The 57478-nt window shown below is 62.4% G+C and carries 52 protein-coding genes, 1 other RNA gene and 3 pseudogenes (2 of these 56 running past the window's edge); 16 read left to right on the forward strand and 40 right to left on the reverse strand.

Annotated features, from left to right (window positions below):
- Positions 1-1051: the end of a S9 family peptidase gene (locus FHY18_RS12290; protein WP_259155436.1), read on the forward strand. It extends 1274 nt beyond the left edge of the window; the window shows 1051 of its 2325 coding nt (coding positions 1275-2325); its start codon lies off the left edge, out of view; its stop codon occupies positions 1049-1051.
- Positions 1052-1372: 321 nt separating this feature from the next.
- On the opposite strand, the gene FHY18_RS12295 is transcribed toward FHY18_RS12290, so the two are convergent.
- Positions 1373-3343: a S9 family peptidase gene (locus tag FHY18_RS12295; protein WP_259155437.1), complete on the reverse strand. Its 1971-nt coding sequence runs from the start codon at positions 3341-3343 to the stop codon at positions 1373-1375.
- Between the two features lie 153 nt (positions 3344-3496).
- The gene (locus FHY18_RS12300) at positions 3497-3832 is read right to left on the reverse strand and encodes a DUF3817 domain-containing protein (protein WP_259155438.1); all 336 of its coding nucleotides are present in this window, start codon (positions 3830-3832) and stop codon (positions 3497-3499) included.
- A gap of 150 nt (positions 3833-3982) precedes the next feature.
- Here FHY18_RS12300 and FHY18_RS12305 point away from each other — a divergent pair, with 150 nt between their 5' ends.
- Both FHY18_RS12305 and FHY18_RS12310 read left to right on the forward strand, forming a co-directional pair.
- Entirely contained in the window at positions 3983-4606 is a 624-nt protein-coding gene (locus tag FHY18_RS12305; RefSeq protein ID WP_259155440.1) for a YiiX/YebB-like N1pC/P60 family cysteine hydrolase, read from the forward strand.
- 378 nt (positions 4607-4984) lie between these two features.
- Positions 4985-5446 (forward strand): DUF4126 family protein, encoded by a 462-nt coding sequence (locus FHY18_RS12310; protein ID WP_259155446.1) that lies wholly within the window; start codon positions 4985-4987, stop codon positions 5444-5446.
- A gap of 146 nt (positions 5447-5592) precedes the next feature.
- Here FHY18_RS12310 and FHY18_RS12315 read toward each other — a convergent pair whose 3' ends face one another.
- The 5 genes from FHY18_RS12315 to FHY18_RS12335 form a co-directional block, all read right to left on the reverse strand.
- Positions 5593-5988: a VOC family protein gene (locus FHY18_RS12315; RefSeq protein WP_259155448.1), complete on the reverse strand. Its 396-nt coding sequence runs from the start codon at positions 5986-5988 to the stop codon at positions 5593-5595.
- A 91-nt stretch (positions 5989-6079) separates the two neighbouring features.
- The gene (locus FHY18_RS12320; protein WP_259155453.1) at positions 6080-7054 is read right to left on the reverse strand and encodes a glutathione S-transferase family protein; all 975 of its coding nucleotides are present in this window, start codon (positions 7052-7054) and stop codon (positions 6080-6082) included.
- A 174-nt stretch (positions 7055-7228) separates the two neighbouring features.
- Positions 7229-8008, reverse strand: coding sequence for an SPFH domain-containing protein (locus tag FHY18_RS12325; protein ID WP_259155976.1), 780 nt, complete (start codon positions 8006-8008; stop codon positions 7229-7231).
- Positions 8009-8199: 191 nt separating this feature from the next.
- A complete protein-coding gene (locus FHY18_RS12330) occupies positions 8200-9174 on the reverse strand; it encodes an XVIPCD domain-containing protein (protein WP_259155454.1) in 975 nt (324 codons plus the stop codon).
- 1 nt (position 9175) lies between these two features.
- Positions 9176-9820, reverse strand: coding sequence for a hypothetical protein (locus FHY18_RS12335; RefSeq protein ID WP_259155457.1), 645 nt, complete (start codon positions 9818-9820; stop codon positions 9176-9178).
- 390 nt (positions 9821-10210) lie between these two features.
- Here FHY18_RS12335 and FHY18_RS12340 point away from each other — a divergent pair, with 390 nt between their 5' ends.
- Positions 10211-11800 carry an SDR family oxidoreductase gene (locus FHY18_RS12340; protein ID WP_259155461.1) on the forward strand — a complete coding sequence of 530 codons (1590 nt, stop codon included), beginning with the start codon at positions 10211-10213 and terminating at the stop codon, positions 11798-11800.
- Positions 11801-11902: 102 nt separating this feature from the next.
- Here the strand turns inward: FHY18_RS12340 and FHY18_RS22085 are convergent, their stop codons facing one another.
- Together FHY18_RS22085 and FHY18_RS12345 are read right to left on the reverse strand one after the other, a co-directional pair.
- Positions 11903-12262 carry an excalibur calcium-binding domain-containing protein gene (locus FHY18_RS22085; protein ID WP_343237545.1) on the reverse strand — a complete coding sequence of 120 codons (360 nt, stop codon included), beginning with the start codon at positions 12260-12262 and terminating at the stop codon, positions 11903-11905.
- A gap of 75 nt (positions 12263-12337) precedes the next feature.
- The gene (locus FHY18_RS12345; RefSeq protein ID WP_259155977.1) at positions 12338-12883 is read right to left on the reverse strand and encodes a hypothetical protein; all 546 of its coding nucleotides are present in this window, start codon (positions 12881-12883) and stop codon (positions 12338-12340) included.
- A gap of 283 nt (positions 12884-13166) precedes the next feature.
- On the opposite strand from FHY18_RS12345, the gene FHY18_RS12350 reads away from it, so the two are divergent.
- Positions 13167-14663 (forward strand): hypothetical protein, encoded by a 1497-nt coding sequence (locus tag FHY18_RS12350; RefSeq protein ID WP_259155466.1) that lies wholly within the window; start codon positions 13167-13169, stop codon positions 14661-14663.
- A gap of 175 nt (positions 14664-14838) precedes the next feature.
- Here FHY18_RS12350 and FHY18_RS12355 read toward each other — a convergent pair whose 3' ends face one another.
- Positions 14839-15759: a hypothetical protein gene (locus FHY18_RS12355; RefSeq protein WP_259155467.1), complete on the reverse strand. Its 921-nt coding sequence runs from the start codon at positions 15757-15759 to the stop codon at positions 14839-14841.
- A gap of 314 nt (positions 15760-16073) precedes the next feature.
- Here FHY18_RS12355 and FHY18_RS22065 point away from each other — a divergent pair, with 314 nt between their 5' ends.
- On the forward strand, positions 16074-18197 hold the full coding sequence (locus tag FHY18_RS22065) for an ankyrin repeat domain-containing protein (protein ID WP_259155474.1): 2124 nt from the start codon (positions 16074-16076) through the stop codon (positions 18195-18197).
- Between the two features lie 236 nt (positions 18198-18433).
- Here FHY18_RS22065 and FHY18_RS12365 read toward each other — a convergent pair whose 3' ends face one another.
- The 12 genes and pseudogenes from FHY18_RS12365 to FHY18_RS12420 all read right to left on the reverse strand — a co-directional run bounded on the left by FHY18_RS12365 (position 18434) and on the right by FHY18_RS12420 (position 26481).
- The gene (locus tag FHY18_RS12365; RefSeq protein ID WP_259155477.1) at positions 18434-18847 is read right to left on the reverse strand and encodes a hypothetical protein; all 414 of its coding nucleotides are present in this window, start codon (positions 18845-18847) and stop codon (positions 18434-18436) included.
- Between the two features lie 3 nt (positions 18848-18850).
- A pseudogene (locus FHY18_RS12370) lies at positions 18851-19038 on the reverse strand (hypothetical protein); the annotation flags it as partial.
- A gap of 90 nt (positions 19039-19128) precedes the next feature.
- A complete protein-coding gene (locus FHY18_RS12375; protein ID WP_259155486.1) occupies positions 19129-19506 on the reverse strand; it encodes a hypothetical protein in 378 nt (125 codons plus the stop codon).
- Between the two features lie 1019 nt (positions 19507-20525).
- Positions 20526-20909 (reverse strand): hypothetical protein, encoded by a 384-nt coding sequence (locus FHY18_RS12380; protein WP_259155492.1) that lies wholly within the window; start codon positions 20907-20909, stop codon positions 20526-20528.
- 303 nt (positions 20910-21212) lie between these two features.
- Positions 21213-21632: pseudogene (locus tag FHY18_RS12385) on the reverse strand (XVIPCD domain-containing protein); the annotation flags it as partial.
- Positions 21633-21638: 6 nt separating this feature from the next.
- Positions 21639-22046 carry a hypothetical protein gene (locus tag FHY18_RS12390; protein ID WP_259155505.1) on the reverse strand — a complete coding sequence of 136 codons (408 nt, stop codon included), beginning with the start codon at positions 22044-22046 and terminating at the stop codon, positions 21639-21641.
- Positions 22047-22385: 339 nt separating this feature from the next.
- Positions 22386-22538, reverse strand: coding sequence for a hypothetical protein (locus FHY18_RS12395; protein ID WP_276577247.1), 153 nt, complete (start codon positions 22536-22538; stop codon positions 22386-22388).
- Positions 22539-22671: 133 nt separating this feature from the next.
- A complete protein-coding gene (locus tag FHY18_RS12400) occupies positions 22672-23046 on the reverse strand; it encodes a hypothetical protein (protein ID WP_259155513.1) in 375 nt (124 codons plus the stop codon).
- A gap of 1610 nt (positions 23047-24656) precedes the next feature.
- Positions 24657-25145, reverse strand: coding sequence for a hypothetical protein (locus tag FHY18_RS12405; RefSeq protein WP_259155991.1), 489 nt, complete (start codon positions 25143-25145; stop codon positions 24657-24659).
- Between the two features lie 51 nt (positions 25146-25196).
- Positions 25197-25334 (reverse strand): hypothetical protein, encoded by a 138-nt coding sequence (locus FHY18_RS12410; RefSeq protein ID WP_259155517.1) that lies wholly within the window; start codon positions 25332-25334, stop codon positions 25197-25199.
- A 14-nt stretch (positions 25335-25348) separates the two neighbouring features.
- Positions 25349-25978, reverse strand: a pseudogene (locus FHY18_RS12415) (hypothetical protein).
- 86 nt (positions 25979-26064) lie between these two features.
- Positions 26065-26481: a type I toxin-antitoxin system SymE family toxin gene (locus tag FHY18_RS12420; RefSeq protein ID WP_259155526.1), complete on the reverse strand. Its 417-nt coding sequence runs from the start codon at positions 26479-26481 to the stop codon at positions 26065-26067.
- A gap of 724 nt (positions 26482-27205) precedes the next feature.
- Here FHY18_RS12420 and FHY18_RS12425 point away from each other — a divergent pair.
- From FHY18_RS12425 to FHY18_RS12440, 4 genes are all read left to right on the forward strand, one after another.
- Entirely contained in the window at positions 27206-27904 is a 699-nt protein-coding gene (locus tag FHY18_RS12425; RefSeq protein WP_259155527.1) for a hypothetical protein, read from the forward strand.
- A 551-nt stretch (positions 27905-28455) separates the two neighbouring features.
- Complete coding sequence (locus FHY18_RS12430) at positions 28456-29100, forward strand: hypothetical protein (protein ID WP_259155528.1); 645 nt, start codon at positions 28456-28458, stop codon at positions 29098-29100.
- A gap of 186 nt (positions 29101-29286) precedes the next feature.
- Positions 29287-29970, forward strand: a complete 684-nt coding sequence (locus FHY18_RS12435; RefSeq protein ID WP_259155529.1) for a hypothetical protein — start codon at positions 29287-29289, stop codon at positions 29968-29970.
- Between the two features lie 22 nt (positions 29971-29992).
- Positions 29993-32083, forward strand: a complete 2091-nt coding sequence (locus FHY18_RS12440; RefSeq protein ID WP_259155536.1) for an XVIPCD domain-containing protein — start codon at positions 29993-29995, stop codon at positions 32081-32083.
- Between the two features lie 117 nt (positions 32084-32200).
- Here the strand turns inward: FHY18_RS12440 and FHY18_RS12445 are convergent, their stop codons facing one another.
- The gene (locus FHY18_RS12445) at positions 32201-33055 is read right to left on the reverse strand and encodes an XVIPCD domain-containing protein (protein ID WP_259155537.1); all 855 of its coding nucleotides are present in this window, start codon (positions 33053-33055) and stop codon (positions 32201-32203) included.
- Positions 33056-33149: 94 nt separating this feature from the next.
- A complete protein-coding gene (locus FHY18_RS12450) occupies positions 33150-33788 on the reverse strand; it encodes a hypothetical protein (protein ID WP_259155540.1) in 639 nt (212 codons plus the stop codon).
- A 173-nt stretch (positions 33789-33961) separates the two neighbouring features.
- Between FHY18_RS12450 and FHY18_RS12455 the strand changes: the two genes are divergently transcribed.
- Positions 33962-34672 carry a transposase gene (locus FHY18_RS12455; RefSeq protein WP_326521210.1) on the forward strand — a complete coding sequence of 237 codons (711 nt, stop codon included), beginning with the start codon at positions 33962-33964 and terminating at the stop codon, positions 34670-34672.
- 60 nt (positions 34673-34732) lie between these two features.
- Here the strand turns inward: FHY18_RS12455 and FHY18_RS12460 are convergent, their stop codons facing one another.
- The 7 genes from FHY18_RS12460 to FHY18_RS12490 all read right to left on the reverse strand — a co-directional run bounded on the left by FHY18_RS12460 (position 34733) and on the right by FHY18_RS12490 (position 43871).
- Entirely contained in the window at positions 34733-35626 is an 894-nt protein-coding gene (locus FHY18_RS12460; RefSeq protein WP_259155545.1) for a DUF4435 domain-containing protein, read from the reverse strand.
- Positions 35613-36923, reverse strand: coding sequence for an AAA family ATPase (locus FHY18_RS12465; protein ID WP_326521211.1), 1311 nt, complete (start codon positions 36921-36923; stop codon positions 35613-35615). The genes FHY18_RS12460 and FHY18_RS12465 overlap by 14 nt, the downstream gene beginning before the upstream one ends.
- Positions 36924-36993: 70 nt before the next feature.
- Entirely contained in the window at positions 36994-39681 is a 2688-nt protein-coding gene (gene aceE / locus FHY18_RS12470; RefSeq protein ID WP_259155548.1) for a pyruvate dehydrogenase (acetyl-transferring), homodimeric type, read from the reverse strand.
- Between the two features lie 334 nt (positions 39682-40015).
- Positions 40016-41026 carry an arabinogalactan endo-1,4-beta-galactosidase gene (locus FHY18_RS12475; RefSeq protein WP_259155549.1) on the reverse strand — a complete coding sequence of 337 codons (1011 nt, stop codon included), beginning with the start codon at positions 41024-41026 and terminating at the stop codon, positions 40016-40018.
- 762 nt (positions 41027-41788) lie between these two features.
- Positions 41789-41864: non-coding RNA, sX9 sRNA (locus FHY18_RS12480), on the reverse strand.
- Positions 41865-41949: 85 nt separating this feature from the next.
- Positions 41950-43275, reverse strand: coding sequence for an XVIPCD domain-containing protein (locus FHY18_RS12485; RefSeq protein WP_259155550.1), 1326 nt, complete (start codon positions 43273-43275; stop codon positions 41950-41952).
- Positions 43272-43871, reverse strand: coding sequence for a hypothetical protein (locus FHY18_RS12490; protein WP_259155552.1), 600 nt, complete (start codon positions 43869-43871; stop codon positions 43272-43274). The genes FHY18_RS12485 and FHY18_RS12490 overlap by 4 nt, the downstream gene beginning before the upstream one ends.
- Positions 43872-44174: 303 nt before the next feature.
- On the opposite strand from FHY18_RS12490, the gene FHY18_RS12495 reads away from it, so the two are divergent.
- From FHY18_RS12495 to FHY18_RS12510, 4 genes are all read left to right on the forward strand, one after another.
- Complete coding sequence (locus tag FHY18_RS12495) at positions 44175-46127, forward strand: SpoIIE family protein phosphatase (protein ID WP_259155978.1); 1953 nt, start codon at positions 44175-44177, stop codon at positions 46125-46127.
- Positions 46124-46555, forward strand: coding sequence for an ATP-binding protein (locus tag FHY18_RS12500; RefSeq protein WP_259155565.1), 432 nt, complete (start codon positions 46124-46126; stop codon positions 46553-46555). Before FHY18_RS12495 ends, FHY18_RS12500 begins: the two co-directional genes overlap by 4 nt.
- Complete coding sequence (locus FHY18_RS12505) at positions 46552-46971, forward strand: STAS domain-containing protein (protein ID WP_259155577.1); 420 nt, start codon at positions 46552-46554, stop codon at positions 46969-46971. The genes FHY18_RS12500 and FHY18_RS12505 overlap by 4 nt, the downstream gene beginning before the upstream one ends.
- Before the next feature lie 94 nt (positions 46972-47065).
- Positions 47066-47689 carry an HAD hydrolase-like protein gene (locus FHY18_RS12510; protein WP_259155584.1) on the forward strand — a complete coding sequence of 208 codons (624 nt, stop codon included), beginning with the start codon at positions 47066-47068 and terminating at the stop codon, positions 47687-47689.
- 503 nt (positions 47690-48192) lie between these two features.
- Here FHY18_RS12510 and FHY18_RS12515 read toward each other — a convergent pair.
- The 9 genes from FHY18_RS12515 to mdcA form a co-directional block, all read right to left on the reverse strand.
- Complete coding sequence (locus FHY18_RS12515) at positions 48193-48912, reverse strand: GntR family transcriptional regulator (RefSeq protein ID WP_046963514.1); 720 nt, start codon at positions 48910-48912, stop codon at positions 48193-48195.
- A 79-nt stretch (positions 48913-48991) separates the two neighbouring features.
- Positions 48992-50347, reverse strand: a complete 1356-nt coding sequence (locus FHY18_RS12520; RefSeq protein WP_259155591.1) for an SLC13 family permease — start codon at positions 50345-50347, stop codon at positions 48992-48994.
- 87 nt (positions 50348-50434) lie between these two features.
- On the reverse strand, positions 50435-51355 hold the full coding sequence (mdcH, locus tag FHY18_RS12525) for a malonate decarboxylase subunit epsilon (protein WP_259155599.1): 921 nt from the start codon (positions 51353-51355) through the stop codon (positions 50435-50437).
- 172 nt (positions 51356-51527) lie between these two features.
- Positions 51528-52397, reverse strand: coding sequence for a triphosphoribosyl-dephospho-CoA synthase MdcB (gene mdcB, locus FHY18_RS12530; RefSeq protein WP_259155604.1), 870 nt, complete (start codon positions 52395-52397; stop codon positions 51528-51530).
- Positions 52394-53035 (reverse strand): malonate decarboxylase holo-[acyl-carrier-protein] synthase, encoded by a 642-nt coding sequence (gene mdcG / locus FHY18_RS12535; protein WP_259155605.1) that lies wholly within the window; start codon positions 53033-53035, stop codon positions 52394-52396. Before mdcG ends, mdcB begins: the two co-directional genes overlap by 4 nt.
- Positions 53036-53037: 2 nt before the next feature.
- Positions 53038-53742 (reverse strand): biotin-independent malonate decarboxylase subunit gamma, encoded by a 705-nt coding sequence (gene mdcE / locus FHY18_RS12540; protein WP_259155610.1) that lies wholly within the window; start codon positions 53740-53742, stop codon positions 53038-53040.
- Positions 53733-54635 (reverse strand): biotin-independent malonate decarboxylase subunit beta, encoded by a 903-nt coding sequence (locus tag FHY18_RS12545; RefSeq protein WP_259155979.1) that lies wholly within the window; start codon positions 54633-54635, stop codon positions 53733-53735. Before FHY18_RS12545 ends, mdcE begins: the two co-directional genes overlap by 10 nt.
- Positions 54636-54774: 139 nt before the next feature.
- Positions 54775-55092, reverse strand: coding sequence for a malonate decarboxylase acyl carrier protein (gene mdcC / locus FHY18_RS12550; RefSeq protein ID WP_259155612.1), 318 nt, complete (start codon positions 55090-55092; stop codon positions 54775-54777).
- 9 nt (positions 55093-55101) lie between these two features.
- Positions 55102-56748: a malonate decarboxylase subunit alpha gene (gene mdcA / locus FHY18_RS12555; protein ID WP_259155625.1), complete on the reverse strand. Its 1647-nt coding sequence runs from the start codon at positions 56746-56748 to the stop codon at positions 55102-55104.
- Positions 56749-56942: 194 nt separating this feature from the next.
- On the opposite strand from mdcA, the gene FHY18_RS12560 reads away from it, so the two are divergent.
- Positions 56943-57478, forward strand: partial view of a PadR family transcriptional regulator gene (locus tag FHY18_RS12560; RefSeq protein WP_259155628.1) — the 5' portion only. The gene runs 1 nt beyond the window's last position; 536 of the gene's 537 nt are visible here — the first part of the coding sequence; its start codon is at positions 56943-56945; the stop codon is cut by the window's right edge — 2 of its three bases fall inside, at positions 57477-57478.

Consider the following 57478-nt stretch of genomic DNA (forward strand, 5'->3'; position numbering starts at 1 on the left):
TTACCAGCAACTGTGGAAGGTGAGCCTGGACGGTGGCGAGCCGGTGCTGCTCACGCCCGAGGTCGCCGACCACAGCATCGCGCTGTCGCCCGATGGCAAACGCTTCGTCGATACCTATTCCACCTCGGTCACGCCACCGGTGAGCGTGCTGCGCGATGCGGCCGACGGGCGCACGCTCAGCACCATCGCCACCGCCGACATCTCCCGCCTCAAGGCCGCCGGCTGGGTAACGCCGGAGCCGATCACGGTCAAGGCGCGCGATGGCAAGACCACGCTTTACGGGCTGATGTTCAAGCCCAGCAACTTCGACCCGGCACGCAAGTACCCGGTCATCGATTACGTCTATCCCGGCCCGCAGACCGGCTCGATCCGCAGCCGCAGTTTCCTTGCCGGCCATGGCGACAATCAATCGCTGGCGGAGCTGGGCTTCATCGTGGTCGCCATCGACGGCATGGGCACGCCGTGGCGCTCCAAGACCTTCCACGACACCTGGTACGCCAACATGGGCGACAACACCCTGCCCGACCAGGTGGCGGCGGTGAAGGAACTCGGCCAGCGCTACCCGTGGTTCGACACCAGCCGCGTCGGCATCTGGGGGCATTCGGGTGGAGGCAATGCGTCCACCGCCGCGATGCTGCGCTACCCGGAGCTGTTCAAGGTGGCCTGGTCGGAAAGCGGCAACCACGACAACCGCGGCTACGAGGACGACTGGGCCGAGAAGTATCACGGCGAGCATATCGTCAACAAGGACGGCACCTCCAACTACGACGACCAGGCCAACGCCACCCACGCCAGCAAGCTCAAGGGCAGGCTGATGCTGGTGCACGGCACGCTGGACGACAACGTGCCGCCATACCTGACGTTGCTGGTCGCCGATGCGCTGATCAAGGCCAACAAGGACTTCGACATGCTGATGCTGCCCAACGCCAAGCACGGCTACGGCGAGTTCACCCCCTACGTCATCCGCCGCCGTTGGGATTACTTCGTGCAGCACCTGCTCGGTGCCACGCCGCCGGCGCAATATCAAATGAAGCCGATGCCGGAGAAGTAAGCGACGCTGGAAGCGGCATCGTCGACCATCGACGGTGCCGCGCTATCGATCAGGTGAACCGGGAGTGCAGAGAAAGCGGCGACACAGCTGGCCTGCGCCGTCGTGCAGCATCGGTCCCGGGCAACACCAGACCCCCCAAGAACCGTAGGAGCGGACCCGGCCGCGACGCCTTACCCGCGCACGCAAACGCCGCAACACCGCATCGCAAGAGCTGCAGGCGCGCGCACACCGCGATTGACGCATCAAGCTGCATGCACCATCACCGCAGGCACGCTCCGATCACACATTCCATTAGGCAACACCTGATGGAACGCCAACCCCTTACTTCGCAGTCCCGCCCCCCAGCTGCTTGCTCAAGAACGCCAGCAAGTGCGTGTAATACTCGCGCCGATGCGCCTCGGTATAGAAGCCGTGGCCCTCGTTGGGGAAGTACAGCGACTCCACCGGCACACCGGCCCCCTTCAACGCGCGCTCCATGGCCTTGGTATGTTCGATCGGTGCGCGCTCGTCCTTGCCGCCGGCCGCCAGAAACACCGGCACCTTGATCTGCCGTGCCAGCGTCACCGGCGAGCGCGCGGCCAGGGTGTCGCGTGCGCCCAGCCAATCGACCGTCCAGTTCCTGGCCCAGCGCGCGGAGCGCCCGGTATCGCGCGCCATCATGTCCAGATCGTAGACACCCACATAGCCGGCCGCGCAGCGATACAGCGCCGGCTCCTTGGCCACGCCCATCAGCGCCGCATACCCGCCGTAGCTGGCGCCATAGATGCAGATGCGCGATGCGTCGGCAATGCCTTCGCCGATGGCCCAGCGGGTGGCATCGGTGACATCGTCCTGCATGCGTCCGCCCCACTCTTTGGCACCGGCCTGGGTGAACGCGTAGCCGTAGTTCGCCGAGCCACGGTAGTTGACGCGCAGCACCGCGTAACCGGCTGCCGCCAGCAGCTGGGTGTCGTCGTCGAATTCCCACTTGTCGAAGATCCCGAACGGGCCGCCATGCGGCATCACGATCAACGGTCGCGGCGTGCCGGCTTGCGCATGCAATGGTTGGGTGAGGTAGCCATGCAGCAACAGGCCATCGCGCGCCTTGAAGCTCACCTGCCTGGTCGCCGGCACGCCATCGGGCGCAAACCATTCGCGGCGGCTGAACACCCGGTCGGCCTTCTTGCTGACCGTGTCGAACAGGTAATAGTCACCGTTGTTGCGATCGCTCCACACATACACCAGCACCAGGCGGCGGTCGCTGGTGGCCGAGGTGATATAGACCGCGTTGCCGTCGAAGGCCTTTTCCAGGCTGCGGTACAGCCTGGCGGTGGGCGACGTCTCGTCGAAGAAACGATTGCGCACGCGATCGCTCATGTACGACGCACCGATCGGCGTGGTGCCATCCAGATCGCGCAGGATGCGGTATGGGTCCACGGTATCGTCGTGCAACAGCGGTGTCGTCTTGCTGGTTGCCGGGTCCCACGCTACCAGCACATCTGTACCGGCCGCCTGCTCCACCTGCAGATACGCACGGCTGCCATCGGCGGAAAACCCCAGCGGAAACTGGCGCTGCTTGCTGCTGGCCGCATCGTTGATGAGCCGCCACGGCGCATCGTCGCTGTCGCGGTAATACAGCTTGCTGACATTGCTGATGTCCAGGCCGTTGGCAAAGCGGATACGCCCCTGCTGGTCGGTCACAAACCCCGCCCGGCGTACCGGCGAGGTAGCCACGGTCGTGCGCCGGCCAGTCTGGATGTCCAGCTTGTCGATGCGGACGTTGGGATCGCCCACGAACGGAACCGCCGACACCAGGATGTTGCGTGCGTCGCCTGGCAAGGTATCCAGCATGTAAGTGGCCGGGTCCAGTTCCATCTTCAACTGCGCGCCGTTGATGTCCGGGTTGGTGCCGTACGGGCTGGCCAGCAGTCGAGCATTCTTGCCGTCGGCATCGATGGCATGCAGCTGGCCGATCGCCACCGGCTCGTCGCGCGAGCCCAGCCGCTGCGCCATCGACACCACGATGCGCTCATCGCTGGCCCACCAGAAATCATCCACCACGCTGTTGACGCCGCCGGTGACCTTGGCCGTGGCCACCTTGTCCTGCCGCCGCACGATGCCCAACACGGTGCGATCTTCCAGCGGCATGGTCAGTGCGAAGTACGCACCGGACGGCGAAATCTTGATCCGCTCGAACTGATCGCTCTTGAGATACGGCACCAGATCCACGCTCTCCGGCGCGCCCTGCGCGTATCCCGGGCTCGCCACTCCCCACGCCAGCACACTCAGCACGCCCATCATCCAGTCACGCATATCGCCCCTACGATCTGTCCTTGAGAGGCGCATGGTGGCAAACGAGCGCTGCCGCGTCCATGGCCCCAATCATCGCAATCGGCGATGGGGCATGCCTGCGATTGGCTGGCGTGATGCGCTCGACCCTGCTGTGGCCGATGCGCATGCACCACCTCAACCCACGGACGGCGACCGCGGGCCAAGCAAACCGATGCGCCGGAACCATAGTTCCAGCGGCACCGTCACCAGCGGCGGCAGCGCGGCCAACAGGCTCAGCGCCCACGCCCACCAGGGCCAGCGCAGCCGCAACGCGGCAAGCACGCTGACCGCCACATAGAACAGGAAGGCCGCGCCATGCAGGCGCCCGAACAGCCACACCACCAGCTCGGTGGTATGGGTGCCGTACTTGAGCAACATGCCGAGCAACAGCCCGGCCCAGGTCAGCCCTTCGAAAAAGGCGGCGGCGGCAAACAGCCGGCCAATCGGCGACAACGCAGAAGAAGCACGCATGCAACACTCCAGACGGACAGGGATTGCCGCGACGCGATGGCGGCGGCGACGCCCGCTGGCCACCGCATTCTACAGAGCGCATCGCGCACCAGCCGCCCGCTGTCGTTCCTGGCGATAATGGTGGCCCCCTGCACCACCTGCCAGCCTTCCATGCGCATCCTCCTTTTGCTCGCCGTAGTTGCCTTGGCGCTGCTGCCAGCAACGTCCATCGCCGTCCAGCTCCAGGACGGCGACCTGTTGTTCGTCACCGCCGCCCGCACCGGCCTGAGCGGCGCCATCGACGATGCCACCGCCAAACAGGATGCCCCCAGCTTCGATCATGTGGCGTTGCTCGCCCATGCCGGCACGCAACAGGTGCTGCTGCACGCAGACGAACAAGGCTCGCGGCAGCAGCCCTTGCAGGCATTCGTCGAAGACGCAAACGCCAAGCATCGGCAGATCCATGTGTACCGGCTGGCCGCAGCACAGCGCAGTGCGATCCCCGGCGCCATCGCGCAGGCACGGCGCATGCTGGGGAAGCCTTACAACCAGACCTACGTGCAGGACGACAACAGCTACTACTGCTCGGACTTCATCGAACGCGCGTTCCGCGCACGGCACGTCTTCGCCCTGCAACCGATGAACTTCAAGAACCTGCAGACCGGAAAGATCTCGCAGTACTGGACCGACTTCTACCGCAGCAAGGGCATGGACGTGCCGCAAGGCCTGCCCGGCACCAACCCCAACGATATGGCGGCCGCTCCCGTGCTGGCGTATGTCGGCCGTTTGAATTGATGCGCGGAAATGCCGACGAAAACAGGCGCCTGTTTCGCCAGTAACCTGGTGCAGGCGCTGCACGCAAGACGGTATCCGTCGCTGCAGCTGGAGGTGCTCAACGACGAAGATCACCTGAGCGCGGCATCCCCCATGGGCCGACGTTCCTGTTGGGCACCAAGATCTCCTGAGTGCAGTGCCGCTCGCCTGGCTGCGCGGCGCAAGCCGATGCCTCCCCGGCGGCGCATCGCGCAGGCGTATCCAGCGCCCGCCAATGCACCGCATGCACAAGCTCTTGCCAACGCCCATACATGCGCCGTCCTAGTGTGTGCACATCCATACAGCGTGCCGCACGCAGCGCATTCCGCCTGCGATGGGTGAGCACATGCAGAGGTGTACATGGCCTTGATTCATTCCATCCTGATGAGCGCCGTCGCCGGCATGCGCTCGATGACCCCGCTGGCCGCAGTGGCCAACGCTGCGCGTACCGGCAAGCTGCCTGCCGACAACGGCGCACCGGCGCTGCTGGCCAATCCGCTGGCATCGGCCGGCATGCTGGCACTGGCCGGTGGCGAGCTGGCAGGCGACAAGATGAAGACCGCGCCCGACCGTATCGTGCTGCCCGGCATGATTGCGCGCATCGCGACCGGCGTCATCGTCGGCACTGCGCTGTCTCCGCGCCATCAGCGCGGCGTGGCGGCACTACTTGGCGCGACCACCGCAGTGGCGGCCGCCTATCTCACGTTCAACGTCCGCATGCGTGCGATTGAGCGCTACGGCCAGACCAGCACCGGCGTGGTCGAGGACGCGATCACGGTGGGCGCGGCGACGCTGATCATGCGCGACGCGGCCAAGCACTAGCGCGACAATCCGGGGTCTGGCCCCATCAGCTAACGCAGCCGCGTCGGCCGCGCCGCGGCAACCACCACTCCACTGTCGCCACTGCGCAGCAACAGGACGGCGCCTGGTCGCGCTGCGGCGTATCGCAACAGCGCAGTGATCACAACTTACGCAGGCCGATAGATCGCACAGAGCTTGTTGCCATCCGGGTCGCGCACGTAGGCCAGCCAGACCGGCCCCATGCGACTGTCACGCACGCCTGGTGGCTGCTCGATGGATACGCCGCCTGCCGCCACGGCGGCATCGTGAAAGGCCTGTACTTGCTCGGGCGAACTGCAGGTAAACCCGACAGTGGCACCATTGCCACTGCTGGCGGGCGCATCGTTGATCGGCTCGCTGACGGCGAAGGTACTGCCGGCGTGGCGGTAGAACAGGCGCACATGACCGGAACCGGCGGGGTTGACCAATGGCTCGGCGGCACCGAGGACGCCGCCGAGCACCGCGTCGTAGAACTGCCTGGATCGCGCAATATCGTTCGATCCCACCATCACATGATTCAGCACTTACCGCTCCTGTTCGTTTCGAAGGCACCCAGCTTAGTGCAAGCCCTGCGGCAGCGTGCCTGGGCACTGCCGCAAGCGGCGGACAATTGCATCAGCCACCACGCCCATGCGGCGCCTGCAGATCTAGCAGCGGCCCCAGCGGCACGATGCCGGTGGGGTTGATCATGTCGTGGCTCTGATAATAATGGTGCTTGATGTGCTGGAAATTCACCGTCTCTGCGATCCCCGGCATCTGGTACAACTCACGCAGGTAGCCGGACAGCTGCGGATAGTCGGCAATGCGCCGCAGGTTGCATTTGAAGTGGCCCACGTACACCGCGTCGAATCGCACCAGCGTGGTGAACAGGCGCCAGTCCGCTTCGGTGAGCTGATCGCCGCATAGATAACGCTGCCGGCCCAGACGTGCATCGAGCCAATCCAGGCTTTCGAACAACGGCAGCACCGCCTCTTCGTACGCCGCCTGCGTGGTGGCAAAACCTGCCTTGTACACGCCGTTGTTGACGGTGTCGTACACGCGCGCGTTGATCTCATCGATCTGCTCGCGCAGCGGTGCCGGGTAGAAATCGCCGGCCGCAGCACCGACCGCGTCGAAGGCGCTGTTGAACATGCGGATGATGTCCGCCGACTCGTTGCTGACAACGGTATTGCGCTCGCGATCCCACAGCACCGGCACCGTCACGCGCCCGGTGTAACGCGGATCGGCGTTGAGATACACCTCGTACAGGCGCTTGGCGTGGTGAATCGGATCGGCTATCACGCCCGGGGCAAGGTCGAACGTCCAGCCCTGATCGCGCATCAACCAGTTCACCACCGACACGTCGATCATCGACTCCAGCCCTTTCAGGCGCCGGAAGATCAGCGTGCGATGCGCCCACGGGCAGGCCAGCGACACGTACAGGTGATAACGCCCGGGAGCCGCCTGAAAGCCGCCCTCCCCGTGCGGGCCGGGGCTGCCATCGCGCGTCACCCAATTGCGGAACTGCGATTGCGAGCGCTCGAAACGCCCGCCGCTCTTGTCGGTGTCGTACCAACTGTCCTGCCACTTGCCGTCGACCAACAGGCCCATGCTGCATTCTCCGCTACACCAGTAGGCCGCAACCCTAGCCCAGCCGATTTGGAGAGTGCGTGAGTGGGCCTGTTGGGTGAGCAACCGCGATCAGCCATCTGCGCTGCAAGATCGGAGATCAACGACTGCAAGGCAACAGCGGCATCCTGCACTGCATGCGGCCAGCAACGCGCGCTATCTGGCAATCACCGAAGTGCCGGAAGGCACCATGTAGCAGGCCTGCGCTTTCTTGCACGCCTCTGCATTGAGTTCGGCGATCTGGCTGGCCAGATATTGTTCCGGGGTCAGCCCCATGCGATTGCGGTACGCATTGTCGGCATCGGCCTTGGCGACCTGCTCCTGTTCACGCTGCCGCTCGGCCGTGGTGGCCTCGACGAGCGTCTTGACCCGCTGCTGCTGGGCGGCGGTCAGGTTCATCTGCTGCAGGACATCCGGGTTGGGACGCGCGCGACCCAAGGTGATGTTCTGGATCTCGATCGGCAGCTGCTGCTCCTTGACCAGGGCGCGAACGTTCTGCGTCACCGAATCGTCGATTTTTCTGGCGGTATCGGGATCGCTCATCATCTTGGTCATGTCATAGCGCTTGACCTGGTCGCGCACGATGGATGCGTATTGGCTGGCGACATTGTTCTTGAACCAATCCTGCCCGAAGCCGGACAACAACACTGCCGGTGCGGTGATCCGGTACTGAATCTGCGTGGAGAAATCCAGCAGGATATTGTCGCTGGACGAAAAGTCGTCGAAGGCCACCTGCACGGTCTGCGGCGTCACATCCACATAGGTGGCGGATGTAGTCAGCCACGCATACGTCCGACCCGGGTCACGCACGTCGTCCAGGCGGATTCCGCCTTTACCGAACAGCATCGGCTTATCCACCAACACCGCTTTCTGACCCGGGTCGGGCGACACCACCGTACACGCACACAGCAAGCCGGCCAGCCCACTGGCAAGCATGGAAGTCTTCATCGATGTCCCCTGAATGTCCGGGCGCCTATGCGCCCGGTGGGTGAAAGACTACCCAATCGTCCAGGCGATCGCACCCCTGCGCTCGGCATGGGATCTGCTCAAAGAGCAGATCCCCGTAACCGGCTCACCCTCACCTCGTTCCATCAATCGCGGCGGCCGCCTTGCCAGAAGAACCCGTCTCACGTCATCCGGTGCTGCGGTGCAATCGCTTGCTCCCGCAGTTGCTCCTGCTGCTGTGACTGCTGCTGCGTTTCGCCCAAGGACTGCAGCTGCGCCAAGGAGTGGGCGACGGGCTGCGCGATCGCATCACCGGTTCTCATGTGCGCCATCTTGTGCGCTGGATCGTTCAGAGCTCCCTCCACAACAAACACGTTCTCGCCTTGCCGCGCCGTAGCCGTGTTTTCGCTCAATACAACATGATCGATCCGCGACAGCCCGTGCTCCCTGGCCAAGGACGCGGAGCTGGCCGCCAGGCGTGCGCTATTTTCGTCGTACTCCCTGCCAAGCCCTTGCTCAAGGCGGCGCACTGCCTCCTCGGCCTGGCGATGCAGCGGGTCTATCGGCTTGCCATCAGCAATCAGGCGACCGGTATCGGCCTGTGTCTGGTTATCGGACAAGATGAGTTGCCACAGGTCCCGCTCAGGCTTGGGGTGTCGCACCTCCCTGTTCAACTCACTCTCCGGAAACGGCGCCTTGAGATTCTGAATTTCAGGCTCGTTATGCAGCACCTTCGGCTCGCCTTCATAGCCTTTGATGCCTCCGAGAACGGTCTGGCGATAAAGGCCAGCATGATTCAATGCGGCCCAGCTGAAGTCGACACACGAGTTGGAAAACGTGTCGTATCTCATGTCGAAGCCGTGCTTTGCAGGGGCGGCTGCAAACTCTCGGATCCTGTCGTACTGATCCTTGCTGATTTCCATCGTTCTTGCGTAATAAGGATCTTTATAAGACTCAACGTCTTCCGCTGAAACTCTGCCAACGCCGCTCTTCTGGAAGTCGTGGCGAGGTTCAAACCCGAAACTATTAAAGTTATCTTTACCTATATCATTGGTTGCAAGAAACATGTGGCCGGTAAACGATGTTCCGCCAGCTTTCAGCGGCGTCCCTGGCGAAGCCAGATAGATCGTTAATGTATAGCGCTCTTTTTCTTCCATGTTATTTCGCCTTACTTGCATAAGCGAGCAGCAGCTCAACAGTTCGACCCTTGAAATGCGGGTGATCTTCAAGAAGCTCAAGGGTCAATCGATAGTGACCGGGTGCAGGATGATGTGCTTCTGCTAGCAAAAGCACACTGTAGTACTTTCCATCCCGCATAAGCCCAGCGTCGCGAAGCATTGACTCATCAACGCCGCTCCAGGTCACGCCAGCCACATGCCCGTCCGCATCCAGGGGGACATCGGTTCCAGGACGGGGCCCGTTACGATAAAGGGGTATTCGCGCCCAACTGCTGCCGTTTAGAGCGTGAAGGGTCGCTCGAGCGGAAAGTTTTGCTTCCACCAACTGATCAGATGGTTCAAGTAGCGCAGCACCTTCATCGGCCTGCAAGCGAATTGCCACCTTAAGCAATGGCGAAGCTCCGAGGCGAGGCGGCGGAAGATCAAACTCCAGATCCGCGATCGTGCCGGCCTTGTCCAGGGCAACGGAGCGCGTTAGTGGGACCACAGTTCGCTTCGCGGCCGCTTCGCGGCTGATCGGGGGCGCCGGATTCGACTGCTCTGGAGCAGCGCCGCACGCAGCCAATCCCGTCATCGCCGCGACAAGGGCAAACCGACAAAAATACTGAAGCGCAAATGCTGGCATGGCGGGTCCTTCCTGTCTGGACGTGGTGTGGGTCTCCCACAGAACCGTGTTGCCGGCCCCATGTCCGGCCGATTCTAAAGGGTGCCAGCGCGCCGATGAGGGAAACCAGGCACCCGCATGCGGCATCAATACACCTGGTTGGCAGCAACAGCCGGCCCCTGCACCTCCGGGGCTATCGTTGCCACCCGTTGCTCTGGCGTCGCGGCGGCAACTCGGCCCCTACACCCCCATCGATTGGCGCCACGGCCCCACAATCGGCGAAAATGCCTGCGCTGCGGCCGATCGCTTGCCCAGCCGGCAGCCTGCCACCGTTTTCGCCGGCCCCCTTCCCGCTTTCTGGCAGCCGGCCGCCCCCGCCACGCCCCTGTACCGCTTCTTTCCGGATCTAGCTTGAACACCACTGCCCCGCCCTTGCCCGCCAACGACGACCTGCCGCTCACCGACCGCCTGCGCGCGGCGCTGGATCTGCTGGAGGCCATCGAGGCCGACCGCAGCGTGCTCGACACCCTGCCCGAGGCCGACCGCGTGCGCCTGCACCAGGTAGTGGCCAAGGTCTATCACCCCGAGCCCAAGGCGCGGCGGCAGTTGCTCAAGCAACGCGAGCGCGAGCGGCATCAGGAGAAAGTGCGCAAGGCCGAGGCGCTGCTCGAGCAGCGCGGCATCCGCGCGTTGCGGCGCAAGCCGGTGTTCAGCACGCCAAACTTTTTCCCGCCGCATGCTGCCGGTCTGCACGACGCGCATAACGGCCAGAACGCATCCGCGACGCCGGAGCCGCTGCATTCGCCCGAACTGCGGCACTGCTACGTGTGCAAGCAGAAGTTCACCCAGCTGCATCACTTCTACGATCAGATGTGCCCGGCTTGCGCCGAGCTGAATTTCTTCAAGCGCACCGAAACCGCCGACCTGCGCGGTCGCGTGGCGTTGCTGACCGGTGGACGGGTCAAGATCGGCTATCAAGCGGGCCTGAAGCTGTTGCGCGCCGGTGCCGAGCTGATCGTCACCACGCGCTTCCCACGCGATTCGGCCGCGCGCTACGCGCAAGAGCCGGATTTTGCGCAGTGGGGCCATCGCTTGCAGGTCTTCGGCCTGGATCTGCGCCACACCCCCAGCGTGGAGGCGTTCTGCAGCCAGTTGCTGGCCACGCGCGAACGGTTGGATTTCATCATCAACAACGCCTGCCAGACCGTGCGCCGCCCGCCGCAGTTCTACGCGCACATGATGGCCAACGAAACCGCCGCGCTGGATGCACTGCCGGACACCGTCCAAAAGCTCGTTGGCCATTACGAAGGCCTGCGCACGCCCGAGCCATTGCGCGACGCCTCGGCCACCGCACTGCCGGCCGTACACGGGCGCGGCCTTGCCGATGCCGATGGCCTTACCCGCGCCGCCGAGCTGTCGCAGGTCGCGCTGCTGGACGACGAGCTGGTCGGGCAGGAGCACCTGTTCCCCGAAGGCCGTCTCGATCAGGATCTGCAGCAGGTCGACTTGCGCGGTCGTAATTCCTGGCGCCTGCTGATGGCCGAAGTGCCATCGGTCGAGTTGCTGGAAACGCAGCTGGTCAACGCCATCGCGCCGTTCATCATCAACGCACGCCTCAAGCCGCTGATGCTGCGCACACCCGAGCGCGACAAGCACATCGTCAATGTCTCGGCGATGGAAGGCCAGTTCTACCGCAACTTCAAGACCACCCGTCACCCGCATACCAACATGGCCAAGGCCGCGTTGAACATGATGACGCGCACCTCGGCGGCCGATTATCAAAACGACGGCATTCACATGAACAGCGTCGACACCGGTTGGGTCACCGACGAGGATCCGGCCGACATCGCCGCGCTCAAGGTGCAGCAGGAGCGTTTTCACCCGCCACTGGACATCGTCGACGGCGCCGCCCGCATCGTCGACCCGATCATCCACGGCTTCAATACCGGCGAGCACGTGTGGGGGCAGTTCCTGAAGGATTACGCGCCGACGGATTGGTGAATGGCGGTACCGGGCCACGCATCCAGCACAGATGCGTGCCCATGCTGGCAGCACGGGTGCGCCCTACGTGGTAGTGATGCGCTGGCAGGATGGCGTCGTGAATCAGCGCCGACGCGACGGCTCGCATCCCACGCCATCATGATCGCGATCCAGATGTGGGCCGTATCCTGGATCGCCACGCCGCACCGGTGCAGCACCCGCTGCACGTGCTTCTGCGCAGTTGCGGAAGACAGCCCCGGTCGATGGCATCCACGGGGGCGGATCAAGCGGCTCTGCAGCGGCCGTCGGCTTGCCCTCGCCACCGGCGCTGCGGTGACAGTGGTAGCCACCGTTCTTGCGGTCGTTGTGACAGCCTTGCTTGTTCAATCCACCCGGATGCGCGACAGCTGCAGGGGTTACCCAGGCAATCGCGGTGATGCACGCGGCCAGCAATAACGGGCGTGATGGCATTGAATCAAGCATACGAGAATCGCCACTGCCGATCGTGCAGCGCTTGCGCTGCACCCGTTGTATTTCTGCTTCGACGATGCGCTGCAGTTACTTGCAGTCTTTGGCGACCGGCGCCACATCCACCGGACTGACCTGGCCGTTGGCGTCCACACGGTTGACCGCCAACGTGCACACCGAGCTACGAAAATCCAGGTTCAGGGCCACTTCGTAATCTGCGCCCGGCTCCGGGACAAACGTGGAAGCAAGCAATGCGCCGCAGCTCCAGCCGATGTGGTACCCAGGCGCCTGATTCCAATGTGCCGGCGAACTCGCACCAGCCTCCACAACGACCGGCTTACCCGGCTCGATCGTGTATTCCTTGTAGAACGGCTTGGAGCCGATCATCTTCCGGTCGCCTAAACGACGCGTATTCTCCGTCTCCGGGATGCCGATGGGCTCATTCTTCACCGAGCCCATCAACGACCCGAAAGCGCTTTTCAGCGAGCCGGATGCGCGCACCTTCTCGCCATACTTGGCCGTGCACACTGCATCCTTGTACAGCACGATGCCAACACCATTTTGACCAAACATCCGGATGCGCGCGCCGGCGCCTTCGGTGGATGAGGGCGCAGCCTCTGCGGCCATGGCAGGCATCGCAGACACCAGAGACAAGATCAGCAATCCACGCAATACGTTCAACGTACTCTCCACTATCGCAATCCGACTATTCCATTGAGCTTGCAATAGCGGCGCGATGTGCCGGTTCTTGACCACAGACGATGGCTTGAGGTGAAAAGTGCGCAGCAGCGCACGAACAGGCAGCAGATCCGCGCCGTGCGGCACGGCTCCCACTCGCGATCTTTCCCGCCCACCCGGCTGCCCAGACCACTGGCATGATGATGCCCGGACGTTGACCACTAACGCAGAGGAGGCACGGATGTCACAGCACGCTGTCGAGGAGTTGATCGAACGCTGCGTCCATCTGGTCGATCGCGGCACCTTGAGTCGCACGCACAAGGCAGCGCTCCTGCGTAGCTTGCTGGGGCTGCAGGCGCGCTACGACACCGGCCTGACCTGGTTCCGCGTGCACACCGAGCTACTGCGCCATGGCGTGCTGGTGCGTGCAGCGGTCGAGGACATCGACGATGCGACCCTGCGCGCGCAGGCCCTGGCCGCCGAAGCGCCCGGTTGGCTGGAGGACGCACAGGGAAAGGTCTATCTGCAATGGCAAGACCAGGCACGCGTGGTCTACCGCCGACCAGACACCGGCCACACGCTACCGCTGGCAGAAGTGTTCGGCGACGTTCTGAACCTCGCCCACCAGGCCGATGACAGCGCGTTGTTCACCGACTGCTACGGGCTGTTGGTCAACGGCTGGCTGGACGAGACCTTCGACGCCGCCGACGGTATCGCCCCCACCCTGGACGGCCTGCTCGGTTCCGACACCCTGCGCGCCATCCGTGCACTGGTCGCGCACCGCGGGCTCAAGCCTCGCCGTGGCGCGCCCGAGGACCTGGCCCTGCCGCGGCTGGCCGACAGCGGCACCTCCGCAGAGATCGAGCGCGAGATGGGTCTGCGGTTTTTCCTGCAGCCCAAGCGCACGCCTGCGGCGTTACGCACTGCGGGTGACAAGGCCCGACGTCAGCAGGTGCGTCTACGCGAGCTGCTCCCGCAATTGGTGGAGCAACACCTGGGCACATCGCTGCGCGCTGCTGGCTGGTCTGCTGTCACGGTTGAAGCAAGCCATCGTTGGCAATGGATCCGCGACCACGACGGCAGCCGTCAGTGTCTTTGGGCAAGCTATGACCCGAACCTGGGCGAGCTGATGGTCCAGGCGGGGCTGCAGCATGCCCGCCTGCTGGCCTGGCAGCAGCGGGCCGCGACCACGCAGCTGCATGACCTGCATTGCGTGGCTGATGCCACAACCTTCCTGGGCAGGCAGGTCCTGGACAGCGCGGACGTGGGCGCCTACGGCGGCTGGGCACTGAAGCCAGCCCACAGCGACGCCGTGCTGAGCGCTGCCCTGGCCCGTCTGGCGACGGCACTGCCCGCACTGGATGTGCACTTTCTCAGGCGCATCACCGATCAGCTGGCCGGCCCCTGGTTCCAACGCTCCGCCGACACTTGGCTGCAGCTGCTGGAACACGGCGACGACAACGGCGTTGTGCCGCCCGAGGTGATATTCGCCAGCCCGGACAGCGTGCTGCTGGCCTTTGTATTCTTCCACCTCGAGTGCGGCGAACAGACACGTGCCAACGCATATGTCGAGCAGTTACGCCAGCGGCTGGCCGCACGCGCCCGTCCAACGGTCTGGCATCGTCAATGGCTGGCGCCATTCCTGCAGCAGTGGGAGCACGGGGCAGGCACTGCACCCATGCCACCGCTGCTGCACCCACTGCTGCTCGATCACCTGCGCGCAAACGATGGCGGGTGATTGCCGCACCACGCCGTCGATACGCGGCTGGCGCGGCTCAGGCGTGTGTACGGAGGCCTTGCAGGTCAACATCTTGCTGCCGCAAGCCGCGGCGCCGCGCAGGCAACGCGGCGCCGCATTCCAAGGCCTTGTCCGCTTGCAATGCCGGCAGCGCACAGGCATCGCGCACAGCCCCTCAATAGCGTAGCGCCTCCGCTGTGGGTGCCATCGGCGCAAACCGCGCCTTGCTGAAGTCATGCAGCAGCCGAGCCGCCTGCTCGCCCTCCTCGGGACAGCGCCGGAAATCGCTTTTGCACAATCGATACAGGCAGCCGCCGCGCGCGTACACCAGGTCGCCGCCGTCCCAGTCGGCCCAGTCGGTACCGGGCATGTCCACCAGCACGACGCCCTCGCGATCCAGTACGCGGTGATCCAGCGCATACCAGGCGTCGTTGCGGGTTCCCACCGCATGCAACGCCGATTGCAGTCGGAGCCCGCCACTGCCGTCCTTCTCCCACACGCGTGGCCGCGCAAAGCGATAAAGCACTCCGCTTCGCAAACCGCCGCGTTGGCCCTCACCGGTGTCGATCGTTCGCCAGCCATCGCGCTGCCGCAACATGCTGTCGATCGGCTCGTCTTCGCCACCGCCCGACCATTGCCCGACTGGCCGCACCGTCATCCCGTGCTTCAGACCGAAGCCGGTCGGTAGCGGAAACGGCTCGCGGCCTGCCTGCGGGCGATGATTCAACAGCAGCGTCTGCTCGTTCTCGAACACGCCACCACCACCCCACGTGTCCCCTTTGGGCCACAGCGCCAGCGCGGTGAAGAACGGCGGGCGCGACAGCGCGGTCCAGGTTCCGAAATCGCCCTTGTGCTTGGCCGCGAAATACACCAACAGCCGCCCCGACGGCGACAGATCGCAACGCCGTTCGTAGATGCGGCCCTTGAACCATTGCCCGTGGGCGAACGTATCGGTACGCAAATCCCAGGCGATCAACTGCACCTGCTTGCTGGGCCCGCGCCGGAAGATCACACCGCGTCCCCCGTCGCGCGCCAGCAGGGCATACAGCCGCGTAGCCGGGGTGAACCTGTCTTCCATCTGCGATGTCGATGGCATCTGCATCCTCCGTGGATTGACGTTGCTCCCGCACCGATGCAGTTCAGCCACATCTGGCTGCAGGCAGCATGTATCGCAGCCGCCGCACGGTGTCGTGCCGATTATCGAGCCCAGGCAACAGAGCGCAAGGTCTGCGCTGCAGGCATTCCGGGGTCGCGTCCTGGTGTACCGCTCGCGCTTTGCTTGCTGCCTGGCGCTGAACCCCTCGCGGGTTATCCTTTGCCCCGCACGCAGCTGTCTCTTCTGCCTTCTGCGAGGAACCGCACCTGAGCAAGGTCACCCGTCGTCAGTTTCTCGAAGCCGGCCTCCTCGCCGTGGCCACAGCGGGCGTACTCGGCGCCTGCGCCAAGCAGGGCACCGCCCTGCACACACGCTGGACCCAGTGGCAGGCGAAATGGCGCTGGATGGAAGCCATCGCCCGCAAGCGCCACTGGCGGGTGACGCCGTTGCGGATCGCCCCGCCTGCGACCGAGCGGCAGCTGGTCGCGCTAGAACGCCGCTACCGCATGCCGATCCCCGCACAACTGCGCCATGTCCTGCGCGAGCTGTCGGCGCAAGTGAGCTTCGGCTGGTCTGTGCCCTCGCACCTGCGCGCGATGGAACAACAAGACCTGCCGTCGATGAGCTGCAACCGCGACGCGGTGTGGAGCCTGACGCACATCGATACGATGGCCCTGCCGGTGTTTCTGGACTGGAAGCGGGAACTGGCCACGCGCGATCTGTCCGAGGCACCCAACAGCCCCGCGCTGTGGGAACACCAGTTCGCTTTCTACAGCCTCATCAACGGCGACTGGCTGACCATCGACACCACGCATGCGGATCCGGCCAGGCAACCGGTGCGCTATTTCTCGCACGAGCTGGAGATGCTGCACGGCCTGGCGCTGGCGCCGGACTTGTTTACCTTCATCACCCAGATGTCGGCGCTAGGCATGGCCGGTACCGAATGGGCCTCGTGGATGCGCTTCGGCAACGGCCAGAAAAACGACACCTTCTACATGGACGCCGGCAGCGAAGGCGCCAAAGCGTGGCTGGCCTGGCTGCAGCGCGACCCGGCACAGCCCGACAACGACACGCCGCCGTTGCCGGTGGTGGAGCGCAGCGCGGCCGATCGCGCATTGCTGGATGCGGCACGTACCGATTCGCTCGTCGGTATCGAGGCGGCCTTGCTGGCAGGCGCCGTCCCCGACTGCACGCCGGACAGCGACTGGCTGAGCGAGCACATCGCCACCGATCAGGAATTTGCCACCGCCATCAATTACGCCACCCGGCACGACAACACGGCCATGATCGAGCGCCTGCTCAAGGCCGGCGCAACGCTCAATACACGGCTGCTGACGCTCAATACCGCAGTCAAACACGGCACGCTGGCCACCGTGCGCTGGCTCATCGCGCACGGCGCACGCGTCAACGGCTGGACCAATCAGCGCTACTGGCCGTTGCACGACCTGGTGGTCACCCGCGGACCCATCGCCGCGATGACCCGCGCGCAATACCGCCAGCACCTGATCGACAGCACCAGCATCGGCAGCCTCGACTCACTGGATGCCATGATCGTCCAAGCCAAGGACGCACAGACCCGCGAGCGCTATCGCGCCGCCAAGCGTGCCCTGCAGCAGGCCAGCCAGGAGGCGGTGAAAGACGTCGACGGCAAGCTGCGCAACCACCTCAACCTGCAGGACTATCTGGACATGCTGGAAGCGCTGCTGGACGCCGGCGCAGACCCGGACGCACGCTGGGACAACGGCACCACCATGCTCGGCTGGGGCGGCGTGGCCACCGCACGCGTGCTGCTGGCGCACGGCGCCGATCCCAACGCGCGCGACATCCACGGCACCACGCCGCTGCACACCGCCAGCACCGGCGAAAAGGTACGCGTGCTGGTCGCCGGCGGCGCCGACATCAACGCACAGGCCATCGCGCAAAACCCTGACGACTCCCTGCACTACACCCCGCTGCAATCGGCGCTGCTGTCCCACACGCTAGCCGGCAACAGCCCCATCACCGCGCTGCTGGAACTGGGCGCCGATGCCACCCGCAACGCGGCCGATGGGCGCTCATCGCTGGCCTATTGCTTCCAGCCGGAGTTGGTGCGCCTGATCATGAGCAAGGGGCTGGACCCGCTGGCCCTGCAACCGGGCGAGCAGACCTTGTTGCATAACCTCACCGCCCATCACTGGCTACCGCGCCACACCTTCCCGAAGGAAGTGGCCTTTCTCGATTTTCTGCTGAGCCTGGGGATCGACATCAACGCGCGCGACGCCAGGGGCCGCACCCTGCTGCACTACGCCGCCGAACAGGAAAGCAACGATGAGAGCACGCCCAACTACGCGCTTGTCCTGGCCAGGGGTGCTGACAAGACCATCAAGGACAACGATGGCAAGCGCGTCGTCGACCTGTTTGCCGCCTCGCTGCAGACGGTGCGCGCGGCATTGCGGTGATGTGCGTCAAGGCCGATGGCATGTACATCGCTCCATAACCTCCGGCACGCTACAGCAGACGCATGAACAGAAAAATAAAAATCCCTTTTCTGACGACCGTCCCAGCCAATCAAGAGAACTAGCGCATTAAATTCAACGGGCAACACGTGCAGTGCGGCTCAATGCGTCGCGATACCAACAGCACCCCTACGCAACCTCACATCCGGCTTCCGCAGGTTCGCAAGGTCGACCACCGCTCAGCCTAACTGCGCTGCCCGTTGAAACTCGATAGGCCCTTGATAGCCCGGATACTTCTTCTTGATCAGGATGTGATCGGATGGTGCGACACAGCTGTCCTCCAGGGAGTTGCCCGCATGCGCCTCATCCACGAAGAACTCTTCATAAGGCAACCGCAGCACGAACGTTTCACCCCCGCGATCGAACTTCAGCAGCAGGTTGTCATCGCGCTCGAAGCACAGCGTTTTCCAAGGGAAATCGGCCAGCTTGCCGGCTTTGACCACAGCCGAGTCCTTGCCGGCCAGCAGCGCATCCACATGCGCGGAAAATTCCTGCTTTGAAATCGGCGATTCGGCCATCGCGCATCCTGCAAAGACAGCAGCAACCAATGCGGACGACACCAACGGACATTGGCGCAGAATAGCAAATGGCATCCGTCACGGCTCCTTACTAGGGGGAACTGCTGTTTTACCAAATATGCGCAGCGCATGCTTGGCGCCGATGGCAACTCTCGGTTGTTCCAGCCATAGGCCGCTGAGGCGGGCCCAGGGCAAATACTGGACGTCGACGTGGTCGTGGGTGCCGGCGAGTGGGTGTAGCTGACAGCGTATTGGTGCGGGCGGCGGCAAGGTGGTCACGGAATAGTGACTTCAACCTCTCGATGATTCGCAGGCTCCTACCCCAGCGCTGAAAACATTACGTGTCGCCAGCCACCTCAACGATTGTTGACCAACGCAGCGTGCATGGCGTGCCCGTACGACTCCTCGCTGAATCCCGGATTATTTTTCTTGAAATCCTCAAACGCCTCTTCAAAACCAACTTTGACTTCGCTGTAACCAAGCCTAGCCATGGCAGGATAATTCGCATCTTTAAACATCTGGTAACAGCGTTGAACGACTGCAGCAGAGTCCTGCTCCGATATTTCCGGAAAGGCCTCCTTAACATCAATAATCGCCGGCTTCTGTCCCGGCCCCCAATTTCGTACAAACCAGTTGTAAAAACAGCAAACGAAAGCTCCATCCAGCAAATTTTCACGCCGGGCCTCAATTATCGTCATCTCTCTGGCTTCCGAATCTTCATTTGAAATACTCAAATCACAACCTCTCCGGCTTTAAGTTATCATCCAAAAGTTAAGAACGCTTCAAATTCATCCAGTGCTAGACATCAAAAAACTCTTGCAGAGCAAAGGACACTTGTGTTTCATCGAGATTCCTCGTGAGATGTCAATCCCTGCGATACCCGCAACAAACACTCGCCTGCATTGGATGGCGGATATCTTAGACCATTGGTACTGCGGGGCGATCGACTGCTCGCACCGCTGACCCTACGCCTGGGATTTTAATTGGCGCTGCGCGTCGCTCAGGACCTGCAATTGCGCCAGATATTTTCATCGCCATCCATACCACCGAGCTTCATCACGGTGGATGCGCTCGTGATAGCTGATAGGCATCACTGATTTCCTTATCTACAACTACATTAAATTAGAGTAATCCCCGATCTCATCGCAGGCCTCTGCGGGTGGGTTACCCAGCTTCACGACTCTCCGCTTCCCTTTCGCAGCTTCTTCCTTCGGTGCGATGATACGGTAAACAAGATACAGTCCTTGTTGCGTTTCCCAAAGGCTAAATGTTGACATCTCTGAGAAGCGATAGCTTGTCCCATCCGACAGGGTCGCCTCAAAGTTGCATTCCGCATACGAGCCCCATCCACAACTAGCATCCAAGCGCTGCAACCCGTCTTGCCCCCCCCAGGTCAAACCGATAAGAACGCCCGTCATTATCCTCGGAAACTTGTGGATTGACTTGGATGGCTCGGGTCGAACCTGCACTCCCCCACCCACGGGACTGCGCACAGAGCGAGTCTTCGGATAGAGGACTCATCTCCGCGTCAGCAAATACCGCCGTACATCCCGTAATGAAGAAGGGCCCAAGCATCACGCAGCCAACGGACTTCAATTTCATGAGAACTCACTGCTCGAAGAACACCATGTTGAAATGGACCGTTGGCACCGAAAGCTCCCCCGGTCCCCGGGACGACTGCGGCATTGGGAGACCGGCGCTTCCATTTCCATCCGAGATGGTGATTCGCCTCTATCAACCCAACCTAGCCAGATCATTCACACCGCCGATATTGCTTGACTGATTCGCCGTCGGAAATCACCAGATGCTCGCCCTTCAAGATGTACAGGTCCTCAGTTATTACATCTGGCGCAATGTCCGACGCTGCGGAAACAACCCATGCATGCGGGCCGGTGGAAACAAGCTTTATTTCCACCGGAGTCTCCTCGCGCTCGTACCCACGCAGCCTGTTGTTCTCGACACGTATGGGCGAATCAGAATCAGGATTTAAAGGCAGCTTGCAGGATTCCGGGCCCAGATCCCACATCCCCTGGAGTTCTATGGGATATGCAATGGACTGACGCGCCTTGGCAGCTGACGCCGCATTGCAGCTAGGCAAAAGAAGGGTAATTGAGAGCAACGCAATCAACATCCGCATACTTGCCTCTAATCGGTGGCCATGGCCGGCACGCAAGCCTGATAGAGGCCGCGTGACTACTATACCTAAGCCCTCACCAAGCAGGTACATCAAACCAGGCTGCACTGCAGCCTGAACCCACTTAGCCCTGATCGATAGTCCCGTGGAACTTGTGAATCGCCCGCCCGGCCGCCGAGGTGCAGGCGGGGCAAGTGCTGGTCCCCGGCGTGGTCGTGTTAGTGGGCGCCGGGATGTGGGTGTGGTTGAAGGCACATCAGCGCGTGTAACGGGCTTGCGTGCAGGCGGCCGGTACTTACCTGACCCTCAGCGCGTCATCGACGGACCAGCCTGGGTGACGGCTTCCTGCGATTGCTCGAGTGCCTGCTGCTGTTCGCGCGCCCGGGCCTGGGTCTGATTGATTGTCTGCAGGCGTTCGAACGACTGGTTCTCTGGCGCCTGCACGGCGTCCACCGTCGGCATATATGCATGCTGTTGGGCCCGATCATTCAGGGCGCTCTGGACGACGAAGACCTTCTCGCCGCCGGCCAGCTGAGTCGCTGGGTTGTTGAGCACCACATGATCCACCCGCGACAACCCTTCCTCTTTTGCCAACGCCAGCAGGCTGGCGATCATGCGCTGGCTCGATGCATCCCACTCCCTACCATGCTGGGCATCGAGCTGCGTCACGCCACCCTTGATCTGCTGGTACAGCGCGTGGCCTGCATGGCCTGGCTGTGAGGGCAACTTATCTCAAAGTTTGCTGATCGAAATATAGCTCAGGTGTGACTGGTCTTCCGTCAAGCCAAAGATGACCTTGGTTCCGTTAACTGTCATCTCCCAATAGGCTCTGGAATCTCGCGCATCTGGTCGAGGCGGGTAAGGAACAGCATCCACCCAGGGAGCTTCCACAAAATTCGGGCCAGGTGGCTCGAAATCGATAACCAACTTCCCGCGCGATGGATCATCTGTCGCATTAATGAACTCAACACGCTGTACCTTTTCACCTGCCAGCATGCCCTGCTCGCTTACCCGAAACTCTCTTTCTCCGTCTAGGTGCCGTGGTCCAAATTGAGCTTGGAGCTGAGTACCAACGGCGGCGACATCCTGGAAGTCTGTTGCGATCAAACGATCCACATCTTGCTTGAGGCGTTCCGTCACGTCTTTGCTCCTGGTTTTAGCGAAGGGCTTTGCGGCCGCTACGGCTAACTGATCGCGTGGAGTACTCGGGGCACACCCCGCATGAAAGGTGCATAGTGCCAGTAACGCAATCGGCAACAACGTTGCCCAAGGGAGCGTATTACGTCCTTGGTTAACTTGCCGGCCATGGGATTTCCCAAGATGAAAGGCCATCTCTCTGATCTTGCGCTAAGAGTGTCGCTGGAATCTAACACGTCAATGACCTCGCATCAGGCGGCGGCAGCCTTTACTCCGCGCGGTTCTGCGTTTGCAGGATCGGCCAGCGGCGTACAGGATTCACCTGAATGCAGCGGGCGGCGCTCAGCGACGCGCCCTAAGTTGCTTTGCAGGCACCTCCACCGGCGGCAACACCTCCATCAACAGCTGCCCTTCGCTGGCGGTGATGCGCAGCCTAGTGCAGATGGCAAAGCCCAGTTGTTCCAGCCGTAGGCCGCTGGGGCGGACGTGGGGCACGTGCTGGTCGCCGGCGTGCTCGTCTGAACGCCACCGTCAGTGTACTTACCGAACGCATTTCCATTCGCCTGCGTGTTTGGATCAACCCAGCTATGCACCCCCAGCACGATCCGGTCAGCCATCTCCCACTTCCCTAGATGTCGAACGACTGGATACCGTCACTGTGCGTGATGCGCACGCGATTTCCCGCAAATGGAATGACTACCTTCCCTACAGAAGGTGGAAGCCCCGGCAACAAGTCGACCATCGCCTTGCATTGCTCGTGGATGGAACACCGAATAATCCTCACCGACAAGGAGCCATTCACCACCTCATAGTTAGCACCCGCAACGTAATACAAACTCTCCAATGGCACCTGGAAATCTATCCGAACATTCTCAGCATCCTGCCTATGAACGCCGAGGGGAGACAACGACAACTGAGAATATTGAACCGGCAATTTGTTTTCTGCACATGCAGTAGTCAACACAGCAAGTACGGCCATCATCAACAAATTTGAATTTTTCATAGCTTACGCTCCATGGCCTGGACCAACTTCAGGTATGCATTGTTTGTGAAACGACGTTAAGGATTCATCAGTAGCACTTGCTGCAACTGGCGCCATTGCTTGATAACACAAAAGGTGTGGATAGATACTAGATAATAGACTTTAAATAAGATGGTTCGACTTCATAAGTTATAGATCGCCCTGATTGTTTCCTTCGCTGCTGTCGCCACATTGAACCCAATCCAGTGCGTGTTCGCTTCAGCTACGACCCGGCGGCGTATCGTTGGTCCAGTTGCCCAGCCAATCTGGGCCAGCGCGGGCACTGCGCACTGACACCACATCCCTGCTGGCTTGCGCTTGGCAACGACCCGATTGAGGGATCCCCTGCCTACCGCGCCCTGCTCGATGAAGCTTGGTCCGACGAACTGCTCGCCAGCATCGGCCTTCATCTACAGAAGCAGCGAGCATCGGGCCACGATGCCTTCGCCAAGAGCCGACGCTTTGCAGGCGCCAGTCCTGCTCACCGATCACGCAAACTCAGTCCCGTCGACTGATGAGTTAACCTAACGCCGCTACTCCTTATCCACTCGAGCCGCCACCGCTTCTCCGCGCGGCCCAATGCGAGCGTTCACCCCATGGAAATCCTCTACTCAGGCACTGACAAGAAACTTTGCGATTCGCTCACTTTGATGCTCACTGAATCTCAAATCGAGCACGAGACTGGCAAGCGCCTGTACATCGTGCAGATAAATGACGCTGATGAAGTACATCAAGTTTTGGTTCATTGCAATGATTGGGACAGCGCAGCCCGACAGCTCGACATGCTTACCAGGGAGATGCAATGCAAAGAGGCACCTGTATCAATGAATACTAGATCGCGCCCCCAGTACGCCGCAATGATCATGATTTCTCTTGTAATCTCTGCCGGTCTTGCCGCAACAAAGCTGCTCCCCAGCGCCCCAAACCCTTGCCTATTCTTACCGCAGCCCCCCACTCCAATCCGATAAGCGACTGGCAGGTCGTGTCGTCGACACCGGCAACGCAGCGATCAAAGTATCAGGGGCCACTTATGGCCGCGAAACACAACGTCCAACAGACGCTGCGGCGGCTGGTGCTCGAGCTCGGGCATTTACAGATTTGAAGGAACATAAGAATTTAACCGACCTGAGTTTCCCCGGCACGACGACAGCCCGGGCGGCGCGTCTGACCCACCTGACTCCACACCCCTGCCAACTTGTGCTTGGCAATGACCCGCTCAAGCGATTAACGCCCACGCGCTCTGCTCGATGAAGCCCTGCCCGACAAACTTCTCGCCAGCATCTGCCTTCATCTACAGCAGCAGCTAGCACTAGGGCACGCCGCCTTCCTCGCGATGGTTGAAGCCAAGAGCCGTCGCTTTGCAGGCGTCAGGCCGGCACATCGGCCGCATAAGCCTAGCGCAGCTACTGATAAGTGAACCCGACCCTGTTAGCCGGTACCGATCGAGTAGCCACTTTTGTCCGCCGGTTCGAGTGTCGGCGTTGACGCCTTGTCGCCTGCGACAACCAGTCGATATGCATCGTATCGACTCTCGGAGGTGACACCCACCGCGAAGTAGAGGGTCGCGCGCAGCACCTGGTCCGTGAGCGCACTCATTGGTCGTCCTCGGGATCCTTACAATCCTTGTCAAAAGGCACTTCCTTCCCAGCGATGTCCTGATGAAGCGCGACGCTACGGCGGTAGACAGAACCGTACTTCTGATATTGGACAAGTTGCCCATTTTCTAGCCGGAACTGATCCTCTGGCCGTGAAAAGGTGGGGCATGCGGCGTAGCTGTTTCCCCCGTCATCGCTGCAGTAACGGACATACAACGTGTCTCCACGCACCTGTCCCTGCAGTTGTCCATCATTGCCGTGGGCGTTCGTCGCCGCGCTCCAATCCCCCGTGACGCGATCGCCATGCTGCTGCAGATGCAGGCTCAGATAGTGGCCCAAGTCGCATTTCTTGGCATACGCCCACTGTCCAGAAAACGAAGGGGCCCTGCTCGCGGAAGTAGAGCTTGCACACGAGGCGATCAATCCCATCGCCACAACCAGAGCTGCCACCGGAAAACGAGGCCTTGATCGCACCTGCTCAGCCATTTGGTCGCTCCTTGGACATGGTCTGCGGCTCGCATGCGCGGAAGATAGCAACTACACTGCTTCGTTGATCTGGCGGGTCAACTCGGGCGAATCGTTCAGGACCCGGTTGAAGTTGTCCAGATGCTCACGTGTGACACCTGGTTGCTGACCAAATGACGCCACCACGGCACTTGCTTCTTGGCTCAACATGTCCGCTCCTAGGACTAGCGAACTTGAACCCACTCGACGCACTGATGAGTGGTACGCGCTAAAGGTTCGTCAGCCTCGCCACGTGGGAAGAGCTCTACGCGCATCCCTGGGCGCTGAAAAACATCGCTCATCCATCATCCATCCTCGACAAGATTGCGCTGTCGCGAAAAAACCATTTTCTCAAGGTACGCCGCAAATGCCTCGAAGTCGATCTGGCAGATATCCGACATAGAGGGAGACGCTTCTGGCGGGTTAGGCAGGAACAGGAACTCGAACCACGCGCCCTTTACTTCGGTTCTGTTGACACCAAACCCGTAGTTCCAGTCTCGGGTCAACGCTCCGCTGGCACCGAGCCGCCCGGAACCATCATCGCGATGCTGTACCGACTGGCCCATTGCTCGAGACACATGGTCGGCAGTGAACGATTCAATACTGGCACCTGTGCGAATCAGCTCCAATACCCGCTCCAATGCTTCCTGCGCAGTACGTGGTCCACTTTTAGACTGATCTGCAGGTACGTGATCGGCTGAGGAACGCATGGCAGATGTCTCCGTGACGGTTGCCGGGGCTGGGGTGGCCGCCGTGTGGGCGCATGCGCCCAGGGCGAGGGCGGCGAGCAAGGCGTAGAGGGGGCGCGCGATCATGAAGCGTCCGTTGTGCGCTGGTGTGGCTGCGACGCTAGTGGCATGCGGCATTGAGGTCAATCGCAGGGCTTCTGGCAGCCGCAGCATCATCGCCGCACGCTGCGCGCCTTGGCGGGCAACTCCACCGGCGGCAACACCTCCATCAACAACTGCCCTTCGCTGGCGGTGATGCGCAGCTTGGTGCCGATGGCAAAGCCCAGTTGTTCCAGCCATAGGCCGCTGAGGCGGACATGGGGCACGTGCTGGTCGCCGGCGTGGTCGTGGGCACGGGGGTAATGGGTGTAGCTGACGGTGCATTGGCGCGGGCGGCGGGCGCAGCGGGGTGCGCGCAGCGTGCCGGGGCCTTGCGGGGAGGCGTCCGGGTCGGGCGGCAGCATCGGTGGAAGCTTGCTGCGGTCGGGTTCCACAACGACCCACTGCACCCGCTTGGGCGGCGTGGGGCGCGCACGCGTGCGGGTGAGCCGTGTGCTGGCAGATGCCGTAGGTGGGAGGCGGCGTGTCATGGCGCCTCCGGGTGATGGTGAGCGGCGGATGCGGCAGCGCACTGCTGCAACGGCACGGCCCTGCGTGCGGACTGGCGGTGCGAGATGTGCGGTAACACGCCGGGCTGGCGACTCAGCGGATGCACGGGATCGTCGCGCACCTGCTCAACAGCCGCGCGTGCGGCGAGCCGGCGCAGCACCTCGCCCATATCCCACAGCAGGCGGTGAGCGGAAGCTGGCGACAGATCAACCGGCACAGATGCCGGCATGAATGGTGCGGTAGACATGGCAACGCCCTCCTGGAACAACCCAAGAACCGCCGCCAACGGCGACGGGATGTCGGGAGGTTCGAAACCGCAGAGAGCCGGCGGGCGTATTTCCCCGAAGGGTGTTGTATTAGCCGCCCTCCCGACGCAGGCATCGCGTCGGCTTGTACCTGTGGGATGCAGGCACAAAAAACCCACCGGTTTGACGGAGGTGGGTACCGCTCTCTGAGGAGTTTCGACGCTCCTTGGGTTGGAGATTGCATCGCACCGATCGCGATGTCAACCGTGGCCATCTGCTCTTAAAAGGCAGATCCAAAAGGTACGACCACACAGCCTGTCTGCTCAGATATTGGAGATCACAGACCCGCTACGCACCGAGCGCATTACGAGAAAAATTTCGTGCTGTCCAGCGCTTCCACCTGGCCGTGTAGACCAGACAGATCTAATCTCGCCGTATCACTCAACTAATGGCAGGCTTCATGGAAAGTAGCGACGTAGCACCAATCTTGCCCTTGACCTTTAAGGCTTTAGAAGAACGCCTCAGCGCACTACCGGAATTTCCAGCAGATACCGCCAGCCCAAGCCGCCTCATGCGCGGCGCCGCCATCGTTATGGTGTTGGCAATCGCTTCGACGCTGATTGCATCATTCCTCAGCTTCACGAGCGTTCCGCCTCAGTTGCTAGTGAAGGTTGCAGCCGCCGGCCTCCGGGTTGCATTAGTGGCATTGGGCGTCCTGATGATGCTGGGCATCTATGGGATTGTGAGCGATCTACGTCGATGGACATTAGATCAAGCAATGCGCACTGATCATCAGCTAGAGCAATTTCTGCAGGAGGTGACTTGGCTGCAAGGGCATCCGGCAGCAACCTTGCAAATCATGCTGGATCACGCTCGCTACAGCCATACGCGCCGTGCGGGCCGCATTGCGCTGTTGGCTGGAAGCATCGACAAGCTAGGTCTTCTGCCGGTTGCAGTGTCGCTCTTTCTGGTTCTGCGCGCCGGTGGCAATCCTTTAGCAATGTCCCCATTGACAGCAATGGTGGGTATTTTCCTGCTGTTCTTTTGGATGATCTGCTGGGTTGCCACATCAGCTAGGGGTAAACTGCAGACCTATGAATACTTGCTCGACATGGCGCTAAAGGGTAAAGAGAAAGGCGTAGCAACGGCTGACGCATAAGATTAGGGGCCAGGCTAAGTCAGGTCAGCCCCCCCTGCAACTTCATAGCTCTGCTATCTCTTGGGGCGCATACTTGCAACCGAACTACGCATGGATGACCATCTGTGTGATTGCGGTGGAGTTGTCACATCATGAAAACGAATCCTCGCGCCGACCTTAGTGTTCTAGCACTACTAGTAGCCGCTAGCCTCTTCTTCATACCAGGGTGCTCTGCCATGCAGCAAGACTCACGGCCCGGCTTTAATACGCAGCAGTCTGCCTCCAAGGCGAGGCAAGAGCTTCAGGTGGCTAATCCTGTTGGGTTACCGCTTACGACTGCGCAGAAGAACCTTGAGGATCTTGGATTTCGCTGCCAAGCGTTGAGCTCTCCCGGCGCAGGTTACAAGGCGTCGGTAATGTGCACGCTTTCCCCTGTTGTGAAGGAGGCCCAGCCATCGGTGACAGCGCCAACTGTGCCGGTTACCTGGATGGTGGGCCTTCATTCTGCTGACGGAGTCCACTTGAGCGCGCTGGTGGTGAATCGGGCTCCGCAGGATATTGGAGAATAAGTTATGGATGAGCAGAAGAAGGCAAAAATTTTGGTGGGAGCAAGCGAGGTTGCTGGTGACCGCCGCCACCTTTACCTGCTCTTTCAGAAATCCGATGGCAGCCAGACCGTAGTACGTGGAGGGCCCGACACTAGAGCCGAGGGAAATGACTTGGCGAACTTTGCCGAGAGCACAGTTCTTGGCTCGGAGAAGTTTGGGCACATTCGAGTTGAAGCAGCTCCTTACATTGCCCCTTATGAAATTGGGTACCGGCTCAGACAAGACGGCAACTACGAGCCAGCGCCTTTGAACCAGTTGGATCCCTCCGAGCCGGCTCTTGCGAGGGATGCCAAGGGCAACATCGTGAAAGCGACGGTCACCGCACCAGACTGGCCCGCACCGGGCGAGCGCCACGAGCGCATCGTTGCCTGGAGCGGTTCTGACCAGGAATTATCCACAAAACTTGAGTCTGCCCTGAAGGCTGGGGATCAGGTCAATCACGCACAACTGGAATATTCTCCGCTGTACAACAACAGCAACGGTGTTGTCAGCACTTGGCGTATTTCCCCGAAGGGTGTTGTGTTAGCTGCCCTTCCGACGCAGGCATCGCGTCGGCGGGCGTGCATCGGTAGCAGCATCGGGCAGCGCGGCAGCGGTGCTCCGACTTGACGCAAGATCGGATAACGAGCTAAAGAGCGTCAGGGAAGACATGATCGATGAAGGGACATGGCGAAAACACCTCCACTAAAGATCACGTGGCTAGCCTGCGCGGCAATCGCGGCCCTCGCTACGACAGCCTGTTCGGCGCAGCCGCCGCCCGCTCCCAACCATGCCCCTGGCAGCGAGCGACCATCGGTGACCGCAGCGCAAGCCGCAGCCGGCAACGCTCTGCAACCGGGCGAGTACATCACCGAAAAGGGATGGGGGCGTCTGCTGCTCAAGGAGCAGAACGGGGCGTTAACGTTTTCCTTGGAAAGCATCACCGGGGAAGATGTGTGTGCGTTGAATGGAGCGATCGACGGAGATCGGGGCGTCGCCAAGGGCGATAACGGCCAACCCGACTGCAGCGTGAAGTTCACCAGCGGCCAGCAAGGCATCAATGTAACCGCGGCCATGCCCAACGAATGCAAGGCATTCTGCGGCTACAACGGCGATTTCGAAGCGCCCTACCTGCGGGTGAAGGATGGCTGCGGCCGGGATGATCTGGATCGCACACGGACTGCATTCAAGCGCTTTTACGAAGGCAAAAACTACAAAGCGGCGCTGACCACTCTGTCCCCGGCACTGCCGAATTGCTTGCCGACGCTGGAATGGGAAGAAGAAGGCGCCATTCGCAACGACCTGGCCATCACTCAGTACAAGAACGGGCTTTATGCGCAGTGTCTGGCCACACTCGACAAGTATGCCGAGGACGCCGGCAAGGATGACGATGCTGCGGTGGACGGCTGGACGCCTGTGCTCGCGGACCGCTACTTGGCAATCGTGCGGGCGGCGAGAACAAACATCGGCTTGTGCCGTAAAGGCGCAATGAAGAAATAAGCCACAAGAGGGAGGGAGTGTGATGGCAGAAGGAAATGAGGGCACTACTACTACGCCGCCGCCAGCGGCACTGACGGATGCGGAACTGCGGGCGCTCGCATATTTTGGGGTGGGCCTCGGCTCGGAAGGTGGCAACAGTGGGAAGAACGTTTCCTACCAGCTCTCCTTCGCAGGCAATGTCCACAATGGAGTGATGACCCCAGTGGGGAACAGCGGTTACTCCATCGGCACCCTGCAGACCGATTTGGGCCAGCATCCAGAGGTAGCTACTTCCCTGGTGGAGGCCTATCAAACCTGGGCTAGTACGGCTCACCCCGACTGGGTGCTCACCGACGCCCAGCAAACCCAAACGGCCAGCGACCTTGGCCGCAACGGTCGCACGATCACGGCCCAGAACGGCCGTGCCTTGGACGCAACGGTCAAATCGCACCTGGACAGCTTCCTCGCATCGGACGCGGGCCTCACCTACGTCCATGACCGCGACACCGCCCAGGTCAACCTGCTGATGCGCACTGGCAGCGGGGTCAATCAGCTCCGAGACACAGCACTTTACCAAGGCGCCACACTGGACGAACAGGCCAAGTTGGCCACGATCGTGCTGAAGTTGGAGAATCAGGGCGGCGACCGCTACTACCCCAGGATCATCAACGGGATCAACAACGGAACGATCACCAGTGCAGAAGACGCCCAGACCACCGTCAACGGGTTTTTGCCGAACCGCGGTGGTCGAAGCCGAACCGAACCGGATTACGTCGAGACCGGCGTTGCACATGCCCTTGAGGCAACTGACGTGTTCAACGCGTTACGCAACGCAGACACGCGCAACCCATTGCATCAACCTTGGCAAGACGTGTTGGCCAATCCGCTAGTCAACCCGACGCAGACGGGCCAGGATGCAAACTGGCCAAACCTCAGCTCGGAGTACACGGCAGTAAAGGATCTGTTCCTGCAGAAGACCAAGGCGCCTGCGCTGATCGAAGCGCTGGACCAGGGCGGGGCCTATGGCTACAACGTCCCTGATCGCCAGGGACGCCCTCGGCCGCAGTCCACGAGTCTGTATGCATCGGGCAACGACTTCATCGTGATGGACGGAAATGGAGCGGGGAAGGCCTACATCGGCGGTACCTGGAGCGACACGAATCGCGCTGACCTTACGCGAGTGAATAATCACGACGGCACTGTCGATCTGAATATCAACCGCGCTGGCACCACGGAACGGCTACTGCACGTGGATCCTGGCGCGCCGGTATTGCGTCCGCCACAGCCAACGACAGGTTCCGTCGATCAGATGGCCCCCATGCCTGCACAAGCGGTACCGGTTCCGACTACCGGTGAGCGTGAGCGTATTGACCAGAGACAAGGCGTTGTTGAATCCGGTCCAACACCGTTGCTACCCACAGACCTCCGCGATCGCTCGCATCCTGGGAACCCGGCATTTCAGCGGACGCTTGGCGAGGTCTACCGCATGGAAGATGGTCAGGGCATCCCGCACGGTCCGCACAGCGAGAAAGTGGCCGCCGCACTGTTGGTGGAAGCGGAACACAACAAGCAAGGCATCACCAATGTCGAGATGAGACCTGATGGCCAGGTTCAAGGAATCGCGCGTTATAACGCCTTCGAGTCCGAGAAACGTGTGAGCGTGAACCCTCAAATCGCTCAATCGGTAACGATGGAAACGTATGCAGCGCAGTGGTCACAGGCGCGCTCACCGCATTACGCCAGCAACGCGCCAGCGGCCGAGCGGACGCCCGAGCAGGCCGAGGCATTGGCGCTGCTCTCACCCGTGGATCGGCAGATGTTCGACAAGATCCGAGGCGCTACACCCGCACATCTATCGGACGACGTAGTGGCCAACGCCTTCTACGCGGCGAAGCAGGATGGCATTGCGGACGCGTCGAAGGTCGCCAGTGTGGGCATGGTGGGAGATCGGCTTGCGGTGAACGGTACGACGCCAGGCCTCCGCGGCATAGTGGACGTGTCACAACCAGTACCGCCGATGCAAGAGACCACACAACAGGCATTGGCATTCAATCAACAACAGGCGATCACCCAACAACAGGACGAGGCCCAGCGGCAGCAGCGCACGCAGGAAACCAATACAAGAACCGTGTGAGTTGCGCGCTTGGCTGAAACCGTGCAATTTTGCTTCATGCGGTCGTATCGCCAAGCGACAAGATGCTCTGCCATTAGGCAACTAACCGACCCTCTTTCCCAGCCAAACCAACGGCGATCAACCCATCTGCATCGGCGCCCGACTTTGCTCAAGTGCGGGTTCCTGCTGTGCTGCCAACGCACGTTCTTGTTGGGTGTTAGAGATTTGCTCAACCTTTGCAAATGACTGCTCGACAGGCGTTCTCGCTGCTTCTTCGGCTTTTATCGATGCTCTGAGGTGAGCAGGGGTATCCAACTCGCCTTGCACTACAAATAGGCGCTGGCCTGCTCCATCACCGGGAGTGTTTCCGAGGACCACGTGATCTACGCGGCTTAGTCCGCCCTCCTTCGCGGTTGCCAGCAAACTAACGGAAATCTTCTCGCTAGTGGCATCGTAGGCCCTGCCATGTTGCTGATCGATGCCTGCAACCTGTTCCCGAATCGTGTTGAGCATCTCACGATCCTTGTCTGGCAACTGCGCATCACTGATCACGCGCTGCAGGAGTGTCCGCTCCGGCATCGGGTTGTATTGCTCAGTGTTCAATTGGCTGTCGGGAACAGGAGCCTGAATACTACGGATGTACTCTACGTTGCTGAGCGGTTTCAGCCCACCTTCGAAATCCTTATCCTGTATGAACTTCAGGTCCGTACGATGCAGACCGGCGTAATTGACAGCGCCCCACGTGTAATCGATGCAACTGTTCATTGCGCCGTGATACTGCGTATTGAAGCCGTGTTCGCCGGGCTTTGCACCAAACTCCATCAATTTTTCGTATTGATCCTTGCTGATCTCCATCGTGCGTTGATAGAAAGGCTTCTGGTATTGATCGGCATCATCGTTGTAGACCTTTCCAGGCCCTGCCATCGCGCCGTGCTCGATGGGCGCAAACCCGAAGCTGGTTTGTTCCTTCCCGTGCGTGACTGTGTAGTACATGTGCCCTGCTGCCGATGTTCCACCGTCAAGAAGCGGTGTCCCCGGGCGCGGCAACGTAGAGAGTGACAGCGTATTTATCGTCCATGAGCTTTTCCTACTTTGATTTGTGCCGGTAAGCGACCAGCAACTCGGATTCGATCGATGTCAACTGCGGCGGCTGGCCAAGCAACCTGATGCTCAGCTGATACCTGCCAGGCTGAATTCCTTGCGCCCATGCGAAGGCAAGCTGCGTATAGCGACGCTCTGGAGATTCCAGACCCGCAGATTGAAGGGACGAGCCATCCACCTCGTCCAGCCACACGCCTGGAACACGCCCGTCTGCACTCACGGCGACGATCCGAGCGGGAACGCCTGCCTGCGATTCAACGCGCACCAATGGGATGTTGACTGCGCCGCTTGGTTCAAGCCGTTTCAGAACAAGCTCAGCATGCAGGCCAGATCTGCGGAGCGCTTGAGCAGCTTCAAGTGACTTCAGAGCATCCGCGTCACCGACGCGGATACCCAGGAACAGTGTGCCAGTCGCGCTCTTGCCAGGAGTCTGCACGTTGAATTCGACCACCATCGGACTTGTCATCGCCGCCAACTGCAGCGGTCGTACGATGGGAGCCTGCCCATCAGCCGCAACGCGCGTTGGCACGTCCTGCGTCTGGGTTGTCTGTGCCTGGCAACCTGTCAGCAGCGAGATGACTGAGCAGACCAGAACACACAGCAGAAGCTGCCCGTATCGTTGCATGTGTATCCCTTCACTTTAAGCAAGACCAGCGAGCCGCGCGTCTATGGCTCTGCTTATTTATACACAGCTGGCAGCGGCAAGGTCACTTCCTACGCAAACTTCAGGCTGCGGCCTCACCCCTTGGGAGGGAGTCCTCGCTGTCAGAACCAATACCTTGCTGCGAGTCTTGCCAGGTGGCCAGACTTCCGCGTATCGACCTTGCCGGCATCCCGCAGCACATCGTGCAGCGTGGGAACAACCGCTTGCCGTGCTTTCTGGATGATGGCGACCGATTGCGCTACCTGCACCTGCTGCATGAGGCCCTGCGCGCCACAGGCTGTCAGCTGCATGCTTATGTATTGATGGACAATCATGTGCACTTGCTAATCACCCCACCTGCAGCGGGACGGATCGGGCAACTGATGCAACGGCCTGGGCGTAACTACGTCGCGCTGTTCAATGGCCGCCACGGGCGCACCGGTACGCTATGGGAGGGACGCTACAAGGCCTGCCTCGTGGACAGTACTGACTACGTGCTTCGCTGCTATCGCCACATCGACCTCAGCCCAGTGCGCGCTAGTCTGACCGACGATCCGGCGTCTTATCGCTGGTCAAGCTGTCCGGCCAATCTAGGCCAGCGCGGGCACTCCGCACTGACGCCACACCCCTGCTGGCTTGCGCTTGGCAACGACCCGACTGAGCGATCCAACGCTTACCGCGCCCTGCTCGATGAAGCTTACCCGACGAACTGCTCGCCAGCATCCGCCTTCATCTGCAGCAGCAGCGAGCCCTGGGCCATGACGCCTTCCGTGCGATGGTCGAAGCCAAGACCCGCCGCTTTGCGGGCGTCAGATCCGCGCATCGGCCACGCAAGCCGAGCACCATCGATTGATAAGTTAACCTGACCCCGTTATTCCCGTTATTCGATTGATAAGTGAACCTGACCCGCGATTATTCGGGTGACCCTAAGCCGCTCTAACACGGGACGCCATATCCCCTTCAGCAAGGTAAGCTCTAATGCTTGCAGTAAAGGATTCGAAAGCTCCAAGATCGCAGGCACCAGCGCATCGATAAACTAGAGAGTATCCCCTCATATTGCTTGCAAGACCTTGCGACTTGATATGAAAATACATTAATGCAAATAGATATTTTCCATTCACGTACCTCAAAGACTGCTCTGGAAACGCATTAGCCATTAAATTTTCAAAATCGACGACTTCATTCAAAACTCCCTTTAGAATAAGCTCGAGCTTCACGGATTCCACATAGGCATGCACCGCGTCAATGTCAAAGACGTGTCTTTCACCTCTATACACGTAATTATCTACGGGCGTCTTAGTGTTTGGAATACCTAAATCGAACCTCTGCACTAAAAGGAAAGCACGATGCAGCCTATCCAAGTGGTCGAACCACACGGAAACTGTGTGATTAAAATTCAGAGTTCTCTGCAGATCCGCTTTTCTGGACTTAGGAAATTCCTGCACGCATACCTCAAGCACTCCACACTCATTAAATAACATGTTCTCCACAGAGAATTGGTCAAAGTAAAAAATGCCATCGCCCAAACGAATCCTCCCTAGCAAGTCATCAAAATCTCTATCAAGAATGTAAATGCGCCTTATTCCTTGAACGCGCTCATACCCTGCTGATGCGTGCGCTAAGACTGCTTTTTTACCACCTTGTGGAAAAACTTCCAATCTATCCAATTCTGGGAAACATCTTCGCAACAACAACTCGTATAAGTTTTCCTGATCAGCATCTTCTACGAAAAAATGGACGCTATCTTGTCCCATAAAAAAGACATCACGAGACATCAGCGCATCTTCACCGTAGGTAGGTATTGCGTCATCCATGTCCATGAGCTTTATCCAATATTACGCATGAAGCGCGATACTTAGAAACTATTTCTGGCGAGTGAGTTGCCATAATGACTTGAGTCCCTTTTGGGGACTGCTTTAACACTACCTCCACGAAACTGCGTTGCCACCTAGGGTGTAGCGAAAGCTCAGGTTCATCAACAATGAAAACTCGATTTCTTCTGGATATAAAAGCCAAAAAAGTCACGAGTATCAAAAGTTGACGCTCACCAGAGGACATTCTATCTAAAGCCAAATATGCTCCGGACGGCTCGCCATTCATGCCTATGAATTGAAAGCCAAGCGTGCCGTCACCCTCATTGAACCCAATTGACTTTCCACTTTCACGGAAAAAATTATTCAATGAGTTCAGATAGGAACCGATTTGTTCATAATCGGTAACTGAAGCTTCTTCGTACAACCTAAATGCTTCTGCCAACTCAAATATCTGTTGATATTGAGCAGAGAATAATTTTCTTGCATTCTCGTCGGTCATGCCATACCGCACCATATCACGCGCCTCATCGAAGTACGCATTGATGCTATCGGAACCCTTCTCATCGATTTCAACCGAAGCATATAGCAAGGAAGTAACCTTACTCTTAAGCATCTCTAACTCATCTAACGTAACTACCGACAATCGTGGATCTCGCATTCTTATGAATGGACTCCTGAAAGCAGAGAGTATAATTCTTGACTTCAGTGATTCTGTGTGAGATCGCACACGATTAGTGTAAATAGCATATTTATGTCGAGTAACACTAGCAACCTTGGCAAGTGGCGATTTAGCGCCTCTAACACGCCCTCTCCCCGGCTCGTAGAAGGTTTCGTGCTCTGATTCTGCGGATATAGTGCGATCCAAAGTCACTGTTAGAGGTTTTGAAAGTGACTTTAAGAAATCCCATACTTGGCGCTCATGAGACTCTGGAGTTAAGCCTCTATATTCTTCAAGCGCCTCCAGCATATCCTCTTCATTTTTTATTGTGGCTAACGGACGAGTAATCTTCACCTTGATTGGATCACCGCCAAGCCCTTCAATTGAAATCGTTAATTCCGAAATATTTTTATGGGCATAAATTATATACTGCTTAATTCCAATTTCAATAAAAAGCTTCATGGATTGAAATTGAGTGCATGCTAAGCGCGCAAGATTTGGCCTCGTCAGCCAATCAATGCAATTTAGTATACTTGTCTTGCCACTACCATTAATACCTACAAGAAGGTTTAAATCTGAATTAAAGTCAACGTTTTTAGTGTATGTCCCATACAGCCTCGTTATTTCAATTCGATTGATCCTCACGAACCATCCCCTCTTTAGGCAAAAAAAGAGCGGATCCTAGGATCCGCTCTACGGCTAACTCAACTAAGCATCAAACCCCAACAGGATTCGCCTTCTCAGGATCAATCTTGTACTGCTTGATCGCCCGGGCCACATCCTTACCCGTCATCTTGCCATCCTTCGCCAGCGCGGCAATCGCCGCGTGTGCGATGTAGTAACGGTCGACCTCGAAGAAGCGGCGCAGGTTGGCACGCGTGTCCGAGCGACCGAACCCATCCGTGCCGAGCACGGTGTAGGTCATCGGGACGAATGCGCGGATCTGGTCGGCGAAGGCGCGCACGTAGTCGGTTGCGGCAATCGCCGGGCCCTGGCGGCCTTCCAGCAGCTGGGTGACGTAGGGCTTGCGCTGTTCGGCCTCCGGGTGCAGGCGGTTCCAGCGTTCTACGTCGAAGCCGTCGCGGCGCACTTCGTTGAGGCTGGGACAGGACCAGATGTCGGCGGTGACGCCGAAGTCCTTGTCCAACAGCTCGGCCGCGGCAATGGCCTCGCGCAGGATGGTGCCGCTGCCCAGCAGCTGCACGCGCAGCTCGCCCTTCTTGGGCTTGCCGGCGTCCTTGAGCAGGTACATGCCCTTGATGATGCCCTCGGCTGCGCCGTCCGGCATGCCGGGGTGGGCGTAGTTCTCGTTCATCAGGGTGATGTAGTAGTACTCGTCGATCTGGTCTTCCATCATCGCCTTCATGCCGTGCTGCATGATGACGGTGACTTCGAAGCCGAAGGTCGGGTCGTAGCTACGCACATTCGGGATGGAGCCGGCGATGACCTGGCTGAAGCCGTCTTCGTGCTGCAGGCCTTCGCCATTGAGCGTGGTGCGGCCGGCGGTGCCGCCGAGCAGGAAGCCACGCGTGCGCATGTCCGCCGCCTGCCAGGCGATGTCGCCCACGCGCTGGAAGCCGAACATGGAGTAGTAGATGTAGAACGGCAGCATCGGCACGTCGGACACCGAGTAGCTGGTGCCGGCGGCCATCCACGAGGCGATGGCGCCCGGCTCGCTGATGCCCTGCTGCAGCACCTGGCCGGTCTGGTCTTCGCGGTAGTACATCAGCTGGTCGGCATCGACCGGCTTGTACTTCTGGCCGAACGGGGCATAGATGCCGATCTGGCGGAACATGCCTTCCATACCGAACGTGCGCGCCTCATCGGCCACGATCGGCACGATGCGCGGGCCCAGTTCCTTGTCGCGCAGGGCGATGTTGAGGCTCTGCACGAAGGACATGGTGGTGGAATAGCTGCGCTCGCCGCTGTCCTTGAGCAGGCGCTCGAACTTGTCGAGCGTGGGCGCGACGAACGACTTGCTGGCCTTGGGACGGCGCTGCGGCAGGAAGCCGCCGAGCACGTTGCGGCGCTCCTTGAGGTACTGCACTTCCGGGGAATCTTCGCCCGGGTGGTAGAACGGCACCTGGCCGTCTTCCAGCTGGGCGTCGGTCACCGGGATGTTGAAACGGTCGCGGAAGTGCTTGACCGCCGCGTCGTCCAGCTTCTTGGTCTGGTGGGTGGGGTTGAGCGCCTCGCCGGCCGAACCCATGCCGTAGCCCTTGACCGTCTTGGCCAGGATCACGGTGGGCATGCCCTTGGTGTTCACGGCCTGGTGGTAGGCGGCGTACACCTTGTGCGGGTCGTGGCCGCCACGGTTCAGGCGCCAGATGTCGTCGTCGGACAGGCCGGCCACCATGGCCGCGGTCTCCGGATACTTGCCGAAGAAATTCTCGCGGGTGTAGGCGCCGCCGAAGGCCTTGCAGTTCTGGTACTCGCCGTCGACGGTTTCCATCATCAGCTTGGTCAGCACACCGTTGGTGTCCTTGGCCAGCAGGGCGTCCCAGTAGCCGCCCCAGAGCAGCTTGATGACGTTCCAGCCGCCGCCACGGAACACGCCTTCCAGTTCCTGGATGATCTTGCCGTTGCCGCGCACCGGGCCGTCCAGGCGCTGCAGGTTGCAGTTGACCACGAAGATCAGGTTGTCCAGGCCTTCGCGGCCGGCCAGGGCGATGGCGCCGAGGGTTTCCGGCTCATCCGACTCGCCGTCGCCGATGAAGCACCACACCTTGCGGTCGGACTTCTCGATCAGGCCGCGGTTTTCCAGGTAGCGCATGAACTGCGCCTGGTAGATGGCGGCCAGCGGGCCCAGGCCCATCGACACGGTGGGGGTCTGCCAGAACTCGGGCATCAGCCACGGGTGCGGGTAGGAGGAGATGCCCTGGCCGTCCACTTCCATGCGGAAGTTGTCCAGCTGGTCCTGGCTGATGCGGCCTTCCAGAAAGGCGCGGGCGTAGATGCCCGGGGCGCTATGGCCCTGGACGAACAGCAGATCGCCCGGGTGCTGGTCGCTGGGCGCGCGCCAGAAGTGGTTGAAGCCCACGTCGTACAGCGTGGCGCTGGAGGCGAACGAGGCGATGTGGCCGCCCAGGTCGCCCGGCTTGCGGTTGGCCCGCACGACGGTGGCCATGGCGTTCCAGCGGATGATCGAGCGGATCTTCCACTCCAGCGCAGAGTCGCCGGGGTTCTTGGCCTCGTTGGCCGGTGCGATGGTGTTGACGTACTCGGTGGTGGGCGAGAACGGCAGGTAAGCGCCGGCGCGGCGGGTCTGTTCGACCATGCCTTCCAGCAGCTGATGGGCGCGCTCAGGGCCTTCGACGTCGATGACGGCCTTGATCGATTCGAGCCACTCCTGCGTCTCGAGCGGGTTCGGATCGTTGTGCAGCACTTCGTTCAACCAGTTCATTAGCGCTCCCGGGGGGACACACCCCGCGGGTGTGTCGACATCGTGAATTCGTGAACCCCCAAGTGTACCGCACGCACCTGTTGCCATTCCTCGCTACGGGGGCGTATGGAATGGGACGGTGTTGTGCGATGGGTGGGGTCTCGGTGCCGACTGGAGCGAGGATCCGGCGCAGCGGGCGCTGCCGGTGTACGACCAAAGGATGAGGGGCGGTGGCGGGTGGTTGCCAGCCAGACCCGGCACGGAACGGACCAACGTAGGAGCGCACCTGGGCGCGACGGGCATTCCCGGTAACGCCTGTCGCGCCCGGGTGCGCTCCTACGGGGTGGCGGGTTGGTCAGAACGCCTGTAGGGCTTCGGTCAGCTGGCCGTTGTTGTTGACTGCGCCCAAGGTGTAGCCCTGCCAGCCCGGGTAGGCGTTGGGTTCCCAATAGAACACGCCGAGCACGCGCGAGCCGATGGCGTTGCTGCGGCTGAGCAGGTTGGTGAGCATGGCGCGGGTGGTGGCGGCCTGCTGCCAGTCCATGCCGACCTCGGCCACGATCACGTCGCTGCCGTAGCGGCTGATCATGTCGCGCATGTTGGTGTCCAGCTGCCCGTTGGTTTGCTGCCAGCTGCTGGCCTTTGGGTAATGCGACATGCCGATGACGTCCCACTTGCCGCCGGCCGAGCGCAGGCTGTCGAAGAACCAGCGGAAGTTGGCGTTGTCGTAGCCGTTGGCCAGATGCACGATGACCTTGGCATTGGGGTACACCGCCTTGGTGGCGTTGTAGCCGCTGTTGATGAACTGCGCCACGTTGGCGAAGTTCACCGGCTGCGTGCACTTGTCGCAGAACATGCCGGCATTGATCTCGTTGCCCACCTGCACCCAGCTGACGGTGATGCCGTTGTCCTTGAGGTACTTGAGGATGCCCTGGGTATGGCTGTACACGTCGGTATTGAGCTGGGCAACGGAGTGGCCGGCCCAGGCCGCCGGACGGTGCTGATCGTCAGGGTCTGCCCAGGTATCGCTGTAATGGAAGTCGATCATGATGCGCATGCCCTGGGCGGCGGCGCGCTTGGCCTTGTCGAGCGTGTCGCGGCCGTCGTTCCAGCCGCCAGGCGGGTTCACCCAAACGCGCAGGCGGACGGCGTTGCCACCCACGTCCTTGAACAGCTTGATGAAGTCGGTGGTCTTGCCTGCCGCATCGCGAAACACCTGCGGCGGGTTGGCTGCAGCCTGCTGGTTGAGCCAGCTGACATCGGCGCCCTTGGCGATGCCTTGCGCGCCGGCACCGGCACTGACAAGCCCCAGCAACAGCACCAGCACCAGCAGCAAACGGCTGTACCCGGTACGAAAAATGCGCATGAAACCCTCTCCCTTGATCGATGGATGTCGCGCCAGGTGGCGCCCTGCCTGATCCCCCCGGACCCGCCGCGCGGTGGAGCGATGCGGGCGATGCGCGCGACGGCCAGGCACGCCGCGAAACGGGGGCGATTCCAGCACGGCAGCGCAATGCGGTCGCGCTCGCTATAGCTGTTGCGCGATTGCGGCATAGTTCGCGGCCGCAAAACGCTTGCGCCAGCGGACTGGCGCTATTTTCGCCAACGCATTGTTGTGCGGGTGCAACAGAAAACCGGCGCGGTAGTGCGCAGCGGGTCTGTGACTGGCGATCCGTCGCTGTGGCGACCGGCATGGTCGATTGTTGGCGACAGCACCAGCATCCGGGCTTGCTGCGATGCCATGCGGCAACACGCTGCAGGCTTCCCGGCACCGCGTTGCGTTGCTGCCAGCACACACCACTGCCGCACGCTCGCCGCGTGCATCGGCTGCGGCTCATGGCTGACTCTGGAATGGCGCCCCCTGGCTCGATGACCGTCAGCGGCGCCACGCGGCAAGATGGGCGATGTCAGCTCGGCAACAGCAGCCTGACGAGGGAAAGCGACGCGCGTTTTTGACGCCCTGCCCGCTTGGTGCGCTCGACAAGCTTGCGCCCGTAGATGGGTAGCGACCGAACGAAAAACGCCGGACACGCCGGCATTTTTCCTGTGCATCAGTCGATGGCGCAGTTGGCAGATCGAAGCGTCGTCGCATCAGGCCTGCGGGGCGGGCGCATTCACCATCAAAAATTACCAACAGCACGTCGCGAAAGGCCATCCGGTGGTGCGGACGGCGCGCCCAGAACCGCGGTGCACGCGTGATCCATGCCGATGCCGGGCAGCAGCGGCGTCCGCCTGACAGCTGCACAGCCGATTTTTAGGCTGCGCAACGCCACGCCGGCATGCGCGCACTCAACCCAGCGCGCGTGCGCCCTGCTGTTGTTGCTGGGTCTGCGCCTGCTGCTGTTCCAACGCCACCGACTGACGTGCGGCGTTGTCGGCCACCCGCTGGCTGCTCTGCTCGAGCGGCGTGTTCATGGCGCTCATGGTGTCGACGCTGACACGCAGCTGCGCCGGATCATCCACGCGGCCCTGCACCGCGAAGGTCCGTGCGGCATCCGGGCTCATCATCACCGCGTCGATGCGCTGGCCACCGGCCGCGTGCATCTCCGAGGCCAGCGAGCCGGACAACTGCGTACTCTGGTGATCGGGGCTGCGCCCGGCACGCGCATCCTGCGCATGCACGCCACGTTGCGCATCCTGGAACAAGGGGTTGCCAACGTGCCCAGGTTGATCGATGCGCAACGAGGTGTGGTCATTGCCATGCTCGCGCGCGTCGCGCTTGGCCGGCTCGCCAGGAGCGAGCGGGCCGCGGATGGCGTCGATGGCATCCTGGCCCAGCCCCTTCGGCCCGCGGCTCAACAAGGTAATCCCGGTCCGGATTTCGTCCAGGTCGGATCGGTACTCGTCGATCATTCTCTTGTTCTGATCCGCGAGCTGACGCGCTTGCGGGTCATTGAGCGGAGATCGCTCGTCCAAGAAGTTCTTGATGGTATGCGAACCCAGCGAACTGACAGCAGAGGCCACAGGTGAATCGGGAATCAGGAAGTTCACTCTGCTGTTGCTGTAGCCCAGGGCGCTGAGCGTTGCGATCTCGTTGGGCCTGGCATAAACGCGCACTTCTCCATAATGCGGAGAGGCTGCGCTCACAGGATCGGCGGCCATCACATGGTTGACGACGCTAGTACCGCCTTCCGGGATGCGATACGCCAGGCTCGCTGCGCCGTAGGCGTTGAAGGTTTCCCCTTTCAGATCGAAGTGGTGCGCGCTTACCTGCGCAAGCGCTCCGCCTAGGGAGTGACCAGTCACGGTGACCTCGGGAGCGTGCCCGGTACGCTGTTCCTGCTTGGCTGCATAGCCAAGTGCACTTTTTGTCAGGGCTATCGCATCTTCCGCTTGTGGATTGATGCGCTCAAGCACCATGGAGCCATCTGCCTGCACCGCGTCACGAAGGATTTCCTCGGTGCCCCGGTGCGCGACGACGATATCTCCGCCGCTAACGCGCTGGTAGATCGTCCCCTGATAGCCCGTTTTTCGATTGTTGACGTGTTCCAGAATTTCGTAGCTCTCGCCGCCAACATCCACTCGCTCACGGTCGGCAGGGCCACGCTTACCGACCTTGTGATCAACGTAGCCCTCGTTTGAAAGAATGGCGTACTGCTGCGAGGTAGGCTTCACGGCGAAATCTCTTTGGCGACAAGCGTCAGTGAGAACAGTTGATCGCGCAGTTCCGGCTTGAAGTCCTGCGCCGATGGCAAGCCGTTGTCGGCATAGTCTTCGATCTCTTCCTTGGGATAACCGCCCTTCCAGAAGTACAGGGTGACCGGTTTGCCAGCAATGACATCCTTGGTCTCAATGAATGGCAAAAAAGCGGTTTCCTCCTTCTTTCCACTGGCCTTCAAAGCAACCCGCGTGCCGGTCATTTTCCAGTGGCATACCCCGCGGCCGTAATAATCTTCATCCAGCATGAGATCGAGGTGGATGACGCCTTGATATTGCTGCTCGGAGACTTTCTTCAGCACCACCGGCTCGCTGCTCGTGATGCGCTGTCCAACGCCTGTTTGCGGATGAATCTGGCCGCATTCGCTGTCGTTGCTGACATCGTACTGTGCATACCCATTCACTGCCGCAAACGGACCTGGCGCCTTATCCAAGGTGAGCGTCAGCGCGTAGGCCTTGCGCGGGCTGGGATTCAGCTTGGCAAGGCCGCGGCCACCGGCCTCCACGTCGGCTTCTGCGGTGGCCTCGGTTGCGGGGGAAAGGGTCTGGGTCATGCTGGTCTCCGGGGCGTTACAGGCCGTAAGCAATAGGGCCAGCAGGCTAGGTGTGAAAATCAGGCGCAAGGCCGGCCTCCATGGCGATAGGGGGCTCAGGCTAGTTCGCCCGAGCTGGTAGGGTCAATTTACGGGAGCTGAGGATGAGGCCGCCGTGAGCGGGCATCGGGCAGTTGTCGCCAGCGGGAAAACTGCGATGATCGGCGCTATTCGCCAGGGGAGCGTGTTATCGCCACGGTTCTCACATCGCCCGCCGACAGCGTGGCTGTCACCCCGCGCGTGCATTGGCGGCATAGCCTGCGCATGCGCGTACTGCTCGCCGCCACCGCGGTATTGGTGGTGTTGCTGAGCGTGCTGGGCACGGTGTTCTACCTGGGCGCGCGCGCGGAACTGGTGGAAGCGGCGCGCGTGGAGGTGGACGGCTTGACCGAGCAGACCGCGCGCAGCCTGGCGGCGATGCTGGATTCGGTGCAGGTGAGCGGGCGCACGCTGGCGGCCAGCAGCGGCGCGGTGGGGCTGCAGCCGTTCAACCTGCGCGCGTTGTTGCTGGCCACGCTCAGTGGCGACCCGGATATCGGGGCGGCGCGCCTGATCATCGAACCGCGAACGCAAAAAGTCGGCGATACCGGGTTTGTCTGGTACGTGCATCGCAACGGCACGCGCACCGTCGAAAAGTCGGTGGCGGAACTGGGCTACGACTATCGCGCGATGCCGTGGTACCTGCGCACCCAGCGCGAAGGCCGCGCGTGGTGGTCCGAGCCGTACCTCAACACCAATGGCGGCAACGAGCTGTACACCAGTTACAACCTGCCGCTGCGGCGGCCGGGCGATGCGCCGGATGCGCCGCCGGTGGGCATGGTAAGTGCGGATCTGCCGTTGCGGCATCTGCGCGAGATCATCGACCAGTTGCCGCGCGATATCGGTATCCGGCCGATGCTGTTGTCGCCGGAAGGCATGCTGGTGTTCAGCCCGGATCCGGCGCTGGATCTGCACACCACGCTCGATCGCTATGTGGCGCGTTCGCGGCCGGATCTAGCGCCGTTGCAGCGTGCGATGGCGGCCGGCCAGCCGATCTCGTTCTCGCACACTGCGCCCGACGGCGAGCGTTTTTTGACCCATAGCGCGGCAGTTGGGCACAGCGGCTGGACGTTTGTGCTGTCGGCCTCGGAAGGCTATGTGCTGTCTGGCCTGAACTGGCTGGCGGCATGGGTGGCTGCGGCGGCATTGGTGGGCGCGGGCGTGTGGTGGTGGCTGATGGTGCGGATCACGCGCAAGTTGACGCGGCCGATCGAGGAATTGACCGACACCGCCGAGCACTTCCGGCGTGGCGAATTCGAGTACCCATTACGGCACATCGAGCGCAATGACGAAGTGGGCGTGATGGCGCGCGCCTTCGACAGCGCACGCGATGCGATCCGCCACCATATCGCCGAGATCGGCGAGATGACCGCCGCGCGCGAACGCATGCACAGCGAGCTGCAGATTGCGCGCGAGATCCAGCAGGCGATGCTGCCCTCCGGGCGCACCTTCGACCGTGCGAGTTCGCATCTGGAAACCTGCGCCTGGCTGGAGCCGGCCAAGGCGGTGGGCGGCGACTTCTACCACTTCGTCGAAACCGAGCCGGGGCTGCTGTGGTTCGTGGTCGGCGATGTGTCCGACAAGGGCGTGCCGGCGGCGTTGTTCATGGCGCGCGCGGTCAGCGTGCTGGAAATCGCCGCGCGCCGGCACACGCGCCCGGACGGCATCCTGATCGCCGCCTCCACGCGACTGGCCGAGAACAACGACACCTGCATGTTCGCCACCGTGCTGTGCGGGCTGATCAATGTGGTGAGCGGCGACTACTGGCTGGCCAGCGCCGGGCACGAGCCGCCGTTGCTGATCGACATCGACGGCAAGGCATCTGCGCTGGCGCTGGAAACCGGCCCGCCACTGGGGATCGAACCGCAGGCATCGTTCCCGGTGCTGCAGGGCCGGATGACCGCTGGGCAGACCTTGTTGGGGTACACCGACGGGGTGACCGAGGCGATGGACGAGCACGGCGCCAGCTACGGGCTGGAGCGGCTGCTCGCCACGCTGCACCCGCGCCGTAGTGCCGCGGCGCAGTGCAAGGCAGTGATCGCCAACATCGCGCGCTTTACCGGCAACGCCGAGCCATACGACGACATCACCCTGCTGGCGATCCGGCTGCGTCAGGAGCATGCTGGACGGGCCGCAGAGACCGGCCGGGGCGTCCCCGGAAAGGCAACCAGCCCATGAAGTTCGATCTGGCCATTGCACCGTCGCTGGCCCAGCTGGCCGGCGCCAACGACGCGCTGGAAGACTCGCTCACCCGCGAGGGCCTGCACGCCGAACGTATCGGCCAGATCCGGCTGATCGTGGAAGAGCTGGGCTGCAATGCACTCACCCACGGGCAATGCACCGAACAGCCGCTGCGCCTGCAACTGCACCTGGACCCGCAGGCGCTGGTATTGGAAATGCACGACCCCGGCACTGCGTTCGACCCGTGCGCTGCGCCAATGCCCGATGTGACAAGCGAGCTCGACGATCGCCAGATCGGCGGTTTGGGCTTGTTTCTGGTGCATCAGTTCGCCGATCACATCGACTACCGCCGCGATGGTGCATACAACATCGTGCGCGTCACCCTGCTGCACCCGTACGCCCCTGTCCCCGAGGCTTTGTCATGACCACGCTCGCCATCCAGATCGACCCGCCGCAAGACACCCGCCAACGCGTCATCCTGACCGGGCGGTTGGACACCCACACCTACCAGGACCTGGACGCGGCGCTGTCGCCGCTGCTGGGCACCTTGATCACCACGCTGGTGCTGGACCTGTCCGCGCTGGAATACATTTCCAGCGCCGGCATCCGCTGCATCTTCAAGGCGCGCAAGGCGCTGGCCACACGTCAGGGCAAGGTGCTGGTGGCCAACCCGCAGCCGCAGATCCGCAAGGTGTTCGACATGGTCAAGGCGGTGCCGCTGAGCGATGTGTTCGCCTCCACCGAAGAGCTGGACGCCTACCTGGCCGCAATGCAGCGCAAGGTCATCGAACAAAGCGCGCACAGCGATGCGCCCATCGTGTCGCATTTCGCCGAAGCCTAGAGCCGCATCGCCTGCGCGCACACGTGGGGACGTGTGTGCGTGCGGCATGTGGGCGTGCTTGGTTAGGCTATGACGCCCTGCTCGCTGCGTCGCAATGCCTGCACTGATCATTTTCGATTTCGACGGCACCCTGGCCGATTCGCTCGGCTTCTTTTTGAGCACGCAGCGCGCACTGGCCGCGCGGCACGGCTTTCGCGCAGCGCAAGCGCATGAAGTGGACGCCGCGCGCCGGCTGACCACGCGCGCGCTGCTCAAACAATCGGGATTGCCCGCCTGGCGGGTGCCGCTGGTGGCGGCCGACTTCATCCGCCTGATGCGCTCTGCGCCACCGGCCGCGCTCTTTTCCGGCATTGCGCAAACCGTGAGCGCGCTGCACGCCGGCGGCACGCGCCTGGCGGTGGTGTCGTCCAACTCGGTGGACAACGTGCAACGCGCGCTGGGCGAGGAACTGGGCACGAAGTTCGCCGTCATCGAGGGCGGCGCGCATCTGCTGGGAAAACAGCGGGCGCTGCGACGCGTCTTGCGTGCGACCTCGCACACCCCGGCGCAGGCGGTCTACGTGGGCGACCAGGTCGCTGACTGGGAAGCGGCCCAGGTGGTGGGATTGCCGTTCGCCGCGGTGGCCTGGGGCTATGCGCATCCGGACGTGTTTGCGGGATTGGCGGGGACGCAGCTGATCGAGCGCGTGGAAGAGCTGCTGGCACTGGGGGTGCGCTAGCTGCGGCCACGCCTAGCCGCGCTTGGGGCACCTGCTTTTGACGACGGAGCCATAGGCAGGGTCTGCACTGAGCGACGGCCGGTCATTGGCACTGGCACCCCCTTCCTGGCCCGGCTCTGGCGCTCGCTGATGTTGGTGTTTGCGTAGTGAGCGGATGCTGTGTTCAGCGCTGTTGTTCTTGCTGTTGTTCAAGAGTCACCCGCCTGAAGGGTGCGGAAGCGTTTGACTTTGCCGTGGCTTAAGCGCTGTAGCTTTGGCGTTGTGGTTTAAGCGCTGACACTTGAACGCTGCGCTTGAAATTTCCGCAGGGCCAACAGGTGCATCTGTTGGAAATCCCTGGTACCCGCCCCCTCATCCGCCCTTCGGGCACCTTCTCCCGGAGGGAGAAGGAACTGCACTCAGCGAGTTTGGCGCCGTGCCGCGCGTGCTGCGCGTGGCACGGAGGGACACCCTTGAACACTGCGACGTGCGCCGCATGACCTTCCGAAACTACACGCGGATGTCTACACCCCGCCCGACCGCGGCAATGGCGCCGGCACGTTCAACATCCCGCCCGCCGCCACGTAGGCCGCCAGCGCCTGGCCCTGGCTCAACAGATGTCCGTGCATGGTGCGCTCGGCCCCTTCGGCATCGCCGCGTCGCACGCAGTCCATCAACTGCCGGTGCTCGGCCAGCGACTGCGCCATCCGCCCCGGCGTCAGCAACTGCCGGCCACGGTGCATCTTCAAGATGCGATGCAGATCGTGGGTGACCCGGATCAACCACGGATTGCCTGCGTACTGCTGCACGGTCTCGTGGATCAGATAGTTGTTGCGGTAATACTCGGCCAGATCGCCTGAAGCGGCAGCCGCCTCCATCGCCGCATGCAACTCTTCCAGGCGCTGCACACCGGCCGCATCCAGGCGCTTGACCGCGTCATGCGCGCAGCGGCCTTCCAGCATCGCCATCACCGGGAACAACTGATTGAGATCTTCCAGCGTCAGCCGCGTGACCCGGCTGCCGCGGCCTGCATCCAGTTGCACCAGGCCCTCGGCCGCGAGCAGCTTGAGACTTTCGCGCAGCGGCGTACGGCTGATGCCCAGTTCTTCGGCCAGTGCCGGCTCGTCGATCCATTCGCCCGGCGGCAGCGCATAGTCGTAGATCTTCTGGCGCAGGCGCTCGGCCACTTCCTCGTACAGCGGTACGCGCTTCTTGGCGTTGCGCGAATCAGGGGCGAGGGTCATGGCGGGCAGGTCGTCGGCAGCGGATCGGGGGCGCCCATTCTACGGGCGCGCCCGCCGACCCTGCCCACCGGCGGCAATCTCACAGCCAACCCGGCACCACGAACAGCAGCCACGCCGCCAGCGGCCCCAACAACACCACCAGCCCGCTGTAGACCAGAAACCGGCGGAACAGCCCGTCGCGCTCTTCCTTGGCCGCCGAAGCCACCACCAGCGCGCCATTGGTGGAAAACGGGCTGACATCGACGATGGTGGACGACACCGCAAGCGCGCAGATCACCCCGGCCGCACCCAGCTGGCCCTGCATCAGGAACGGCACGGCCAGCGGAATGGTGGCGCCGAGCACCGCCGCCGACGAGGCGAACGCGGACACGATGCCGCCCACGTAGCACACCAGCAACGCGCCCAACAAAGGCATGCCGATATGCGACACGCCGGTACCGATGTAGTCCACCGCGCCGGCCTTTTCCAGCACCGCCACATAGGTGACCACGCCGCTGATCAGCAGCACCGTGGACCAGCTGATGCCATCCACTGCGCCCTTCTGCGCATTCGGCGAGATCAATGCCAACGCCACGGCCACGGTGATCGACACCAGGCCGACGTTGAGGTTGTAGACCAGCGCCGCCACGCCCAGGCCCAGCAGGCCGACCAGCGTGATCACGCGATCGCGGGTGATGGACACCGCCTCCAGCGCCAGCGGGTCGGTGGACAAGGTGCCGCCGCCGGCCGCCACCAGCGCGCCGTGGCCTTCGATGGCAAAGCGACGCTGCGATGCCTGATCGCCACTGACCGGCACGTACTGCGCATCGGCCAGCGACACTTCCTGCCGCCGCATCAGCTTGAGCCCGCCGAAGGCGCAGAAGCAGATGATCGCCATCATCAGATTGAAACCCAGGCTGGTGAGAAACACCGCCATCTCGGTGACGTCCAGCCCGGCTTTTTCGACCACCTTGTTGGTGATGCCGCCGTACACGCTGATCGGCGAAAAGCCGCCGCCCTGCGCGCCATGGATCACCAGCAGGCCCATCATCAGCGGATTGATTCGGTACTGCTTGGCAAAGCGCAACGCCACCGGGCCGATGATGGCCACGGCCGCCGGCCCCAGTGCACCGAAGGCGGTGAGCAGGCCGGTGATGACGAACATCACCCACGGGATCGCCACGATGCGCCCGCGCACCGCGCGCACCGCCCAATGCACCAATAGATCGATCGTGCCGTTCTTCTGCGCGATGGCGAACAGATAGGTGATGCCGACCAGGGTCAGGAACAGGTCGCCGGGAAAGCCGGCCAGCACTTCCTTGCCATCCAGCCCCACCCACACGCCACCGACGATGAACGCCAGCGCGAAGGCCACCGCACCCATGTTGATGGGCAATGCGGTGGCCACGATGAACATGAGTACCAAGCCAAGAATCGTTGCAATTTGCGGGGTCATGCGCCCTCCCAGACACCTGATACGCGTACAGCACGGATGGCCACCCGCCACCCAAGGGTCACGCCGTGTACAACACCTGCCTGGTGGTCATGCCGCGCGTTCGCATGCGGCATTGACCCACTCCACAACGCCTTGGGTGCTATGGAAATCGTCGACCGACCGCGCTTGGCAGCCCGGCAGGATCTCGCGCGCCATGCGCGCCAGCGCGCTGCCGGGGCCGAGTTCGAGAAACACCCGCGCACCGCGTTCGGCGGCCTGCACCAGCACGTCGTGCCAGCGCACGGTCTGCGCGATCTGCGCGGCCAGGCTGTCGATCACCTGCGGCGACGTGGCGACGACGCGTGCATCGATGCCGGCCAGTACGCGCACCGTCGGCGCGCGAATCGCCGCCTTGGTCAACGCTGTGGCGAAGGCATCGGCCGCTGCGCGTAGCCATGGCGTATGCGCAGGCACGCTGACCGGCAGCACGCTGGCGCGTGCGCCGCGCGCCTGCGCCTCGTCGCCCAGCGCCCGCAAGGCGGCGCGCGGCCCACCGAGCACGGCGTGGTCGTCGCCGTTGATGATGGCCACTGCTGCACCATGCGTCTTGCATAGAGAATCCAGCGTGGGCAGCGACAGGCCGGTCACGGCCATCAACCCGGCATCGTCGGGGCTGGCCGCATCCATCGCGCGCGCGCGGGTGGCCGCGAGCTGCAGGCAGGTCTGGATATCGATGCTGCCGGCCACTGCGTGCGCAGCCAGCTCGCCGACGCTGTAACCCAGCACCAGCAGCGGTGTCGGCAGATGCGCGCGCAGCACCTGCCACTGGGCCAGGGTGCCTGCGCATACCAGCGGCTGGGCGACGGCATTGACGTAGCGGCCAGGGTCTGCGGCAAGGGTTTGCGGCGCGCCGCCAAGCACCTGACCTGCTGCAGCGAACACCGCGGCGGCGGCGGGCGCATCGGCAATCCGCGCGAACATGTCGGCGTGCTGGCCACCCTGGCCCGGGCAGAGGATGGCCAGGGTCATGCTGTGCGCCACCTGCATGCTGTCACACGACCGCGATGGCGACGCGCACGTGCGCTGCCGGCAATGTTGCCCGGCGCGTGGTGCAAGCAAGCGGCGGCGTCTGTGCGGCATGACGCAACGGCGTGCTGCATGCACAAGCGCGCTTGTGCGCCGGCGAAGGGCAGGCGCCTGCTCATACCGTCTCCTGACGATGCAGGAACCACGCACACGCCAGCAGGTCCGCACTGCCGCCGGGGCTGAGACGACGCGCCACGAAGTGTCTGCCGATCGACGACAGCCGATCGCGCCAGCCCGGTTGCGCGACACCGCCGTCATCGAGAAAGCTGCGCGCCTGCGCCTTGGCATATGCCAGACCACCTGCGCCGCCACGATGCAGCAGATTGAGGTCGTCGACGTGCGCAACCAGCTGCATCAAGGTCTGCGCAAGCACAGCGTCCTGCGTGGCGCCGCTGTCCAGCGCGGCGCGCAGATGCGGCAGCGCGATCTCGCGCAGTAGCGGGTAGCCGGCCGCGGCCTGCTCGCGGACGCCGCCAACCTGGTACTGCGCACGCACGCGCTGGCCATTGCTGCGCGAATCCAGCGGCGCCGCGCGCAACGCCGCGCTCCACACCTGCACACCGTTGCAGACCGCCTCGGCAGATGGCCGGTGGCCGTGCGCCACGCGCAGGCGTGCGGCCTGTGCGGTAAGCAGGCCGAGGCTGAAGATCGCGCCGCGGTGGGTATTGATGCCGCCGGTGGCGCGCAGCATCGCCGCCTCGGCCGCGATGCCCAGATCGCGCAGGCGTGCGAAGGGAGCGTTGTCGCTGCCGGCCTGCGCGATGGCGACAAAATAGCCACGCAAGGCGAACAGGCTGCGCAGGAAGGTTGCGGCATCCATGTCGGCATGGCTGCCACTATCGAACGGCGTCACCAACCCGGGCTTTGGCGTGCAGGCCAGTTCCGCGTGCAGTGCGCCAACGGCAAGCCGGCCGAGCCGGTGCGCAAGGCCGCCCGGCGCGGCAGGCACGTCGACCCGGCGGATATCGCGAGCGTGTGCGCTCATGCCGCGCTCCTCAATTGAAACAACGCAGTCCGCGCCAACATGCGGCAGCCGTTGCCGGATTTCACCAGTACCTGCTGTGCATTGCCGGCGTACTCGCGCCAGTTCACTGCGATGTCGCCGGGAAGCAGCAACTCGCCATCGGCGCGCACGCCGTGGTGGTGTTCCCAGCGCTGCAACAACGCAACCACTGCCTGCGCCTGCCCGGGCGTCTCGATGGACCACAACAGATCCAGATCCGATTGCACATGCACATACGTCAAGCCCGTCAACGCCTGCCACGCAAAACTGCCAAAGACGCGCGGATGCAGTGCGTCAGCCTGCGCGTGCGCTTGCAACGCCTGCAACGCGGGCTGCAGCGCGCCGGGTGCGTGGGCGATCACCGCATCCAACGACAACGGTGGGCTGCAGCGTGCGATTTCCACGACGCTGGCCTGCAATGCCAGACGTTGCTTGCCCTCGGCGGGCGGCAACGGCACGCCCAGGCGCAGGCTGCCCGGCGCTTCGGTCCCGTCGCCACGGGCCACCACCGCCGGCAGGCCTGCGGCAAACCAGCGCTGCAAGCGCGGCTGCGCGCCAGGCGTGTGCGCCTGCCACTGCGCATCGTCGCGCAACCACACCAGGGCGTGGCGCGGCGCCATGCTCAGGCCTCGCCCGCTGCCACGGCGGCAGCGACATCGCGCGCCAGGGTGCGGCCGCCGCGCTGCGCGCCCAGTGCGCGCCGCTGGTCGCCATCGACGGGAGCGGCCAATGCGCCGAGCAGCGCCTGTGCCAGATCGCCGCCCCACAGCGAGTCCACCGCGCCCATGCGCACATAGTTCTCCACGCCCGGCGCAAACACCGGCGAGCTCTTGCTCAGCGCCTGCAAGGTGTCAACCGATTGCTTGGTGACACGGGACATCGCACGCAGATCCATCACGCGCACCTGCGCATCCGGCAATGCATGGATCTGATCGGCCATCAAACCGAACGACAGGAAGCCGCCGCTCACCGCTTCGCCATAAACCAGCGTGACAAGCCGCGCGCCGCGCCGGCGTGCCAGGTCCAGCGCACGCGCCAGATGCGCAAAATAGCCGTTGATGCCCAGCAATTCATCACGACGTGCGAGGCGTTGCCCGGCGGTATCGGCCAGCATCACGATCGGCCGCTGCGGATGCGCACGGGTGCTGGCCAATACAGTGGCAGCCAGGGCCAGCGCGTGGTCCACGCCCACTTCCAGCCTGTTGGCGGTGCCGATCACCGTGACCTCGCCGGTGGCGGTGGTGGCGCTGCCAGTGAGCACATCGTGGTTGCGCGCGACGGCGTGGCCTAGCGGAAACAGCTGGTCGAGCAGTTGGCTCAGTTCCATGGTGTGCTCCGATCTGCAGTGGCCGCCAGGAAGGCGTCGGTGTCCAGCAGCGGCAGCCGCTGCGGATCGGCGATGCCCTGGCGCGCCCAGATGTCCAGGCCGTCGCGGCAATCGCCATACGCATCGATGCGCGCAGACAGTTGCTGATGTGCCTGCTCCAGGGCGTGCAGCGCTGCATCGCCGTCGGGTTCTGCAAGTGTGTCCAACGTGCTGGCCGCGGCATCGGCAAACGCCGCGATGCGGTCGGCCACAAACACCTGCGCCTCGCCCAGCAGATAGCGGTGTTTGCCACCGGTCACGCGCCAGACCAGGGCGCGGTCGCGCGCGTCGAACTCTTCCACGCCGCGCACGGTTTCGATCACGTCCGGGCCGGACAGCGACAGGCGGCCTTCTTCGGACATGATCACCGTGCTGCAGCAGCGCGCCACGATGCCCATGCCGCCGAACGCGCCATTGCCGCTACCGATCAGTGCCAACACCGGCACGCCGGCCGCGCGCGCGCCCAGCACGGCGCGCATGACTTCGGAAATCGCGATCAGGCCGGCATTGGCTTCATGCAGACGCACGCCGCCGGTGTCGAGCAGCAACAGCACCGCTGCCGGCTGCGTGGCTGCAGCGCGTTCGAGCAGGCCGGTGAGCTTGGCGCCGTGCACCTCGCCGACGCCGCCGCCCATGAAGGCGCCCTGCTGCGCAGCGATCAGCACCGTGCGGCCACGCAAGCTGCCCTCGCCCACCACGATGCCGTCGTTGAAGGCCCCCGGCACGTCGAGCTGTGCCAGATGCGGGCTGACCAGGCGCCGACGCGGGCCGACGAATTCGCGAAAGCTGGCGGTGTCCAGCAGCCCGTCGATACGCTCGCGGGCATCGGCTTCGTAATAGCTGCGCTCGGCCATGGGGATGGTGGTGCTCATAAGGGTCTCCTGACAACATGCGTAGGAGCGCACCTGGGCGCGACCGCGGCATTACCGGGAAGGCCCGTCGCGCCCGGGTGCGCTCCTACGAGGCCGCGGGTGCGTGCTGGAAGGCGGCGGCTCATGCGGCGGCTCCCTGCAGCACATCGATCGCCTGCTCCAGACGCAGGCTCACCACCGCCGGTGTGGCGCCGACATCGTTGATGCTGATGCGCACATCGCGCAGCGGATGGCGTGCGGCGAAGTCGCCCAGCACCGCTTGCCAGATCGTGCCGAAACCGCGTGCGGCGGTCAGGATTTCGATCTCCATCGCACCGTCCAGCGGCACCCGCTCGACCAGCACTTCCAGGTTGCCGGAGGCGACCACGCCGACCAGCGCATGCTCCAGACCGGTGCGTGCACCGTGCTGGCCGTCAAAGCGATATCGCAGGGTTTCCATGCTGAGCCCTTACCAATTGCGGAAACGTTTCGGCGGGTCGTACAACCCACCGGACCAACGCACCAGATCCTTGACCGTGCGCGCGGCAAGCAGATCGCGGGTGGCATCGCGCGGACGGATGCCCAGATCTTCCGGCCGCTTGATGACGCCGCGATCGCGCAGGTTTTCGACCATGCGCTTGTCGCGCCCCAGGCCCACGGCGGTATAGCCGGACACACCGCGAATCGCCTGCTCGCGTTCTTCCGGCGTGCGGCACAACAACAGGTTGGCGATGCCTTCTTCGGTCAGCACATGGCTGACGTCATCGCCGTAGATCATCACCGGCGGCAGCGGCATGTTGGCGCGTTCGGCCAGCTCCCAGGCATCGAGCCTGTCGACGAAGGCCGGCGCCATGTGTTCGCGGAAGGTTTCCACCATCTGCACCACCAGCTTGCGCCCGCGCGGCATCTCGCCCGGCCGTGCGGCTTCGCGTCCGGCCTTGAGCCAGGCAGCGCTGGCATGCCGGCGGCCGCGCGCGTCCGAGCCCATGTTGGGCGCGCCGCCGAAGCCGGCAATGCGGTCGCGCGTGGCAGTGGAGCTATTGCCCTGCAGATCGATCTGCAGCGTAGACCCGATGAACATGTCGCAGGCATACAAACCGGCCGTCTGCGATAGCGCACGGTTGGACCGCATGCTGCCGTCGGCACCGGTAAAGAACACATCCGGGCGGGCGGCGATGTAGTTTTCCATGCCCAGCTCGGAGCCGAACGAATGCACCGATTCGACGAAGCCCGATTCGATCGCCGGGATCAGCGCCGGATGCGGATTCAGCGCCCAGTGGCGACAGATCTTGCCTTTCAATCCCAGCGATTGCGCGTAGGTGGGCAGCAGCAGTTCGATTGCTGCGGTGTCGAAGCCGATGCCGTGATTGAGCCGGTCCACGCCGTACTCGGCATAGATGCCCTTGATCGCCATCATCGCCATCAGCACCTGGATCTCCGAGATCAACGCCGGGTCGCGGGTAAACAGGGGTTCGATGTAATTGGGCTTGGGCGCTTCGGTCACGAAGTCCACCCAATCGGCCGGAATATCCACGCGCGGCAAGGTGTCGAGAATTTCGTTGACCTGCGCGATCACGATACCGCCCTTGAATGCGGTGGCTTCCACGATCACCGGCGTGTCTTCGGTATTGGGGCCGGTGTAGAGATTGCCGTGGCGGTCGGCGGCCTGCGCGGTGATCAGCGCGATGCGCGGGGTCAGGTCGATGAAATAGCGGCCGAACAATTCCAGATAGGTGTGGATGGCACCGATCTCGATGCGGCCTTCGCCGACCAGGCCGGCCAGACGTGCGGCCTGCGGGCCGGAGAACGAAAAATCCAGGCGTTTGGCGATGCCGCGCTCGAACACGTCCAGATGCGCGGCCAGCGACAGCACCGACTGCACCATGTGCAGGTCGTGCACGCGCGTGGGGTCCACCTCGGTCAGGCAGCGCGCTAGGAAATCGGCCTGCTTCTGGTTGTTGCCCTCCAGGCACACCCGGTCGCCGGGCTCGATCACCGCCTCCAGCAGCGCCACCACATCGTTGGCGGCAACCACGCGGCCTTGCGGCGCCAGCGCGGCGGCACGCTGCAAGCGCTTGCGCCGGCTTTCGGCCTGGGTGTCCCACTGTCGACTCATCGCGATGCCTCACCGGGCCGGGCCCGTAATGTCGAAGTAATTACATCGTAATTATGGAACTTGATCGTGTCTAGACGCGTTGCAGCATCGGCGCAGGACGTGACGACAGCCAGTCAGCAATGCGACAGCCAGATGCTTGCGGGCGCCGCCACTTCGATATATCGTTTTCGCGCACTTCGATATATCGAACGAACATGACTCCTCGCTACCACAAGGTCTTGGCCGATCTGGATGCGTCAGATGGACACGCCTCCGGGCGCGGCGGTGCGCGCCCTCGCCCGCTGGGGCATGGCGATCTGCGCCTGCTGCTGCTGGCCTTGATCGAGCAGCACCCACGCCACGGCTACGAGCTGATGCGGCAGATCGCGGCGCTGTTCAAAGGGCTGTACACACCCAGCGCCGGCGCGATCTACCCGGCGCTGGCGCAGCTGGAAGCCGACGGCTGGGTGCACACCGATCTGGAGCAGGGCCGCAAGCGGTATCGGATCACCGAGACGGGCCGCAGCCATGCCGCCGATCAGCGCGATGCCCTGGATGCCGCACTGGCGCGCACCCATCGCCGCGCCCGCGAGCTGATCAAGGCACAGACGCCCCCACCCATCCGCGAGGCTGTTCACCGCATCAAGCACGGCCTGTTCGCACGGCACGGGCAGTGGAGCGAGGCCGAAACCGAACGGATTGCCGCACTGCTCAACGCCGCCGCCGACGGCATGGAGCAGGACGCACGCTG

This window comes from Xanthomonas sp. 3793, from assembly GCF_024806835.1.
Taxonomy (GTDB): Bacteria; Pseudomonadota; Gammaproteobacteria; order Xanthomonadales; family Xanthomonadaceae; genus Xanthomonas; species Xanthomonas arboricola_F.

What these genes read in the sequence shown, in the direction of transcription:
- FHY18_RS12295 (WP_259155437.1), bottom strand. Translation starts at nt 3,343, where the DNA reads ATGCGTGACTGGATGATGGGCGTGCTGAGTGTGCTGGCGTGGGGAGTG.
- FHY18_RS12300 (WP_259155438.1), bottom strand. Translation starts at nt 3,832, where the DNA reads ATGCGTGCTTCTTCTGCGTTGTCGCCGATTGGCCGGCTGTTTGCCGCC.
- FHY18_RS12305 (WP_259155440.1), top strand. Translation starts at nt 3,983, where the DNA reads ATGCGCATCCTCCTTTTGCTCGCCGTAGTTGCCTTGGCGCTGCTGCCA.
- FHY18_RS12310 (WP_259155446.1), top strand. Translation starts at nt 4,985, where the DNA reads ATGGCCTTGATTCATTCCATCCTGATGAGCGCCGTCGCCGGCATGCGC.
- FHY18_RS12320 (WP_259155453.1), bottom strand. Translation starts at nt 7,054, where the DNA reads ATGGGCCTGTTGGTCGACGGCAAGTGGCAGGACAGTTGGTACGACACC.
- FHY18_RS12325 (WP_259155976.1), bottom strand. Translation starts at nt 8,008, where the DNA reads ATGCTTGCCAGTGGGCTGGCCGGCTTGCTGTGTGCGTGTACGGTGGTG.
- FHY18_RS12330 (WP_259155454.1), bottom strand. Translation starts at nt 9,174, where the DNA reads ATGGAAGAAAAAGAGCGCTATACATTAACGATCTATCTGGCTTCGCCA.
- FHY18_RS12335 (WP_259155457.1), bottom strand. Translation starts at nt 9,820, where the DNA reads ATGCCAGCATTTGCGCTTCAGTATTTTTGTCGGTTTGCCCTTGTCGCG.
- FHY18_RS22085 (WP_343237545.1), bottom strand. Translation starts at nt 12,262, where the DNA reads ATGCTTGATTCAATGCCATCACGCCCGTTATTGCTGGCCGCGTGCATC.
- FHY18_RS12345 (WP_259155977.1), bottom strand. Translation starts at nt 12,883, where the DNA reads ATGCCTGCCATGGCCGCAGAGGCTGCGCCCTCATCCACCGAAGGCGCC.
- FHY18_RS12350 (WP_259155466.1), top strand. Translation starts at nt 13,167, where the DNA reads ATGTCACAGCACGCTGTCGAGGAGTTGATCGAACGCTGCGTCCATCTG.
- FHY18_RS12355 (WP_259155467.1), bottom strand. Translation starts at nt 15,759, where the DNA reads ATGCCATCGACATCGCAGATGGAAGACAGGTTCACCCCGGCTACGCGG.
- FHY18_RS12365 (WP_259155477.1), bottom strand. Translation starts at nt 18,847, where the DNA reads ATGCCATTTGCTATTCTGCGCCAATGTCCGTTGGTGTCGTCCGCATTG.
- FHY18_RS12380 (WP_259155492.1), bottom strand. Translation starts at nt 20,909, where the DNA reads ATGCGGATGTTGATTGCGTTGCTCTCAATTACCCTTCTTTTGCCTAGC.
- FHY18_RS12400 (WP_259155513.1), bottom strand. Translation starts at nt 23,046, where the DNA reads ATGAAAAATTCAAATTTGTTGATGATGGCCGTACTTGCTGTGTTGACT.
- FHY18_RS12405 (WP_259155991.1), bottom strand. Translation starts at nt 25,145, where the DNA reads ATGGCTGAGCAGGTGCGATCAAGGCCTCGTTTTCCGGTGGCAGCTCTG.
- FHY18_RS12410 (WP_259155517.1), bottom strand. Translation starts at nt 25,334, where the DNA reads ATGTTGAGCCAAGAAGCAAGTGCCGTGGTGGCGTCATTTGGTCAGCAA.
- FHY18_RS12420 (WP_259155526.1), bottom strand. Translation starts at nt 26,481, where the DNA reads ATGACACGCCGCCTCCCACCTACGGCATCTGCCAGCACACGGCTCACC.
- FHY18_RS12425 (WP_259155527.1), top strand. Translation starts at nt 27,206, where the DNA reads ATGGAAAGTAGCGACGTAGCACCAATCTTGCCCTTGACCTTTAAGGCT.
- FHY18_RS12430 (WP_259155528.1), top strand. Translation starts at nt 28,456, where the DNA reads ATGGATGAGCAGAAGAAGGCAAAAATTTTGGTGGGAGCAAGCGAGGTT.
- FHY18_RS12440 (WP_259155536.1), top strand. Translation starts at nt 29,993, where the DNA reads ATGGCAGAAGGAAATGAGGGCACTACTACTACGCCGCCGCCAGCGGCA.
- FHY18_RS12445 (WP_259155537.1), bottom strand. Translation starts at nt 33,055, where the DNA reads ATGTACTACACAGTCACGCACGGGAAGGAACAAACCAGCTTCGGGTTT.
- FHY18_RS12450 (WP_259155540.1), bottom strand. Translation starts at nt 33,788, where the DNA reads ATGCAACGATACGGGCAGCTTCTGCTGTGTGTTCTGGTCTGCTCAGTC.
- FHY18_RS12460 (WP_259155545.1), bottom strand. Translation starts at nt 35,626, where the DNA reads ATGGACATGGATGACGCAATACCTACCTACGGTGAAGATGCGCTGATG.
- aceE (WP_259155548.1), bottom strand. Translation starts at nt 39,681, where the DNA reads ATGAACTGGTTGAACGAAGTGCTGCACAACGATCCGAACCCGCTCGAG.
- FHY18_RS12475 (WP_259155549.1), bottom strand. Translation starts at nt 41,026, where the DNA reads ATGCGCATTTTTCGTACCGGGTACAGCCGTTTGCTGCTGGTGCTGGTG.
- FHY18_RS12490 (WP_259155552.1), bottom strand. Translation starts at nt 43,871, where the DNA reads ATGACCCAGACCCTTTCCCCCGCAACCGAGGCCACCGCAGAAGCCGAC.
- FHY18_RS12495 (WP_259155978.1), top strand. Translation starts at nt 44,175, where the DNA reads ATGCGCGTACTGCTCGCCGCCACCGCGGTATTGGTGGTGTTGCTGAGC.
- FHY18_RS12500 (WP_259155565.1), top strand. Translation starts at nt 46,124, where the DNA reads ATGAAGTTCGATCTGGCCATTGCACCGTCGCTGGCCCAGCTGGCCGGC.
- FHY18_RS12505 (WP_259155577.1), top strand. Translation starts at nt 46,552, where the DNA reads ATGACCACGCTCGCCATCCAGATCGACCCGCCGCAAGACACCCGCCAA.
- FHY18_RS12510 (WP_259155584.1), top strand. Translation starts at nt 47,066, where the DNA reads ATGCCTGCACTGATCATTTTCGATTTCGACGGCACCCTGGCCGATTCG.
- FHY18_RS12515 (WP_046963514.1), bottom strand. Translation starts at nt 48,912, where the DNA reads ATGACCCTCGCCCCTGATTCGCGCAACGCCAAGAAGCGCGTACCGCTG.
- FHY18_RS12520 (WP_259155591.1), bottom strand. Translation starts at nt 50,347, where the DNA reads ATGACCCCGCAAATTGCAACGATTCTTGGCTTGGTACTCATGTTCATC.
- mdcH (WP_259155599.1), bottom strand. Translation starts at nt 51,355, where the DNA reads ATGACCCTGGCCATCCTCTGCCCGGGCCAGGGTGGCCAGCACGCCGAC.
- mdcB (WP_259155604.1), bottom strand. Translation starts at nt 52,397, where the DNA reads ATGAGCGCACACGCTCGCGATATCCGCCGGGTCGACGTGCCTGCCGCG.
- mdcG (WP_259155605.1), bottom strand. Translation starts at nt 53,035, where the DNA reads ATGGCGCCGCGCCACGCCCTGGTGTGGTTGCGCGACGATGCGCAGTGG.
- mdcE (WP_259155610.1), bottom strand. Translation starts at nt 53,742, where the DNA reads ATGGAACTGAGCCAACTGCTCGACCAGCTGTTTCCGCTAGGCCACGCC.
- FHY18_RS12545 (WP_259155979.1), bottom strand. Translation starts at nt 54,635, where the DNA reads ATGGCCGAGCGCAGCTATTACGAAGCCGATGCCCGCGAGCGTATCGAC.
- mdcC (WP_259155612.1), bottom strand. Translation starts at nt 55,092, where the DNA reads ATGGAAACCCTGCGATATCGCTTTGACGGCCAGCACGGTGCACGCACC.
- mdcA (WP_259155625.1), bottom strand. Translation starts at nt 56,748, where the DNA reads ATGAGTCGACAGTGGGACACCCAGGCCGAAAGCCGGCGCAAGCGCTTG.